We start from the raw sequence: 57,671 nt of genomic DNA, 5'->3' as shown, positions 1-57,671 counted from the left end.
GATACTCCTAAAGTACCTTCATCAGCCCCTCTACAAAGTTTACAAATTTTTTCCCGACCCGTTCGGCCGTCTCCATAACTTCCCCATGGCTAAGTTTTTGAGGCAAAATTCCAGCAGCCATATTAGTTACACACGAAATCCCTAAGACCTTCATACCTCCGTGATTAGCAACAATCACTTCCGGAACTGTACTCATGCCGACCATATCCGCGCCAATCGAGCGAGAATAGCGAATTTCAGCCGGAGTTTCATAGCTGGGACCGCTCATCCCTGCATAAACCCCTTCTTGGGGACGAATTTCATAATCCGGCATGAGCGCTAAGGCCTTTTGACGCCACTCAGAATTATAGGCCTCACTCAGGTCCGGAAAACGAGGACCTAGTTTTGCCAGATTCGGCCCGCGCAAAGGATTTTCCCCCATTAGGTTGAGATGGTCTTTGATAAGTATTAAATCCCCTGCTTGAAAATCAGGATTTATTCCTCCGGCTGCATTTGTTACAATCAGACCCTTTACTCCTAAGACCTGCATAACCCGAATCGGAAAGGTTACTTCCTGCATTGTATACCCTTCATAGTAGTGAAAGCGTCCCTGCATAACCACCAGGGACCGGCCTTTTACCTTGCCGAAAACTAATTGCCCGGCATGCCCTTCGACCGTTGAAATCGGGAAATGGGGAATATCTTGGTAACCAATGGTTACTTTATTCTCTACTAAATCTGCAAACGCCCCTAACCCTGAGCCTAAAATAATGCCGAGCTCGGGAAGGGAAGGGACTTGCTCCATAATGTAACTACGTGCTTCGTCCAGTTTAGCATTATATTCTATTTCCGAAGTCATTTTAATCATCCTCCTCAAATATTGATGCATAAAAGCTCATTCCATTTTTCAGCGGTTCGGTTTCCAGGTATTCGGCCACTGTTGCTCCTAAATCTGCGAAGGTTGATCTTACACCCAGGTCAACCCCCTTCTTCAAGCCCGGACCGTAAACTAATAACGGAACATATTCCCTACTGTGATCCGTACTGGGCATGGTTGGGTCGCACCCGTGATCCGCTGTAATAATCAGCATATCCTCTGAGCGCAGAGCTGCATAGATCTCCGGTAAGCGGGCATCAAACTCCTGAAGGGCCCGGGCATACCCTTCCACATCATTACGATGTCCATAAAGCATATCGAAATCAACCAGATTGGTCATAATCAGACCCTTCTCAAGTTTCTCCATATAATCCAGCGTCTTATCAACACTCTCCATGTTTCCCTTGGAAGTCACATGATGGGTCACACCCCGGCCTGCATAGATATCCTTAATCTTACCCACTGCGCAGACTTCCAGTCCGCGTTCCTCTATGTATTCTAATAATATTTTATGAGGGGGTTCCAGGGCAAAATCATGCCGATTGGAAGTACGATAGAAGTGTCCGACTTCCCCAAGGAAGGGACGGGCAATCACGCGCCCAACTTGAAGTTCATCCGTCAGCATAGTACGTGCTGTCTGACAGATGCGCATCAGCTCCGGCAGCGGAATAATTTCTTCGTGGGCTGCTACTTGAAATACTGAATCCGCCGAAGTATACACAATGGGCCTTCCCGTTCGCACATGCTCTTCGCCAAGACGCTGAATAATCTCCGTTCCGGAGGCTACTTCATTGCCAATCACCTTTCTCCCGATCGCTTCCTCATAGCGTTTAATAAACTCCTTTGGAAAACCATGGGGGAAGGTCGGAAGGGCTCTCTCCAAGATCACTCCGGCTATTTCCCAGTGTCCGCTGGTTGTATCCTTACCTGATGATTGTTCTGCCATTTTTCCGAAACAGCCTTCAGGGTCGGGAACTGCCGGAACCCCTATGATGGAATTTATTCTTCCTAGTCCAAGTTTCTCTAAATGAGGTAAATTGAGTCCGCCGCGTTCCCGGGCAATGTTGCCCAGTGTATAGCTTCCTGAGTCCCCATAGTCTCCTGCATCAGGCAGTTCTCCGATTCCAACACTGTCTAAAACGATTAATATAACTCTTCTCGGCACAGCTTCCTTCACTCCCTAATCTTATGATCCGCTCGTGGATGGGCTTTCTGAAAGACATCTAACAAGCGTTTCCGGGTCAGATGAGTATAAATTTGAGTCGTCGCAATGTCCGCATGCCCCAGCATTTCCTGCACAGAACGCAGGTCAGCTCCATGATCCAGGAGATGGGTTGCGAAACTATGCCGAAACATGTGCGGAGAAATCCTTTGTTCAAGATGATGTTCTTTTCCCCATTTATTAAGAATGTGAACAACTCCTTGGCGGGTCAAGGGACGACCATGGCTATTTAAAAAAAGGATATCGCTTGTTTGTTTACCACATAAATGCGCACGTGGTCCATCTAAATAACGTTCCAAGTTACGGATCGCCGGTTCACCTAACGGCACAATCCGCTCCTTACTCCCTTTCCCGACACAACGTACATAACCCACATCCAATGACACATCCGACACCCGTAAACTAATCAGTTCAGAAACTCTAAGTCCACTGCTGTAAATTACTTCCAGCATAGCTAAATTTCTCAAAGTTAAAACCGTTTCTTCCTCTGATTGCAATAGTTTGTCCATTGTCCCTTCCGACAACACCTTCGGAAGCGGCTGATTTAACTTTGGAGTCACTAAATAAGTACTTGGATTATCGTTCCGCAGCCCTTCATCCAGCAAAAACGCGAAAAATCCTCGGAGTGTTGCATTACATCGTGCAATCGTTCGAGGTGCTTTGCCATTTTCTTTTAATTTCAGCAAAAATAAAAACAAGTCATTCCCCTCGCAGCGGGAGACATCCGTACCCCGCTGCTTGAGGTAAATTATCAGCTGGCGCAAATCACGCTCATACGCTTGCCTCGTGTTCTCTGAAAGCCCCCGCTCCACATGCAAGTACGTCATGTATCTTTTCAAAAGCGTTTCTTCGGAGGTCAAGCCATCCCCCCCTTTTCTACTATCTTCTACATAGGAAGGGAATATTCCTTTACTGTTCAGCCATTTGCCTGGGTTGAGTGGTCGTCTCTACACGTAAGGGGTTACCATGGGGTTTTTGATCATTATGTAAGAGTGTGGACATCCAACTATTACACATAGCTACTAGTTTTGGCAGAAGAAATGCCAGTAAAATCAGAAGGACAAAGACCCTGCCAAGATAAAGAAAAAAATCCCTCCAGCGTTTTGTTGGTAGCATCACGCTCCCCCCTATCCTTAAAACCTATGCACTTCCTGATTGTCCTTATCCTTGAAAAAAGAATGGACCGAATATCTTTAGTCGGTCCCGGGCCATTAATAAAAACGAGTGAAGCCCAATGATTGGGTTCCACTCGTTTGATAAACACATTTACCTTTCAGCATTAGCCAAAGAGCGCTCCAGAGTCTAGAGCAAAGCTTCTTCCAGCGGAGTATACATTATATTCAGTGATTCTGCGACTGCTTTATAGGTTAACTTGCCATTGATAACATTTACCCCTTTACGCAGTGACCGATTTTCTTGAATCGCTTTGAAAAATCCTTTATTGACAATTTCAAGTGCATAACCAAGGGTTACATTGGTCAAGGCATAAGTTGAGGTTCGGGGAACTGCACCAGCAATATTGGCCACTGAGTAATGAACCACTCCATATTTGATATAGGTAGGATCATCATGAGTTGTAACCCGGTCAACGGTTGCAATGCTGCCTCCTTGGTCGATTGCAACATCGACAAGGACACTTCCGGGCGACATGGCTTTCACCATCTCCTCTGTAACCAGATGAGGCGCACGGGCACCGGGAATAAGCACTGCCCCAACCAATAAATCCGATTTAGCAACACTGTTCGCTATATTAAAGGGATTTGAAGCCAGAGTTCTCACTCGGCCGTTAAACATTTCATCAATTTCTCTTAAACGCTGTGTGCTTTTTTCCACAATTGTAACTCCTGCCCCTAGTCCGACAGCCATTCTTGCCGCATTTGTACCTACAATTCCGCCGCCAATAATGGTTACGTTTGCAGGAGTAACGCCGGGAACTCCCCCAAGCAGAACTCCTTTTCCGCCGCTTGGTTTTTCCAGTAATTGAGCACCGATTTGAATCGCCATGCGTCCGGCCACTTCGCTCATAGGAGTAAGTAAAGGCAATGAACCATTATCCAATTGGATGGTTTCATAAGCTATCGCCGCGACTTGTTTTTCCATAAGTACCTTTGTTAATTCAGGTTCTTTAGCCAGATGCAAATAAGTATATAGAATTTGTCCGGGTTTAAAATATCCATATTCAGAGGGGATGGGTTCTTTAACCTTAATAATCATATCGGCTTGCCAAACATCTTCGGCTAAATCAGCGATCTGAGCACCAGCATCAATATACTGTTGATCGGTGATGCCACTGCCTTCGCCAGCAGACTTTTCCACAAGAACTTGATGCCCCGTCAGCGTAAAAGCATGGACACCAGCTGGGGTAATAGCCACCCGACTTTCATTATTTTTAATCTCTTTAGGTACTCCAATCAGCATTGATTAAACCTCCATCTCAGTCATTAGCTTATGTATAGCTGTATTATAATGCAATTATTGTGCGGTTAGCAAGCTTTGCAATCTTCAGTTAAATTCGGTGCCCGCTGGGAGTGAATGTTGATGAACTCTTGAGTGGCTGTTCATGCCTCTGAGACAGCACCATTAGATGATGAAAATAGGTCGCTCGGGTCGGGCAGCTTCTCCCACATCCGTTCACTCAGCACTCCGAGGCTCGCCCACTCACCAGCGCGGGACTCCGCCAAACCTCCGGGTAATACCTGATGTGAACCCGTGGCTCCGTCTCCCCGCACCGGCTTGTGGGCTTTTACCGCCTCTCCATGCGATGAGTTCACTCCTGTGGGAGAAGCTGCCCTGCTTGCGGGCCTGGGGACTCTTCTGCAGATCTTTAGGGTCTTTTTTAGGGTAGAGGAGCTTTTCAGAGGTGAAATAGGCGCAGCCCAAGGATTGAAAAATAACCTTGTGCAACACCTACTGCGACTGCACCAACGGAAACAAACGCTGCTGCTGCAGTATAATAAAGAAATTCTCTGCGCAGCGATTCTCCCCGGGCTTTTCCGCGAAGTAAAAGAAAGGAAAAGATCGTTGCTAGTCCCGCTCCAAGGAGAAGTAAGGGCACAGCAAACATCGTAGGTATAAAAACCGTTGTTAATACAAGAGCAATTCCCAGCGTCCCTTTCGCTCCAATAATAAAGCTGATTGTAAAGCCGAGAATAAATCCCCTTGTAAAGACGATTAAATAAATTAAGGGCGCTCCAATAATCGTGAGACCTAAAATCCAAATTCCGGCCATCATGATAAACATATCCCTGGCAAGTTGTCCCAAAAAGGCCGGTTCAAAGCTTGTGGGCTGACTTTTGAGAAGTGTATCTAAAAACTTCCCTAGCTGTGAGGTTTCAGATACCCCCAGAGCATTGACCCCAACCCCGCCAAAAACGACACCGGCAAGATAAACACTTGAAAGTGTAAGATAAATAACCCAATATTGACGAATGTGATCGCCAAGTTGTTTCCACATCCTGCGCACCCCTTCCCATAGTCCTCTATGGAATTTTATTCCACAGGGTGAGAAAGTATGTCCACAACTCTGCCAAATAGTCCTCCTCCGCCGGCTTCTATTATTAATTCTCCGCAACGGTCTTTGATAATCCAGTCCGCAACCTTTTCACCGGCAATGCACCGCAGCTCTTCCACATCAACCTGGTGAAGTATGGCCATTTCCGTACCAAAAGCCTGCAAGAGGCGTTCATACATTTTGGGCCCAATCCCGGGAAGCTGTCGCAGCGGTACCTGATGGACATAATTCGAAACCTTGTGTTTCCCTAAAGGACGATCAGCTATACTAGTTAAACGATCTAAGACACCCATCACAACATTTCCGCTTCCACACTTTGGACACATCAATTGTGGCGCGCTGCTTTGGACAACTCTTTCGCAGCTTAGACAATACGTACGATGATATTTACCCATTCTGGGAGGCAAGCCGTAGTTTCGCACACCCTGTTTGGTTTTCCTTTGGATTAAATCTAATAGTCCTGCAAACGTGGCGTCTGTATGAGCAAATGAGTTATACTCCCGGGCAATGTTAGGCAAAGAGTGGGCATCAGAATTGCTAAACATCACCAGAGAGTCTAATTCACTGATACACTCAGCCATGGCTCGATCTGCGCTTAGCCCAATTTCCAGGGCCTTAGGCAAGACTGGCAGAACCTCTCTCAATCTCCGGCAGCAGTTTCCATAAACCCCCTTATGGGGAGTGAAGGCATGAGCCGGAAACCAAATTCCCTCTGCTTTGCTGACTGCCTCCAACCACAGATCGATAGGCAGAAAGCCCCTTTGAGTACTTAACTGCCAGTTCTTAATACTAGGTTTAATCAACCGTACATACTGTTCCACTTGTTCGATAAAGGGAAAATAAGCTAAGAAGTGAGCATTCCCTTCTCCGACTTGTAATTCTATTTCATGTCCCGGTATCACTGTTAACCCGCCGGCAGAGTACCCTCCCGCAGATAAGGTCCGCAGATGACCCGAAGCAAGCAACTCCTTGAAATCCTGTTGAACCCCGATCGAATGCGAATCAACAATCCCAACCAATGAAAGTCCTTTTATATCCCTCGCAGCTTTAAAAATGTTAGGTAAGGTTAACGTCTTGGCCCCAGTAATCTTAACAAACTTCCCGTCTAAGCTTTGTCCGATATGTATATGCAAATCTGCAAAGATCATCGAATTCTTCCCTGTACTAATAAAATACCAAGGATTGTTTTGGCATCATTATACTTATTCTTCAGTGCCCCACGCAGAGCTTCATCCCAGGAAATTTTCTCAACCCCGATAAATTCATCCTCATCGGGAGTGAGCGGATCCCAGACTAAATCCCGGGCCAGATAAAGATGCATCACCTCATCTGAAAAACCTGGTGTCGTATAAAAAGTGCCGATATGTTCCATAGTTCCCCGATAACCTGTCTCTTCGCGAAGTTCCCGTACAGCACAATCAAGGGGAGGTTCCTGGGGATCAAGTTTACCTGCGGGGATTTCTAAGGTTTCCTGAGCAATGGCATAGCGGTATTGACGGACTAAGAGAACCTGCTGATCCTGTATAGCTATAATCCCGACCGCACCCGGATGCCTCACAACTTCTCGGGAGGACTCATGCCCGTTTGGCAAACGAACCGTGTCCCGTTCGATACGCAGCATTCGTCCCTCAAAAAGCACATCCCCATCAATGCGTTCTTCTTGCAAGTTTTGCTTTTCCATGAGCTTCCTTCTTTCCTTTACATTCCTCTTTAATCATCTTACCCCATGCTCGATATATGATTCAATAAAAAATAATAACACCTATACAGAACCCTGAAAGGGTAATGATTAAGGTGTTATTAACAAATTTCTCTATCTAACCAATGCTTATAGCCTTCGGTAGTTTAACTTTAATACATGATCGACATTCGCAGTTTATCAGCCACCATGGCCACAAACTCCGAATTCGTGGGCTTACCCCGATCCACATTAATCGTATAGCCAAAAAAGCGATTCATGAAATCGACATTGCCGCGATCCCAGGCCAATTCAATGGCATGGCGAATAGCCCGTTCAACACGACTGGGAGTGGTCTGATATTTGGCAGCAATCATGGGATACAACTCTTTGGTAACTGCTCCAAGCAGGGATACATCCGTCACTACGTTTACGATAGCATCCCGTAAATATTGATACCCTTTGACATGGGCGGGTACCCCCATCTGATGAATCATTCTTGTAACTTCTACTTCAAGGTTTTTAGACGATGGCGGCAAGATGCTATTTGGAATTTGCGAATTCAAACTAGTACTTGAACCCGCATTCCCATTGTTAGTTAAATTCGCATTTGAATTTGAAAGAGTATTTCTATTGGACGCCGTATGGACGTTAGAAGCTATATTAATACTATTAGAAAAATCATCTTGTAATTGGCGAATGCGTTTACCTAAAATATCAAGGTCAAACGGTTTCAGGATGTAGTAATTTGCACCAAGGCTTACTGCACGTTGAGTCATTGATTCCTGTCCAAAGGCAGTCAAAATGATAATTTTAGGTCTAAGCGGTGCGTTTTGCAGTTTTTCTAGTACACCTAAGCCATCAAGATGAGGCATAATAATATCTAATAGCACAACATGAGGTTCTTCCCGAGATATTAAATCCAGAGCCTCATTTCCATGATATGCTACCCCAACAAGGCTCATATCTTCCTGCCGCTCAATATACTCTTTGACAACCTCGACAAATTCTCGGTTGTCATCTGCTAATAAGACACGTATAGGCCTTTGCATTTCCCAGGATCCCCCTCATTTCTACCGCGTTCAATTTATATTTTCGACAATTGTTTAAATACTCCTTCTTTTAATAACAAGATTTTGTACTTTTTATTTCAAAAAGAATAGAGCAGCCAATTTTCAGGCTGCTCCAAGGATAAATTTTGATAGAAACTTTAAGCCGCTTCTTTTTTGGTCAGTTGATTGCTGTCGTTCAGCATGTTTTGAATAAAGACACCATATCCCCGTTGACTATCATTCACAAAAACATGGGTGACCGCTCCTATCAGTTTCCCATTTTGTACTATGGGGCTTCCGCTCATTCCCTGGATAATACCGCCTGTAGCTTCTAATAACCTGGGATCAGTCACTCTAATAATCATATTTTTGCTGTCGGTTCGATTGTGCATTACTCTATCGATATTAACCTCAAACTCCTCAATCTTTTCTCCTTGTATTACCGTATAGATTTTGGCCGGACCCACCTTAATCTCAGTTTCCCATCCAACCGGTATTGCCTCCTTAAAGTATGGATTCTCAATCTGCCCGCTCATCCGGCCAAAGATTCCTGTTATCGTGTTCTTTTCAATCGTTCCGCTGAAAACAGAATTTGGGATAAAGGAACCGATTTTTTCCCCTGGATGACCGCGTTTTCCTTTTTCAATAGCATAAATAGTGGAGGCAATGACTTTACCATTATAAACTTCAATTTTCTGGTTGGTATCTGCATCCGTGATCACATGCCCGAGCGCGCCGTATAATTTTGAAACTGGATCTACGAAAGACAAGGTACCGACACCTGCTGCTTCATCCCGAACAAATAAACCCATGCGATATCTTCCTGTTTCACTGCAAAAAATTGGCTGTACTACTTTCTCAATAGTTTGTTCTTCATGTTTGAAAAGAACTTTCGCTGTTCCTTTTTCTTTTCCAGCTAAATTGATGGCATTTGATACTTCTTGATCTGTTTTAACTTCTTGGTTTTCAATTTTCAATAGTATATCTCCGACCTGAATTCCGGCCTCCTTAGCGGGAAAACAACTCTTTCCATCTTTGTCAACGACCGGAGCTTGCCCCACAACCATAACACCTTTAGTTTGTAATGTTACTCCAATCGATTGACCGCCAGGTACTAACTTGATGGGATTCATGACTTCGACCTCAGCTGACCGCAAAGGGAAAATCCCAAAAAGTTTGTAGGCTACTTCCAATTTCTCTGATACTGGAGAAGTAGACATTCCTGAAGATACTGAAACTGTCGGATTAGAAGAGATTTTTTCTACCTTGATTATACTGGACCAGATACCCTTTAGGTCAGGTTCCATTTGACCGATTTGAATCTGGTGAATCCGAGGCAATTCAACTAATAGTTGAAGGAAGGTACAGAACAAGAGACTGATGATTAATAGAACACTTCTTTTTTTCACTCTCTTATCATCCTCCACTCTATTCTCCCCATTTAATCTCTCCTTTTTCCTCGTTTAGAGCGGTAACATAATAAGTGAAGTGACCATTTTTTTGTGAAATTCTAACGTTAAATTATCCAAATCGCTTGTTTTTCATCCTGCCAAAAGTGTTCCAGATTCCTAAAACAATGGCAAATTAAACAAAACAAAAAAGACTGCATAAATTTGTTTACGCAATCTTTTTAAAACTAAATCTATTATTAAACTAAGTAAAAACGATCCTGATCGTTCTCTGGAATGGCTTAACTAGCCCCAAAGCCCATCAAGCTTCGTGCCTCTTGCCCCGCACAGACCGTTCCCATAATTCCTGGGCGTGTTTACGTGTTATCTCTATCTCCCCGCCCCCAAGCATCCGGGCAAGTTCTTCAATACGGTCAGACTCGGTTAATATGTCAACTCGAGTCCGAGTCCGATCAGCACTCACTTCTTTTACTATGCCATAGTGAGCCTCAGCAAATGCTGCCACCTGTGCGGCATGTGTGATACAAAATACTTGTTTATTCCGGGCGATTTTAGCCAACTTTTCACCAACTCTATGAATCGTTCGGCCTCCAACCCCACTGTCTACCTCATCAAAGATGAAGGTTCCGACAGACTCTACTTTTGCCAGCAGACTTTTTAAAGCTAACATCAAACGAGACATTTCCCCTCCCGAGGCGACTTTAGCCAAGGGCTTAGGCGGCTCTCCCATATTGGCTGAGAAATAAAATTCTGCAGTTTCTGCACCACCAATTGCAGGGTCCTCATTTGGCATAAAGCGAACTTCAAAACGACTTTTCTCTAAGCCCAGATCCGCAAGTTCCAGTGCTAGTCCGTTTTCGATACTGGCGGCTACTTGCTGTCTTTTTAAGCTAAGCTGTTCTGCGACAATTTCATAGGCTTTACGAGTTGCCTGCTTTTCATTATGAATTGTTTCGAACTGCTCCTGAACATGAGTTATCTGATCCAGCTCTTGAAGCATGTTCTCCCGTTTTTCTAAGACCTCTTCAATCGTTGTTCCAAATCTGCGAAGCTTTTTAAGTAGAATAAGCCGCTCTTCAATTTGGTCAAGCCTTTCCGGTTCGAACTCAAAATTATCTCGATACCCCCTGATTTGTTCAGCCAAATCTTCTGAGGAATAATAGATAGACTCAATTTGCTCATAAACATTTAAGGTATCATCCAGCCGATCCAATTCTTGCAGGGCTTTCCGCGCCTGGCCCAACCTATCAAACGCTGAGGGCTTACCCGCAGAACCTTCATAAAGGGCTCCATAGGCATCAGAAACCAGGCTATTAATTCGCTCCGCGTTGCTTAGGCGTTTCTTTTCCTGAATGAGATTTTCTTCTTCACCTGGAATGGGACTAACCCGATCTATCTCCTCTATCTGATAACGAAGAAATTCTTCACGTTTTTGACGTTCCTCTTCTGAAATAGACAACTCACGCTCTCTGCGCATAACTCTATGATAGGCTTTGGCTGCTTCATTGACTAAACTGACATCCTCTTGCAGCCCTCCTAAATCATCCAATAAGTTCGGGTGTGTTTCCGGGCGAAAGAGAGACAGATGTTCTATTTGTCCGTGAATATCCACAAGACCTACACATAGGGAGCGATAGAGGGTTAACGGAATCGACCGGCCTTGAATACGACAGATGTTCTTTCCAGTGGAGTTTATTTCACGAAAAAGAAACACTTGACCGTCTTCTGCTGAATAACCTGCCTCTTCGAGCCTCTGTAAGCACTCGGGAGGCAGATCTTCAAAGACTCCTTCAATCCTGGCTCGCGTTTCTCCATGCCGAATAAGATCTGTGTTAGCGCGTCCACCTAAGAGAACCCCAAGTGAATCAATCAGCATCGATTTGCCTGCGCCTGTTTCACCTGTAAAAACGGTTAAACCATTACCGAAATTCAGACGTACTGACTCCATAAGCCCAAAATTCTCCACGTGCAGCTCTGCTAGCATAACGAACCTCCTATCCAAGCAAGGTGCTAATCCGTTCCAAAACCGTCTGAACGGCTTCTTTAGGCTTAATAACCAAGAGAATCGTATCATCCCCAGCCACTGTGCCAATGACCTCTTCCCAGTTGCTGTTATCCATGACTGCTGCTAAGGCATGTGCATTTCCTGGTATAGTATGAATAACAATCAGACTTTCTGTGTCATTAATGGAAACCACCGTTTCTCGCAGCAAACGTTTTAAGCGATCTTGTAAGTTAGTTGGATGCGCTTCCATCGGAACCGCATAGCGATATTCATCTCCTGGGCTTGGAACTTTAACCAAGCCCATTTCCTTAATATCCCTGGAGACGGTTGCTTGGGTTACCTCGAAACCGGCAGCACGAAGTCTATCCGCAAGATCCTCCTGAGTATGAATGACTTCCTTCGAAATGATTTCTTGAACCTTTATCTGGCGACGTGCTTTCATACACTAAGCCTCCTTTCGCGAAGCACGAGGTTCATGCTCGATGCTCGAATGTTTTGCCCGTACATCGCGCCTCGTGCTTATTCATGCCAGCGATCTCTTAACTTTTCTCGAACCACTTGGGGAAAACTGCGAGCACCTAGCCGAATCAGCAAGGCGCTTATGGGAGCAGTTTTAATAATCACGGACTGTCCGGAATAAAGTACGATACTATGACGACCATCAAAGGTCACCATGCATTTTTCTCCATTAGCAATAAGAATTTCAATTTCTTCCTCATCTGAGACGAGCATAGGACGAGCCGAAAGAGAATGCGCCGCTAAAGGAGTCAGCAAAATCGCTTGTACATTAGGACTGATGATTGGTCCACCGGCAGAAAGTGAATACGCTGTGGAACCAGTTGGAGTGGAAACAATCAACCCGTCAGCCGGATAACTAACTGTAGGTTCTCCGGAAAGGTTCGCTTGAAGTGTAATGATTCCATCTCTGCCTTCTCTGGAAAAAACAACATCATTTAAGACCAATTGAGAGGTCTCCTGCCCGTCTTGGTTAATAACCGCATTTAACATTAACCTCTCTTGAATCTCAAAATCTTCGCGCAGAATCTGTTCCAAGGCACTGAAAACTTCTTCCCGCTCAATTTCACATAGGAACCCTAAACGTCCAAAATTAACCCCCAACACAGGGATTTTATACGTAGAAGCTTCCCGTGCCGCCTGAAGAAGGGTACCATCCCCTCCTAAGGATATTAGAAATTGAGCCTTGCGCCGAGTAATGTCTTCCCACTCAGTTAAAACGACCCATCCACGAGCTTGGAACCAATCCTCAATTTGGAGAGCCAGAGCTATGGCTTCCGGTTTACTCATATTGCGCCACAAACCAACGATTTTTTCCATTAATTATTCCGTCTCTTTCTGAGCCATGTGAACTACCTGTTCCAGCTCTGAATGCCAATCTATACCTGATTCCCTTTGTAACCCCAACCAAACCAAATATTCGATATTTCCCTCAGGACCACGAATCGGTGAATAGTCTAACCCTAAGACTGTAAATCCTATACCTTCCGCCTGGCCAAGGACAGTCTCCAAAACCTGTTTATGTACGGTTCCATCTTTAACGACACCCTTTTTTCCTACATGCTCTCGTCCAGCCTCAAATTGAGGCTTGATGAGAGATAGTACTTGTCCATCCTCTTTAAGAACAGCAATCATAGCTGAAAATATCTTCGTTATGGAGATAAAGGCCACATCTGATACGACCCAATCTATCTTCTCCGGGAGGGTGTCTTTGGTGAGATAACGGGCATTGACTCGTTCCATCGAGACGACTCGGGAATCTGTCCGAAGTTTCCAGTCCAACTGTCCATACCCAACATCCACGGCATAAACCCGTTTTGCGCCATTTTGCAAAGCGCAATCTGTAAAGCCTCCTGTTGAAGCACCAATATCTACAATCACCTGATCCTTAAAGGAGATTGGAAAGGCTTCCAGCGCTTTAGCTAATTTTAATCCTCCCCGGGAAACAAACGGCAGAATTTCTCCTTTTATCTCTATTATAGTTTCCGGAGGGAATTCCGCACCTGGCTTATCTACCCGTTGACCGCCGATAAACACAACTCCTGACATCACCATTGCCTTAGCTTTTTCACGGCTGGCTGCCAATCCAGTCCTAACCATCAATACATCAATTCGTTCTTTCCCTTTAGCCACTATATCCCGTCCTTTTATTTATGAGGCAGACCCATCCTGGGATGGCGCGACGCGCCGAAACGGTTTTAATCGTTCAACAGCTTTCACTATTCCTTTGACTGATAATCCATGGGCCATAAAGAGCTGAGGAATCGGCCCTTGATCTACAAATCCAGGATATCCCAAGCGTTCAACAGCTACTCCATTGATTCCTTCTTCCTCAAGAAACTCTAAAATCGCGCTTCCCATCCCTCCTTTAAGAGAATGGTCTTCCACTGTGATTATTTTCTTGGTAAGCCGAGCATAGTGTGACAAGACGTTACGATCGAGAGGATTAATATAACGCAAGTTGATGACTGCTGCATCAACCCCTAGATGACGCAATTCCTGAGCCGCAAGCAGACACGTATGAACTGTAAGACCGACTCCGATCAAGGTAATATCCCGACCATCCCGCATGACTTCCGCTTTGCCAATGGGAATCTCTGCTAACCTCTCATCCAGCACAACCCCTTGTCCGGCGGATCTCGGATAACGCAGCGCAACAGGCCCGTTATGCTTGATCGCAGTATAAAGCATATGGCGCAATTCATTTTCATCTTTAGGGGCCATAAAAACTAAGTTAGGAATAATCCGTAAAAAGGAAATATCAAACACCCCATGATGGGTAGGCCCATCATCCCCGACCACTCCTGCACGGTCGATTGCCAGCACAACATTAGCATTCTGCAAACAGACATCATGCAACACCTGATCATAGGCTCTCTGATAAAAGCTGGAATAAATCGCTACAACAGGTTTTAATCCCCCAAATGCCAATCCGGCCGCAAAGGTTATTGCATGTTGTTCCGCAATCCCAACATCAAAAAACCGTTCCGGAAACTCACCCGCAAACTTATTTAGACCTGTCCCGCCCGCCATTGCTGCCGTGATAGCGACGATTTGAGAATTCTCCCGGGCAAGTTTACAGAGAGTGTCACCGAAAACCGCAGTGTAAGTCGGTGGAGCCGGCTTTTTAGTTACTTTACCTGTTTCGGCATCAAAAGGACCAATCCCATGAAAGATATCCGGATTTTCCTCTGCCGGTTTGTATCCTTTTCCTTTACGCGTTACAACATGGACAAGTACGGGACATTTCTTATTTTTTGCCTGTTCTAAAACTTCTTCTACTAAGGCTTGATCATGTCCATCAATCGGACCTAAATAAGTGAAGCCCAATTCTTCAAAAAGTAATCCCGGCACGAGCAAATATTTTAAGCTATCTTTAGCCTTAGACGCTAATTTTGCCACTTGGTTTCCAATTCCCGGTATTCGTTTTAATAAGTACTCCAGATCCTCTTTTCGTTTGTCATACATCGGATCTGTCCTCAGCCGATTAAGATAGGTAGACATGGCACCCACATTCGGTGAAATCGACATCTCATTGTCATTTAAAACTACGATAACATTTGTTTCACTATGCCCCGCATGGTTTAAAGCTTCATAAGCCATACCTCCGGTCATCGCCCCGTCTCCGATGACTGCCACAACATGGTGCTTCTCTTGAAGAACATCCCGTGCTTTAGCAAACCCCACCGCTGCGGAAATGGAAGTACTGGAATGGCCGGTTTCAAAACTGTCGTGCGGGCTCTCCCCCCGTTTAGGAAAGCCAGATAATCCTTTATATTGGCGAATAGTCTTAAACCGACTCAATCGCCCGGTAATAAGCTTATGCACATAGGTCTGATGACCGACATCCCATACGATCTTGTCTTGAGGGCTATCAAATACGCGGTGCAACGCCAAGGTAAGTTCTACTACCCCAAGATTAGGCGCTAAATGCCCTCCATTTTTGGAGACCACTTCAATCATTTCCTGCCGAATCTCCTGCGCCAAAATTTTAAGTTCGGATGAATTTAATGTGCGCAAGTCCCTCGGTCCATGAATTTTTTCAAGTAGTCCCATTCTTTTGCCCCCTCATAATCCGATCCGTTATTTTTACTGACACTGTATATCTAAATTAGCAGTCCCACAATAATTCCAACCATTACCCCCCCAAAAACTTCAAAAGGGGTATGTCCAATGAGCTCTTTCAATTGCTCTTGAGCAATATCAGGACCATGGTATAAGCGCTCGACTAACTGATTAAGAACCTCTGCTTGTTTTCCAGCTTCTCGTCTTACCCCGGCGGCATCGTACAGAACAATCATCCCAAAAACAGCTGCGACTGCAAAGATTGGAGAATCCCATCCATAGTATTTCCCAATTCCTAATGCTAAGGCACTCACCGTAGCAGAATGGGAACTTGGAAATCCACCTGAACTAAAAAAAAGTTGGAGCTTAAATTTTTTTGATAAAATTATATTTATGATTACCTTTAACATCTGAGCTGTAAACCAAGCGGTTACAGCCGAAATAAGGATTGCATTGTTGAAAATCCCTGGAACGATTGGCATAATCACAACCTCGTTTAATGTTTGCGTTCTTCGATATAGAGTGCGAGTTGATTTAAAAAGACCGCTCTTTCATCAAATACCTCTAAAGAGGATTGAGCTTTAAGAATTTGAGCATGCAATTGCTGAGCAGCGCCCTCCAGGCCGAGTAAAGAAACGTAGGTCGACTTCCCTTGCCTCAGATCGCTTCCGGCAGGTTTCCCAAGAGTTTCACTATCCCCGACGATATCTAAAATATCATCCTTAATCTGAAACGCTAAGCCTAAAGCCTTAGCATAATCTGTTAGTGCCTTAACCTGATCCTCAGTGCCCCCTGCTAAAATTCCTCCCAACCGGGCTGAAACTGTCAGCAAAGCACCGGTTTTAGCCTTATGAATCTCTTCTATTTCATTTAAAGTCAGGCTTTTTCCCTCTCCAGCCAGATCAGCGACCTGCCCTCCAACCATACCTTCTTTTCCGGCAGCCACAGCCACCTCCCGAATAACGCGCAGTTGTCGTTCAGGCTGACCGAGGTCCGAATCAGCAAGCAATTCGAAAGCATAGGTTAATAGGGCGTCTCCGGCTAAGATTGCCTGAGCCTCCCCAAAAACCTTATGATTGGATAATCTTCCCCTTCGATAGTCGTCATTATCCATCGCCGGTAAATCATCATGAATTAATGAGTATGTATGGATGAGTTCTAAAGCCACTGCTGCCCGCAAAATAGTTTCCGGATTGCCGCCCACAGCTTCTGCTGAGGCCAAAGCCAGCACAGGACGAATTCGTTTGCCCCCTCCGATGAGGGAATAATACATACTCTCATTTAGAATATCCTTTTCCCACGGCAATTGGGTTAGAGTATTTTCTATCATCGTGAGATAGCGCTGAAAGGTTTCTTTGAACACGTTTTACGCTCATCCTTCCACATCAAAACTAGCAGGCTTGATCTGCAACTGGCCATCCGGGCCTTCAAGCAATATTTCCATTTGTTTTTCAGCTTGGTCCAATACGTTCGAACAATACTGAACAAGACCCACCCCTTCTTTGAATAAACTCAAAGCCTTTTCTAAGGGGAGATCTTTTTGCTCAAGTGTTTTGACGATGGTTTCCAAATCCTGAAGCCCAGTCTCCAGAGATTTGGGTTCTTCTGATGGTATATTCTTATTACTCTTGTCTTGTTCTTGCTCTTTCTCAAAAAGATTTTCAGTCCATTTATCTAAACCCATAGATCAAATCTCCTTCTCCAACACTTGGCAGCGTAAGCTTCCTTCTCCTAAACGAATCCGAATTGGATCGTGAAGCTCCACCTGGCTCGCGGAGCGCAGAAGCTGTCCTTCTGCATTGTAGGTTAGCGAGTATCCTCTTCCTAAAATGCTCAAGGGACTCAGCAGATCAAGCTTAGCAGCCAATAAATTTAGTATACCATTTTTATCGATTACAAATCTAGTCATCCCTTCTTGAAGCCGCATTTGCAGGGCATCAAGGCGTTGTCGATTCTGATCAATTCGCCAGAAAGGATCTTTAAGCGGTCCCTTGTTGGCAATCCCTTCAATGTATTGGCGTTTCCGCTGGATTAGACTTCCCATAGCGTTCTGAAGCCGGTCCCGGAGTTGGGCCACATGGAGTTCCAGATCTAATAGAATAGGGACAGCCAGCTCAGCGGCCGCGGAAGGGGTCGGGGCCCGCAAATCTGCCACATAGTCTGAAATCGTTACATCCGTTTCATGCCCCACGGCTGAAATGATCGGAATAACGGATGCCGAGATCGCACGAGCGACGATATCTGTATTAAAGGCCCATAACTCTTCTAACGAGCCTCCGCCACGACCAACGATAATGACATCCACATTCCCATGTCGATTAAGCCGAGCGATCGCTTGAGCTACTTCACGGGGCGCGGCTTCTCCTTGGACCGCGGCAGGCGCCAAGATCCATGACATTCCCGGATGCCGGCGTTCAATAATATTCAGGATATCCCGGATCGCCGCACCCGTCGGGCTTGTTACGATCCCGATCCGGCGTGGTAAGCGCGGTATACTCTTCTTACGTGTCGGATCAAACAATCCTTCTTCGGCGAGTTTCTTTTTAAGCTGCTCAAACGCCAAATAGAGCTGCCCAAGTCCACTCGGCTCCATCTCTTCGCCATAGAGCTGAATGGTCCCATCCCGCTCATACATACGAATATTGCCACGAATTAAGACTTTTAAACCGTCTGACGGAACGAAGCGAACCCGTTCCGACCGACTTCTAAACATAACCCCTTTAAGATTGGATGATTCATCTTTAAGCGTAAAATACCAATGTCCGGATGCCCGATGATTTTTAAAGTTCGAAAGTTCACCACTGATCCAACAATTCTGCAACTCCGTTCGTTCCTGCAGGACTTGCCCTATGCGGCCTACCAACTCAGAAACCGTCCATATTTTTGGCACAACCTTCACCTCAATGCCTATCATAACACAAAGAAAAGTACTGTGGAAACACGTGACAAGGAGACGGTCTTACACACTGGAAGTGTGTCAAAAGAAGGTGTGTCAATAATCCTGTCCCCCTGACACGCCTTCTTATCTATTATCTATTAAGGTAAGACATAAAAATTATTAGAATTGATGTTACAATATGTAATTTATATTTTACATTTAGAATACTATAATGTATGATATTCAATATAAGGAGGGTTGTATTTGAAAAATCTTAAGTTGAAGTCTGCAAGAGCTCTTTCAGATATGTCACAAGAGCAATTGGCAGAAGCAGTAGGCGTAACGAGACAAACAATCGGAATGATTGAAGCCGGGAAATTTAATCCGTCTTTACAATTGTGTATTGCTATATGTAAAACGCTAGGTAAGACATTAGACGAATTATTTTGGGAGGTATAATAATGAAAGATGAAAGAATTGAACAAGCCAAAAATAAAATACGAAGTGAAATGGCAATTATTATTCTTTATGCAGTAGCTATATCGTTTTTAGTAAAAACCTTAGTATTTAACATGGATTTACAGGAATGTATCACGGAATATATCATCTTGATATTTTTCCCACTATATCAGCTTATAAGAATGCATATGATGAAGGTAAGTATTTATAGCAAACGTTTAAATAAGCAATCTATAAGAAATTTCCTTATAGCAATTGCAGTAATTGTGTTTGTATTCTCAGTGATTATTATTAATTCCGTTAAAAAGTCTGACTTGTATAACTGGCAATCTTCAGTAGTTTTCATAAGCATATTCTTAGTACTATTTACGTCAATCTATTTTATTGCCAATAAGTATAATCAGATCAGAGCTCATAGATACGAAAATGAATTTGATGGCGATAAATGAAAAGTCAAACAAAATGGGCCGTGCTCCACGAACTCTGTTCGTTTTGCAACGGCTCATTTTACGATATTCTATGAAAATTACATTCTGCTTTGAACAACAGCAACAGTCTCTGCGCAAATGACCGCGGCTTGCTCGAAGAGTCTGGCTCGTTCAGCCTTAACCCGCTCTTGATAGCCCTCGTCTTTAATCCCAGGCAGGTTGATATCGACACTGAGCATAGCCGACTTAAGGGCACTCTCTGCTAAGTAAGCGGAAACCCCAACATCACTGATCGCGCCTTTGTTTCCGATCGGGGCAAGCTTCTGGGCTAATTGCAAAACTTTGAAGCAATTTTGAGAAATCCCCAGCGGAGTATCCGTAGCGGATACTAAGACTTCCTGCATTTTCTTAGCACGCAGGGCTTTTTCTTCGTCAGTGCCTTTGGGTAATTTCAAGACATCCATGAAATTCGAGAATTCAGCGATATCCTGACTTAGACCGCTCTTCAAATTGTTTAAGACAGTTTCTGCTTCAGCCAGGATTTCTTTCACTTCAGGTTCAACGTCTTTATACTTTTCCTTACCGATTGTAAGATTAGCCACCATACAAGTCATTGAGGCCGCCAGTGCTCCGACATACGCAGAAACACTTCCGCCGCCGGGTGTTGGCGAGGAACTGGCAGACACATTCAAAAATTCTTCAGTGCTCCACTCCCAAATTTTGTTCATATCCATTAGCGAGCCCCTCCTTGCAGAACGATTCCCTTCAGAACATTACGCATAATAAGGGCGGTTGTCAAGGAACCTACGCCACCCGGTACCGGAGAAATTCGATCTGCCACATCTTGTACCGCTTCAAAATCGACATCTCCGCAAATTCCTCCAGGGATTTCATTGATTCCGGCATCAACAACGATAGCTCCGGCTTTAACCATATCTTTTTTGATCAGCTTTGCGCGTCCCACAGCAGCAATTAAGATATCCGCCTGACGGGTGAAAGCTCCCAAATCAGGAGTTTTTGAGTGACAAATCGTCACGGTTGCATTGTGCTTGAGAATTAGGAAAACTAATGGCTTACCAACAGTTTCTCCCCGACCAACAATAACAACATGTTTTCCCGCAATTTCAACCCCTGAGCGCAGAAGCAACTCAATACAGCTTTGTGGGGTAGCCGGAAATAGTCCTTCCTCACCGCTTAGAATATATCCGCGGTTGATAGGATGAACTCCGTCGACGTCCTTATCAGGGCGCACTGCGGCCATAACCGTTTCCTTTTGAATTCCTTTTGGGAGCGGGAGTTCAATCATAATGCCATGAATACTTTGATCATTATTAAGGCTTTCGATCTTTGCCAAAATCTCTGCTTCAGGTGTAGAACCGGGCATTTCGAAAAGTTCAAAGGCCATACCAATACCTTCGCATACCTTCTGTTTAGACCGTGCATATACGACAGATGCCGGGTCATCGCCAACTAAAATTACCGCAAGCTTAGGCTGCACTCCCTTTTCCTTCCACTGTGCAATCTCCTCACGAATTTCTTCCTTTAGGATTTTAGATACTGCTTTACCATCCAATAATTGAGCCAAAATACACACTCCTTTCGAAATATTATGATATATTCACTTCCAAGACTCCCACTTCTTTATAGAAGCGAGAGTCCCGGTGTCACCCTTAACCTGTCAACTTATTTCGTTTTGAGATACTCCTCAATGCCTGCAGCAGCCTTTTTGCCGGCACCCATAGCCAAAATAACGGTTGCTGCACCGGTCACGATATCTCCGCCTGCAAAAACACCTGGTTTTGATGTCATCAAGGTGTCTGGATCAGCAACAATGTTCCCTCGCTTATTTAATTCCAAGCCGGGAGTAGAGGTCGTTACCAAAGGATTGGGACCTTGTCCGATCGCTACGACAACTGTGTCCATAGGAATTTCGAATTCAGATCCTTTAATAGCAATAGGCGCACGACGGCCTGAAGCGTCCGGTTCTCCGAGTTCATAACGCAGGCAGGTCAGGCTCTTAACCCATCCGCGCTCATCCCCTTCGATGGAAACGGGATTAGTTAATAAACGGAATTGGATTCCCTCTTCTTCCGCATGTTCAAGCTCTTCTTTACGGGCCGGCATTTCATCCCGGGAACGACGGTAGATGATGTAGACATTTTCAGCGCCTAAACGTAAAGCTGTACGTGCAGAGTCCATGGCAACATTACCGGCACCCAATACGGCAACATTTTTTCCTACTTTTACCGGAGTCGCATATTCAGGGAATTTGTAACCCTTCATCAAATTCGTCCGAGTTAAAAACTCATTTGCGGAATAAACCCCATTTAAGTTCTCTCCCGGGATATCCATGAAGTACGGAAGTCCGGCTCCGGTCCCAATAAATACGGCATCATAGCCATTTTCCATAAGTTCATCGACAGAGGTGATTTTACCAACAACTTGATTTGTCAGGATTTCAACGCCCATTTCCTTGAGGTTGTCAATTTCCGTTTGTACAATTTCCTTTGGCAAACGGAACTGGGGAATTCCATACATCAGAACGCCGCCGGCAACGTGCAAGGCTTCAAAAACGGTCACCGCATGTCCCGCTTTTGCTAAGTCACCGGCGCAAGCCAATCCGGCAGGACCAGCTCCGATGATGGCGACACGTTTACCGCTCGGTTCAGGCTTTTGAACCTCGGATTTACCAGTTTTCATGCCGAAGTCAGCGGCAAAACGCTCCAGCCGGCCAATTGCCACAGACTCTCCTTTGATCCCCAGAATACATTTGCTTTCACATTGATTTTCTTGAGGACATACCCGTCCACAAACTGCCGGCAGGGAATTTTTAATCTTCAGGACATTACCAGCTTCCTGGAAATCCCCTTCTGCAATCTTTTTAATGAACTCAGGGATAAGAACTGACACAGGGCATCCGCTTATACATTTAGGCTTTTTACATTGTAAGCAACGCTTTGCTTCCTCAATGGCAGTTTCTTCTGAATAGCCCAAAGCGACCTCTTCAAAGTTATGTGCTCTGACTTGAGGTTCCTGGCAAGGCATTTCATGACGAGGGATTTTTACTTTTTTCGTGCTTTCAACTTTTTCTGTCATTAGTGATGCCCCCCTTCTTTACCACAATCACATTCCAGGCGTGCCTTAGCCTGGTTTTCTTCATCCTTATAAAAAGCGAGGCGTTTCATAGCTAAATCAAAATCAACTAAATGTCCATCGAACTCTGGTCCATCGACACAAGCAAACTTGGTTTCATCGCCGACACTAATCCGGCAAGCACCGCACATACCTGTCCCGTCAACCATAATTGGATTCATACTGACAATTGTTTTGATGCCCAAAGGCCGGGTATAATCAACGACAGCCTTCATCATAATCATAGGACCGATCGCCCAAATCGCCTTAACTTGATGTCCTTGAGCTAATACTTCGGCAAGACCGTCTGTAACGAACCCTTTAACCCCTTTACTCCCGTCATTAGTGGCAATGACAACTTCACTGCTTGCAGCGTGCATCTCATCTTCTAAAATCAATAAATCTGCACTTCTTGAACCTAAGACGGATATCACATGATTTCCAGCCTCTTTTAAAGCCCGGGCGATTGGATGGACAGGAGCAATCCCTAAACCTCCGCCAATACAGACAACCGTGCCATAGTTTTCAACTTCTGAAGCAACTCCCAGCGGACCCACAAAATCCTGGAATTGATCCCCTTCATTCATGCGGGTAATGATGGCTGAAGAATATCCTACATCTTGCACAACAATCGTAATAGTACCTTTTTCCCGATCAAAATCCATAACTGTCAGTGGGATACGCTCACTAAGCTCATCTACACGTACAATGACAAATTGCCCTGGTTCCACTTTCGCGGCCACGGCCGGTGCATTGACATCCAGCAAGGCAATACCGGTTGCCAACAATCTTTTTTTAACAACGTGGTACATGTGTCTCCTCCTCAATATAAGTTACTCGCTATTCTTAGGTTAATTCGATATGTTTATTCATTTTTCCTTCATAGATCCCAGTATAATTTTTAAAAAAATTGAATTATCTTATCTTTAAAAATATGAAATACGCAGATTTCTGTAATAAACTTAGCATAAGATTCCCCTTGCAATTATCCGACTATTCTAAATATACAGATTAATGACGTAATAACTTACTCCCTGCCTTATCGGCCGTGGTTTTTTATAAATTAACTTTAATCGGAGCCCTTTTGTTCTACTTTCATAGCATTATCCACAATCCGATCTAAGATACCGTTTACAAACTTTGCAGATTCCTCTCCCCCAAAGCGTTTAGCTAACTCGATTGCTTCGTTGAGGCTTACTCTGCCTGGTATATCCGAACGGTAAAGAATTTCATACGCAGCCAAACGCATGACATTTCGATCCACTTTCGCCATACGGTTAAGCGTCCAGTCTTGAGCAAATGAAGAGATTGTTTGATCAATCTCATCCTGATGGGCTATTGTTCCATCGACAAGTTCCTGAGCAAAGTTTCTGCTGGGTTCAGGAACCACAAATTCCTCAGCCCAACGTTGAACTTCTTCAGCTGTATTCATCGGTTCTTTCGTCAGGTCCCTTTGAAAAAGCACTTGCAATGCTGTTTCACGGGCTAATCGTCGACTCAAGAAAATTCCTCCCTAAGTAACTTGAAATTTTGAACTATAAATTTTAGAATTTGTTAAAATACTTTTCCAACCATGTCGAAATATCTTTACGATCATCCTGCCGCTTTCCTAAAATAAATCCCAGCGTCGCAAATAAGGCCAATACCAAGGTCCTCCAAAAACCAAGGGTAACCAATAGCAGTCCCAACAAAAAACCTGCTGAAGTTCCGAAGAGCTTTCCCGGATGATTGTCTAATGCCCAAACTAAAAACTTAGAAATCTTCTCTCCAAGGCTTAACCAAAACCCACTCATCGGACTCGTGCTGAGCGGACCTTTTCTAACTGACGGACCAGCACTTTCACCTCTGCCACATTGATTCCCGTATAGTGTTCGACATCCTCCTTGACCTTGGACAAAATTTCCTCAGATAGTTTGGGAATTACAACACCCTGTTCAAACTGACAGGACACTAGAATTTCAAGCCCGGCATCACGTTGTCTGAGACTTGATTTTACTTGCACCACTCCAGACACGGACTTGGCGCTTCGGGCAATAATTTCTTGGAGTGCATCCAGAGAAATACGAATATCCCCATCTTTCGAAGATGTTCTAAATGAATCCTCGGCGGCACTTTGGCGCGGCCGAATAAACAATAGTAATCCCAGCAAGAGTAAACCTCCCGCTACAACAGTACTTTCCCAGGGATTGGCTCTTAGCCAGTTCAGCCCCTGAGCCATCAGAAAATATGGAAGCCCCCATCCTGTGGCAATAGATAATAACCAGATCGCCGTAAGGATTAGAAGCAATCCAAGAATATAAGCAAACATCGTCGTCCCTTCTTTCAGAAACCCCCCCTGGTGGTTCCAGGGGGGGCCTTCTTTACTTCAGACGCAAATCTTCCTCTTTGGTTTCCGGCAAAGGTTTAAAATTGACTCCTTGTACATGAACATTAGCTTCTACCACTTTAAGACCAGTCATACTTTCAATGGCATCTTTGACAGCCTCCTGAACACCCATAGCCACATCTGGAATAGAGACACCATACTCTACTACAATAAATAAGTCTACTGCTACTTCATGTTCACCAACTTCGACCTTAACCCCTTTAGACAGGTTTTTATTTCTCCCTAACATGTTCGCCAGGTCTCCCACCAGACCTCCGCTCATGCCCACTACGCCCTCCACCTCAGAAGCGGCTAATCCGGCAATAACCTCAACCACTTCATCAGCAATTCGAATAGATCCCAGGGAATTATCTGATCCTAAACTTTCCATGCCCTCACCCCCCGATTCGAAGTTCGATAGAACTTCGCACATTGCCTTAAGTACCTATTGCACTTTTCTCCAGATAATCAACTAAAGTATAGATGGAGTTAACACTCCATCTATACTAAGTTTCCATTATCTACATGACGTTGATATTATACCAAATTAAGGCGGATGTAGCAAAGGTTATTCGATATTCATAATTCATCCTTCCTGGTTCGTAGTTCGTAAAACGAATGTCGAACTAAAAGTCACGAATTCTACTTTGAAAAGAAGACCCTAAAGACATTCAGAAGAATCCCCAGACCCGCAAGCAGGGCAGCTTCGTCCACAGAAGCGAACCCATGGCATGGAGAGGCGGTAAAAGCCCACAAGACGGTGCGGGGAGACGTAGCCACGGGTTCACATCAGGTACTACCCGGAGGTTTGGCACGAAAATGTCCGGTGGACATTTTCGCCGAAGCGGCTATCCCCAAAGAATACTTATCCGCTGAAGGTAGCTCCCGCACCGGCGAGTGGGCGAGCCTCGGAGTGCTGAGTGAGCGGATGTGGGCGAAACTGCCCGACCCGGGAGCGCCCTCTTTATCATCCTCTGATGGTACCGCCTTAGCGGCATGTAGATCTACTCTCCCAGGATACGGCGCTGAATAAAGTTCGTATACACTTCACCCCGTTGATAGAAAGCATTGTCCAATACTTTCAAATGGAACGGTATTGTGGTATGAATTCCTTCTATAACAAATTCCTCGAGGGCTCGTTTCATTCGGGCAATGGCCTCCTGTCTGGTAGCGCCCCAAACAATCAATTTTCCAACCATCGAGTCATAATAAGGAGAAACCGTATAGCCTTGGTAAACCGCACTATCGACACGAACCCCCGGCCCGCCCGGAACATGGTAAATATTGATCAGCCCTGGCGAAGGCATAAAGTTCTTATCCGGATCTTCGGCATTAATTCTGCACTCTATGGCCCAGCCCCGAAGTTGAATATCTTGTTGAGTATAGCCCAGCGGTTCACCTGCGGCTAATCGAATTTGCTCTTTCACTAAGTCAAGCCCTGTTACCATTTCTGTCACCGGGTGCTCAACCTGAATGCGTGTGTTCATTTCAATAAAGTAAAAGTTCCCATGCCGGTCCAGCAAAAACTCAATCGTTCCAGCGTTCGAATAGTTTGCTGACTTGGCTGCTTGAACCGCCACAGCCCCCATCTTTGCTCTCAATTTCGGATTAATGGCACTTGAAGGGGACTCTTCCAGAAGTTTCTGATGACGTCTTTGTAAGGAACAATCCCGTTCCCCAAGATGGACTACATTACCATAGTTATCCCCTAATATTTGAATCTCTATGTGTCTTGGCTCCTCTACGTATTTCTCAAGGTAAACCTCAGCGTTGCCAAATGAGGCCTGCGCCTCATTCTGAGCCGCCTGAATGGATTTGCTTAATTCCTTGGCATTCTGAGCAACTCGCATTCCTTTGCCCCCGCCGCCTGCTGAGGCCTTAATTAATACGGGATAGCCAATTTCCTGTGCTACAATTGCAGCCTTCTTTTCATCTGTAATAATATCTTTTGAGCCTGGAACTACAGGAACCCCGCCCTCAATCATCGTTTTTCGAGCCATAGCCTTATCCCCCATCGTTTCAATAACCTGACGGGATGGCCCGATAAACGTAATATTACACGATTCACATATCTCAGAGAATCGGGCATTTTCAGATAGAAAACCGTAGCCGGGATGAATTGCATCAGCACCGGTTAATTCTGCTGCACTAATGATGTTAGGGATATTAAGGTAACTCTTGGCACTTGACACAGGGCCGATACAGACCGCTTCGTCTGCTGCCTTGACGTGCAAGGCTTCCCGATCACCCTCAGAAAAAACAGCGACAGTCTCAATATCAAGCTCACGACATGCTCGAATAATGCGCAAGGCAATTTCTCCACGATTCGCGATCAGGACTTTTTTAAACATGCTTTTGTTCTCCTTATTTTTCAATGACGAATAACGGTTGCCCATATTCTACAGGCTGTCCGTTCTCTACAAGAATTTCAATCACGTTTCCTTCGATTTCCGACTCGATTTCATTCATAAGTTTCATGGCTTCAACAATGCAAACCGGTTGTCCCACTTCAATATGCTGGCCAACTTTTACATAGGGAGCGGCATCAGGGGACTGTGCACTATAAAACGTCCCTACCATGGGAGACTTAATCGTTTCTGTGTTCGCGGCAAAGACGGGTTCCGGGGCGCTGCCGGAAGGCTCAACACTTGGAGTGGCTTGAGCAGAAACATTAGCTGCAGCCAGCGGAATTCCCTCTTGGCGTGCAACGGCAGTTACAGGAATAAGCGCACCTGCACTTGGTCCTTTGCGGATCGCTATTTTGACTCCATCACTTTCAAGGTTTAACTCACTAATTTCTGTCACATCTATGATCTGGATTAATTCTTTAATTTCTTGTAAATTCAATTTCGAATCCTCCTTAGTTAAGAACGCGGTTCGGGTTTCCTTGACTGCTTTCGGTTCCATTCTGGATAGAACACCACGTTCCCGCTCTTCAAAAAACTTCTTGGCTACTTGAGGGAAAAGAGCATAACTCACAACATCTTCAGCAGACTGAGCAAAATCAATGCTGTCGAGTTTTGCTTTCACCATGCCAGGTTCCAAAATATCTGCCGGCCGAACCAACAATGGCTCCTCATCTCCGATAATTTTGCGCTGGATCTCAGAGTTTATAGGAGCTGGAGGACGGCCATATAACCCCCGCACATACCCTTTAACTTCACCGGGCACTAATTTATATCTTACCCCGCTGAGGACATTTAATACGGCTTGAGTTCCGACAATTTGACTAGTAGGGGTTACTAACGGCGGAAATCCTAATTCTGCACGCACCTTGGGAATCTCTTCTAAGACATCATGGATGCGCTCCAAGGCCCCTTGCTCTTCCAATTGGGATACCAGATTAGAAATCATCCCTCCCGGAACCTGATGTTCAAAGACCCTCATATCTGAAATCCGAGTGATACCACGCTCGAAACCACGGCTTTTACGCAGTGCTTCAAAATACTTGGCGATACGGAATAGTTTACGTATATTTAAGCCCGAATCAAATTCCGTTTCTTGAAAGGTCCTAACCACGGTTTCAACAGGAGGTTGGCTTGCGCCAAAGGCTAAGGGAACGCTAGCGGTGTCAACCACATCAACCCCTGCTTCAGCTGCCTTTAAATAGGTGCCGACAGCCATGCCACCAATGTAATGGCTGTGCAAATGAATCATAATTCCTAACTCTTTTTTTAACAAAGAGATTAATTCATATGCCTTGATCGGAGTGAGCAATCCAGCCATATCTTTGATACAGATGGAATCCGCACCCAGTTCAGCCAGCGCCGTGGCAGTTTCCAAGTAATGTTTCGTAGTATGCACCGGGCTGATTGTATATACAACAGATGCCTGAACATGAGCCCCTGCTTTTTTAGCTGCCTCTATAGGAACAACCATATTTCGGACATCGTTTAGAGCGTCAAAAATCCGAATAATATCAATCCCGTTTTTCACACTCAGCGTCACAAATTCCCGCACAACATCGTCCGGGTAATGCTGATACCCGACTAAAGACTGGCCTCTTAGTAACATTTGCAAGGGTGTCTTCTTAACACGGCTTTTGATTTGTCTCAGACGTTCCCAAGGATCTTCACCTAAAAAACGCAGACATACATCAAAAGTAGCTCCACCCCATACCTCTAACGAGAAATATCCCACCTCATCCAGTTCAGTTAGGATGGGCAGCATATCTTCCGTAGTCATCCGAGTCGCCCAAAGACTTTGATGAGCATCTCGCAAGGTAGTATCTGTAATCTTAACCGGTTTCACTGCCTTCATCCCCTCTTTTTCTTATACCCATTCTTAAGGTGTCTATAATAGGCGCTCCTGAAATGCATATGTACTATTATATGGGGGTGACCTGCCTTTTTCAACAAAATGAGCCCAAGTATACAATAAACACCTTATTATGATCACTATTTATGTATTTAAGCTTAATTATGTTTCCTAATTTAACGAATACGGCAAATTAAAAAGCTGTCTTCCATCATAAGGTGACAGCTTACAAGTAATTTAATAGGGAGCAAGACACTAGTTATCCTTTAGGTTTCTAAGGACGATACACAGCAGTTCCTCTGGTCGAAACGGTTTAGCTACAAAATCAACCGCACCTCGTCTTAAGGCTTCCATAACAATATTCTCGTTGGCAACTGCACTACATACAACCACTTTGGCTAAAGGGTCAAAACTCAAGATTTCCTCAAGAGCAGCTAATCCGTCAAGTTCCGGCATAGTGATATCCATGAGGGTCAGGTCCGGATTATTAGATTTAAATTGCTCTACAGCCTGCTGACCGTTTTCAGCCTCGATAATGTCCGTTAAACCCTGTCGAGCAAGAATCTGACTAATCATTAGACGCATGAAACTGGCATCATCGGCAATAAGAATTTTGCTCATTCTCAGTGCTATCATCCTCTCGTCCCGGGACTATAGTCCTATTGATTCAATATAATTCGCTTTGATACAGTCATTTTCCTGCTCAACCTTATAGAACTTTTTAACGGAGATTTCACGTTTTAGCTGATACTGTAATCTTATCTAAACGAACATTCGTCGTCCGAACGACAATATCTTGAATCAGACTCACTTCATGAGGGGTTAAATTTGCTGCATACACGATCACGGTCACATGTTCTGAACAAACATCTGCTACGGCATCTTGAAATCCTTTAATCTTAAGTAAATTTTCAATTTCTTCCTCTTGTTGAATTTCCGAACTAAGTTCCAGCCATTTTTCTTGGGCTTGAGTTTTACTTTTTTCGACAGTTGAATCCAACAGCTTGGCAAGCATCGCTTTCGCCTCTTGGCGTACCTGTTCTCGTTTTAGGCGATAATTAACAAAATAGTTTCCGCCTGAATCATTCGGCTTGACGGTTTCTGCTTGAAACTGAATTGAAGGGTCTACTACCGGAGCATTGACAGGAAAACTGGCTTGTCCCGAAAGATAGGTCTGTGGTTCGAAGGTCATCAAGCCAACTCCTAATGTTCCCAGTAAGGCCGCCACCCCTAAAAGGCAAACTAATCCCAGCCGCGATTTGTGACCAACAATTAAAAGCACAGGCCTGCTCAAACGCTTAAACATCATACTCCACCCATTGGCACAACCGTAATTCTGGCACTTTCAATGTTTAAAAGGGTTTGCACCGCCGTATGAATTCCTTCTCTTACTTTTGGGTCCCGTGCACCCTCAGCTATCACTAATACCCCCCCAATTTCCGGACGATCTTCCATCGCAATAACCGGTTGGGAAGCACCATTAGGCATGACTACTTGGTGATTTTCCGTAATTTCCGTAGTTTCACGAGTACCCCCGGTTTTGTCAGTCTCTTTATTCGTTCGTTTTGTGACATTATTATTACGCACATACTCACTTTTAAGCCCTGTCAAAAAATTTACCGAGACTTGAACCTTGCCTACCCCTTCCATCATTAAAATATTAGTTTGGAGTTTGCTCTCTAATTCTTTTTCTAAAACCCCGATTTTAGTCGTCGGACTTGCAACCGTTGTTACTGCAGATTGCGTTTGTTCACTTTGAGGAGGGGCTATTGGCCCCTTGCCGAGATAAATAAAAGCCATCCCCACCGCTGCAAGAGATACTAACCCTACTAACATTTTATCAGACGAAATTTTTTTCATCCACTCCATATTGAGTATACCCCCTTTCATTACTTTACATGACCGCTAACCTTCCTGAACAAAAATTTTCTCTTTAGCCAAATTCATAAATACGGCAACCCGCTCCCTAACCTCTTCGGCTTTTGGAGATTGAGCTGTCATTGGGGTTTGTGATTCCCCGATAATAATGGGCTGTACCGGTTGAATCGTTTCTTGGGCAGACGTTAATAACACATTCACCTCAGCAATTAAAGGCTGATCGATTATCCCCCCTGCTCCCTCTTCAAATTTAACGTCAACCTCCGCATCCCCGACGCCTGAAATACCTAATACCAGCGCTTTAATTTGATTTATCAGAATCTGACGATATTGTTCCTGAACTGCATCTCCTCCAATTTTAGCCCCTTGCCCTTCAACAGCTATGGCAGGCAAATCCTGTTGGGTTGTCGCTGTCCAAGCCGGAATATCCATCGACAAAGGAGTTTTTAGAAGCGCAGTAATTGGAGTGAGGACCGCCGAAATCACAAATAATCCCATCACCATCTGGACGAATCCGCGCATTGATTTATTGGGCAGCAGCATTTCCAGAAAGGTGGCTATCAATAAAATGATCGCTAAATTGCGTACGAGCGTTTGCAGCGTCTGCACGGCACTCTCCTCCTTAGTGCAACATCACCGAAAAAGTTCCCGTTCCTACAGCCACTGCTACAGCCATAAAAAACATGACTGCTACAGAAGCAACTGTAACTAAAATGAAAATTAAACTTTTGGACATGTCCTGAAGACTATCCGCAAGCGGCTTTTCACCAAGGGGCTCAATAAGAGCAGCCGAAATACGGAAAACCAGGATCATGGCTAAAATTTTGATCAAAGGTCCCAAGCAAATAATAATGATGGCCAATAAGGCAACGATACCCACCGCATTTTTCAGAAGCAGACCCGATGTAATCACTAGTTCAACAGCATCTTTAAAAAATTTGCCAACAACCGGGACAAGATCGGCAGAATACTTGGCTGTACGAAAAACAACGCTATCTGCAACCCCTCCGGTGACCCCCTGAACCGTCATGACTCCGATAAACACCGTCATAATCCCGCCTAAGGCAACCTTACCTGCGAATTCAAACAGTCCGGCAAGTTTACTGAGCTTAAATTGCTCAGAGATATTGTTAAAAAGCTTAAGCACGGCTGCCAGAAAAAAAAGCGGTAAAATCACCGTTTTGATAATCGTTGCTAAGACTGTCAAGCTGCCCATAATCAGAGGTTTAAAAAGTGCGGCACTGGTCAGATTCCCCATGGTAACTAATAAGGTCAGAATAACCGGAAACATGGTTTGCATCAGACCGACCATTTGATCAATGGCTCCGGTAGCGATGTCTAAAGACTCTTTGAAGGAGGTTATCGCCAGACTTAAAAGAACCAGATAAGTCATGACCTGAGCAGTCTTTCCGACGCTTCCGCCAAAAGCTACTTGAAGTTGTCCCAATACGGCACCAAGTACAGCTAAGATGAGCAGTTTCCCAATCAAGGGCGCTGTCCCTAAGACCTGATGACCCAAGACCGACAGCAACGTCTTCCCTAAATTTTCCGGTTTCAGGCTCAACTCTCCGCTCTTAAGCTCTTCAAACGTACGAATTAACGAAAAGCCCGGCATCGCTTTCTGAACATCGCTGTCCAGCTGTTCAAGAAAACCCCGCATTTGGCTTAAATCGACTTCCTGCAAAAGGTCTGCCTTAACCGGGGATTGAGGGGCTGCCTCATCAGCATAGACCGGAGAAGTTGTCCCACTGAAGAAGAAAACTAATAATACCAAACTGACGATGAATCGCGGCAAATACATCACCTCACGGAACGAGTCGTACCAATGACTCTGTAATGGCTACAATAATAGGAATCGCTAAAATAATAACTCCGACCTTCGCGGCAAGTTCAATCTTAGTACCTAAGGCACTTTCTCCTGCATCACGGCAAATTTGGGCTCCGAACTCTGCAAGATAGGCCACACCCACAATTTTTAAGATGATCAGCAAATAGTAGGAACTAATATTGGCTTGGTCTGCAAGAGTCTGTAATAAATCCACAACAACTCTGATTTTACTGATAATAAGAATAAAGATTGACGCTCCTGCTAATATGGAAAGCTGCAAAGCAATTTCCGGCCGGATCTGCTTAAGAACGACACTAAGAATTGTCACAATCAGGGCTAGTCCCACAATCTGCCATATCTCCACATTTCAGCCCCCTAATAAAGGTTAAAAACACTCTTAACCAGAGTAAATAATTCTGCGATGGACTGTACTACGATATAGAGGACCACTATAACGCCCATAATTGTAACACCCTGAGCCATTTCGCTGCGCCCGGATTGATTCAATACAGAGGCTAATACCCCAACCAAAATACCAATTCCTGCGACTGTAATGATTAAGTTAAAGCTCATTACCCCGACTCCTCTCCATGGTTTAAATCAAAATGAGCACTCCTGCAATTCCGCCGAGAAAACCTAAATACGACCACATTTTCGCTTGTTTGCCCGACCAGATCTCTGCCTGTTCCTTTATCAGACTAAGTTGCCGTTGCACAAATTCAATTTGTTTGTGCTGCTCTGTCCGGTCAGACCGTCCTAAACCTTTGCCAACATCACCAATCACCAGCCAGTCTTCTGGCTTTAAGCAAAAATGAGCATTCTGAGCCATCACTGTTTCTTTCCAAGCGGTACTTGCTGACTCACCCCGCTGCAATCGTTCCTGCAGTTCTGCAAAAAACCCTTGCCAGGGTGTATCCGTTCGTTCTTTCAGTATGTTGAACGCTTCCGGCAAAGGGGTTGCTCCCCAAACGATTTCAGTGTCTAAGAGGGCCAAGGCCATCGTACATTCCCGTAATTCTATGGGGCGGCGGCGAATTCGGTGAGCGATCCACAGCCCCAGGAACCCACACCCGGCAATGAGCGCAATACATCCAATCACCACCATCAAAGGATCCTCCCTGTTCTGAGATCATAAACTCCTTCTATCGTGCCCGGTCCATGCTGCCTGCTTAAAACAACCAAACGCTCAAACACACCTTGATCCAACAGATTACTTATCACAGGTCTGCTCCTCGCCTCCTCTATCGTGCCGGCATGAGCCGTACTAAGAATCTGCACCCCTGTACGCAAGGCGTCCGCAATAGCGATAACATCTTCCCTATGCCCAAGCTCATCCACAGCCAGCACTTGAGGGGACATGGACCGAACCATTATGCTCATTCCCCTGGCTTTTGGACACCCGTCTAAAATATCCGTCCGATATCCCAGATCATAAGTCGGGACCCCTTGCCACATCCCGGCAAGTTCTCCGCGTTCATCCACAACTCCAACAGTCTGCCCTCTTAAGCCTAACTGGGGAACCCCGTTGCTGATCGAACGAATAAGATCCCTTAAGAGAGTTGTTTTACCGGCACGGGGAGGGGAAATCAAAAGCGTATGAAAAATCCCACCCTCTTCATCTAATAGCAGCGGCAAAATTTTCAGACCCAATCCCGGAACATCCCTGGCGATACGAAGATTTAAGGATGAAATGTGCTTGATTGTCTGAATCTGACCCTGTTGGAGGACTGCCTCACCGGTTATACCTACTCGATTTCCTCCGGGAAGGGTTATAAAACCCTGCTTTAAATCCTCTTCAACTGCATAGACCGAGCTATAGGTCATCCTTTCCAGAGCACAGACCAGATCTTCGGATTTTATAAAGTAAGCTTTTTGAGGACTTGTTACGCCACCATTCTGGTTTATAAAAAGATCCTGGTTTGACGTCCGAACTAAGAGCGGCTGTCCCACTCTTAAGCGCAGCTCTTCAATCTCATGAAAGGCCACACCCTTAAGACCGACTAAAATTGAACGGATATCATCCCCAAACCACCTGACTATGTCCGCCCATAAAGCTGCACACTTATTAAGCCCAGGAAGGTTCTCTTCCCTTTGCTTTGGTATGGTCTGCGGCGCTTTCGGGCTCACTTTGGGTGTCTGAACGACAGATAGAGTGTAATGCAGCGACACATCAATGCCCCCCTTGATAGAAGGTATGTCCTACTTATTAATTTTAGACATGAATCCCTCACAAAAAGCGAGGAAGTTAGCCCCAAATTAATAAAGCCGGCACATGGCACTCATGTACTCGGCTTTACTGGCTTGGAGACGGCTATAGATTTTTACGATTTGTAAAACTAGTTTGAAGTCCGAACAAATAACCTTTCGGCCTCTTCTGAAGGGACTGCCTTACAAAAGAGGTATCCCTGCATCTCATCACAGAGCTTATCTTCAAGAAAGGTCCTTTGGGTATTCGTTTCCACCCCTTCGGCGATCACTTTTAAGCGTAAGTTTTTAGCTAGCTGAATGATAGCCGTGACAACTTCTTCCCCATTTTCTCCCTTGCTGATGTCCTGAATAAAGCTCTGATCGATCTTCAAAGTATCAATCGGCATGCGGCTCAAATAATTAAGGGAAGAAAAGCCTGTACCGAAATCATCTATCGAAATCCGCACCCCTAGCTTTTTAAAGGAATTCAACATCTCGAGTGTAGGTTCACCTTTTTCCATCGCGATACTTTCCGTAATCTCCAGCTCCAGCCATCGCGGATCCAAGTTAGTCTCCTCCAAAATTTGCTTAACCAGCTTAATAAAACTTGGTTCTTGAAATTGCCGGGCAGAGATGTTAACCGACATACGCAAAGGCGCAAATCCTTGATTCTGCCATTTCTTATTTTGTGCACAAGCTGTACGTAAAACCCACTCTCCAATTGGCAGTATTAACCCGGTTTCCTCCGCTATATTGATAAATGTTGCCGGGGAAACCAGACCTAATTCCACTGAGTTCCACCGTATGAGAGCTTCCAGTCCAACAATTTTTCCGCTCTTTAAATCAACTTGAGGCTGATAGTACAGGATAAATTCTTTGCGTATTAATGCCTTACGAAGACTGTTTTCGGTCAAAAGTCTCTGATTGGCTTTAATATTAAGCCCCTCCGTAAAAAACTGGCAGTTATTCCGCCCCTTCTCTTTAGCATAGTACATGGCCGTATCCGCCTGCTTCACCAAGGACTCCGGATCGCCGCCATCGTTTGGATAGAGACTGATCCCTATACTCGTGCTTATGTAAACTTCTTTGTCCTCGATGATAATGGGTTGTTCAAAAACTCCTAAAATCCGGTCCGACACCAACGCTGCTTCTAATTCATCGTTTATTTCCGGAAGTAAAACTAAGAATTCATCTCCTCCCTGCCGGGCAACTGTATCTCCTCCGCGCACGGTTTGGCGAATTCGACCTGCCACATTTTTGAGAAGCTGATCACCAAGATTGTGCCCCATAGTATCATTAATTAATTTAAAACGGTCCAAATCCAAGAACATGACCGCCAGCTTGTTTTGTTTACGCTTAGCCTGAGCTAATGCCTGCTTTAGATGTTCATAAAAAAGCAATCGGTTAGGAAGCCCGGTTAAAGCATCATGCTGAGCTTGGTGTGTCAGCTCTTTCATATGATTTCGCTTATAGCTGACATCACGAAATACTAAAACCGCACCAATAATTGTATTATCTCTGTCACGTATAGGGGCAGCCGAATCCTCAATTGCCAGAGCAATTCCGTCCTTATTGATCAGGGCGGGATTGCTTGCTATACAGATAACTCTTCCTTCCCGAAGACTGCGGACAACCGGACTTTCAAGGGCTTTCCCTGTTTCTTCATTTACGATATTAAAGACTTTTTCTAAAGAAAGACCTATCCCCTCTGCCTTGGACCAACCTGTTAAGGCTTCAGCAACGGGGTTCATATACTCGATGACCGACTGAACATCCGTAGCGATCACAGCATCTGCGATGGACTCAAGAGTGACTTGGGCACGTTCTTTCTCCAGCCAAACTTCTGCTTCCGCTTTCACACGTTCATCTTCTGCTATTTTACGTTGAGAAATATCCCGAATAAGACTTATAATAATCGGTTTACCATTTGAGGTTGCTCCTTTAGAACTAATGTCAATTGGAAATACACTTCCATCTTTGCAAACATGCCTAAGCTCAAACTGCATCCCTTGCGGTGCGTTATGGAGGAAGTGAGGTACGGTTACTTGGTCTTCAGGCAAGCGCAGCTTACTGACAGGCATATTCGTCAATTCCTGGCGAGTATAACCATAACGCTTCACAGCCGCCTCATTGGCATCGATGATTTGTCCGTCGGGACTAATAAATAGGATGATATCTAAAACCTCATCTGCCAAAAGCCGATAGCGCTCTAAGTTAACTCGATCTCTAATCAGGGCTTTCTCAGATTCCTGAAGGGAGTTATATCCGAATTGAATCAGGAAATAAAGCAATATCGCCGTAAGTAAGACAAAGAGCCCCCCTTTAAACGTAGACAATCCGAGGAGCGTCTGTGAATCCAAATCAATTAAGACTAATAAATGGTCTGAAAAAAGAATCCATAGCAAACCTACTACCCCATACAGAATGGTAATCCGTAAAGGAGTGACCTTGCTTAAGTTCCGTTTTCCATTATGCGGCATAAACAAGCACTCCTTTCCCGCTTGCTTGATTATTCTTCAATATCATTCAATATTCCTGCAAATATACTTAGATTCTGCAAATATCCTAAATTAGTTAAGAGCGCTTCGGTTTTTATCAATCCCCAGCGCTCTAACCTTAAGTTTCTGAATTATTCAATGAGTCAGTAACACAGGCAGGATCATAGGCCGTCTGCGAGTTTTATCCCATAAGTATTTGCCGAGGCTATCCCGAATATTGGCTTTAATAACTCCCCATTCCATTTGATCTTTCTGAATTTGTCTTTCCAGAGTATTTAATACCTCTGCCTTAGCTCCGTCCACTAACGTTTCTGCTTCTTTCATAAATGTGAACCCTCTTGAAATTATATCCGGACCGGATAAGATCCTGTAAGGTTTAGCCTTAGAAATTGCGGCTACAACCACTACTACTCCATCTTGCGCCAATTGCTGGCGATCTCTCAAGACAATCTGCCCTACATCTCCTATACCTAACCCGTCGATATAAACACTTCCAGCTTCTACAGGTTCTCCGAATTCCATTCGATCTGTAGAGAGTTCAACCCGTGAACCCAGCTGAGTTATTGCGATGTCTTGATCCGTATAGCCTAATGAGTTTCCGATTCGTTTAAAACCAACTTGATGGCGGATTTCACCATGATGAGGTATGAGGAAACGTGGCTGAGTGAGGCGAATCACGAGTTTGATCTCTTCTTGATTGGCGTGTCCGGATACATGAACCTGTCCCATATCTTTGGTGACAACTTCAGCTCCGATTTGATATAGATGGTTTATTGTCTTGCCAACCAGTTTCTCATTTCCAGGTATTGGGGTTGCCGCCATGATGACCATGTCTCCCGGTAAAACATTGATCTGCCGGTGAGTTCTGGTAGCCATCCTTGTCAAGGCTGCCAGCGGTTCTCCTTGACTTCCGGTCGTAAGCACCAGCAACTTCTCAGAAGGCAGATTAGCCACCTCTGAACTAGGGACTAAGATACTTTCATCTCTTAATTTTAAATATCCGAGCTCAGTCGCCGTTCGAACCACATTTTCCATACTTCTTCCTACAACGCAAACCTTACGGCCAATATCCGCGGCTGCGTCAATCGCTTGTTGGATCCGGTGAATATTAGAGGCAAAGGAAGCCATTATGATTTTCCCTTCAGCCCGTTCGAACCACTCTCGCAGCGTTTTCCCGACAACCATTTCCGACACAGTAACCCCCGGCCTCTCTGCGTTTGTAGAATCGCAAAGCAGGGCAAGTACACCCTCCTGCCCCCAAGCTGCCAGCTTGCCAAGTTCCATATCCTGACCATCGATTGGAGTATAATCGACTTTGAAGTCTCCGGTATAAATCACCCGGCCTACCGGCGAATGTAAAGAATACCCAACAGCATCGGGAATGCTATGAGTAACCCGAAATGCTTCTACTTCAAAGGCCCCCGCCTGAATTGGCTTACCCGGTTCCAGAATATGCATCAGCGATTCAGGGTAGGCCGCTCGTTCCTGAAACTTTGCCTGTACTAATCCCAGGGCCAATTTAGTTCCATAGATTGGGATGTTCAATTTTGGCAAAATAAAGGGAAGTCCGCCAATATGATCTTCATGTCCATGGGTGATAAAGAGGCCTTTAATGCGCTCGCGATTTTTCTCCAAATAAGAACTATCGGGAATCACTAAATCAATACCCAGCAATTCATCATCCGGGAATTTTACGCCTCCGTCAATAACAACTATGGAATCCTCGTATTCAAAGACAAGCAGGTTTTTCCCAATTTCTCCAGTCCCTCCGAGCGGAATAACACTAAGCTTTGACGTCTTATCAGGCAACATAAAAACACCTCCTATGGCAGCACTATTACTTTGCCCCATAGAAGGTGTTTTCATGTTTATAAGTATATACTTTTAAAGCACTCTGGTTTTAGTTCAGTGAGTCCCAGTCTAAAGCTCAGGCTTCTTAGAGATTTCTGCCTTCCGGCAACCTAAGCCCGTTGAACATAGTTTCCTGTTCTGGTATCAATAATAAGAAGGTCTCCCTCATTGACAAAGAAGGGAACTTGCACTACAGCACCGGTCTCCAGAGTCGCTGGTTTTGTACCGCCGGTAGCTGTATCTCCTTTGACCCCTGGTTCAGTAGCTGCAACCGTGAGCTGGACAGAATTGGGCAGGTCAACTCCAATAACCTGTGTACCAAAGAAAAGTACCCCTAAGGTCATGTTTTCTTTCAGCCACTTAACACCGTCTCCGATTTGTGCATCTGTCAAGGAGGTTTGCTCATAGGTTTCCTTATCCATGACAACAAAGTGTTCTCCATCTTTATAGAGATAGTCCATCTCACGGCGTTCTACATGCGCTTTTTCAACTTTTTCTCCGGCATTAAACTTCCGCTCTACGACTCCGCCCGTCTTGACATTTTTCAGTTTAGTACGCACAAATGCCGCACCCTTACCTGGCTTAACATGTTGGAATTCAACCACTGAAAACACATCACCATCTATCTCGATGGTTAACCCAGTCTTAAAATCATTTGTTGAAATCATGTCAATACTTCCCCCTAAAAATTTTATTCCAAAACAATAAAGTCTTTCGGTGCTTTTGTTAAGACTTCACAGCCGTTTTCAGTTACCAAGACAATATCTTCAATCCGAACACCGCCCCAATCCGGGATATAGATACCCGGTTCGACGGTAACAACCATGCCTGGTTTCAGAATACGCTCTTCCCGTTTATTAAGATTAGGGCCTTCATGAATAGCCAGACCGACCGAATGTCCCAATCCATGTCCAAAATAGTCTCCGTAGCCTGCTTGTTCGATAACCCCACGGGCTACAGCATCGACCTCTTTTCCGGATTTTCCGGGTGCAACAGCCTGGATTCCTGCCAATTGTGCTGCCAAGACAGTTTCATAAATATGACGGTGCTTGTCCTCAGGATCTCCGATAAACACTGTTCGCGTTATATCTGAACAGTAGCCCTGATAAATCGCTCCAAAGTCCATTGTCAGAAACTCACCTGATTGAACCCGCTTAGAGCTGGCGGTCCCGTGAGGCATACACGAACGAACACCCGAAGCTACGATAAACTCAAATGAACCTCCGCTTGCACCAGCCCGCCGCATCGAAAATTCTAAGTTCAAGCTGATTTCTTCCTCAGTCTGTCCGCTTTCGATGGTCTTCAATACTTCATTAAATGCATTATCGGCAATTTTAACAGCTTGCCGAATCAATTCAACTTCGGAATCATCCTTCACTGAGCGTAAATGACTGACAAGATCCGGAAGCGACAAAAGTTCCCCTTGCGCAAAGGCATCCTTAAGTTTTCCAAAGTCCAGATATGTGACAAAGTCCCCTTCAAATCCAACTCTTTGGGCCTGTTGCCCAACTTCTGCCAATTTTGAAAAATGAGTCTGTTGTCCGGCATCAATGATTTCAAAATCAGGGGCCTGAGCCTTAGCTTGTTCTATGTAGCGAAAGTCGGTCAATAATAAGGCTTTATCGAATGTGATGTACAGTGTGGCTTCTCCGCCGGAAAACCCGCTTAAATATCGTCCATTCTCCGGGCGCATCACAACATAAGCGTCTATATTATCCTTAAGCATCTGCTGACGCATTTGTTGCAGGCGACTCATTGATGTTCCCCCTTTTCGTAGTCGTGGTTCTTGGTTCATAGTTCGTGATTTGTAGTTTCCAAAATTCATGCATCAGCCGTTCGGACTTGGTAAGCGATGGCATAACGCAAGGCTAATTCATACCCTTCAGCACCCAGGCCCGAGATTTGTCCGATACAGACCGGGGCAATAACCGAATTGGCTCTGAACGCTTCCCGTGCATGGATATTGGATAGATGTACTTCAAGCGCAGGAACTTTCACTGCACTAATAGCATCCCGAAGGGCATAACTTGTATGCGTCCAGGCCCCGGGATTGAGAATCAAAAAATCAGCAGGCGTTAAGGCTTGAATCCAATCTAAGAGATCTCCCTCATGATTCGTTTGCCGGCATTCGACGTTAATTCCCGCCTCATTAGCTATCCTCAATATCTCCTGATTGATCTCCGCCAATGTGCGTGATCCATAATGCTCAGGTTCACGAAGTCCCAGCAAATTTAAATTAGGACCGTTGAATACCCATATCTTACCCAATTTATCACTTCCTCAACTCGCCTTTAAAATTTTAACACAATTTCCTACTGTAGCATAGTATTTTCGTCAAAGAGGCGGCATGAATCAAAGTAAACGAGTGCGAAAAAATCTTCACCCATAACAAAAATGTCGGGCAACGTTTCACACTCGTCTTGTCACTCTTGTCACTCCTGTGTTGTCTGCACCGCGGGTTTCCCCTGTTCCGCTTTGTCCCCATCTCCGCTCATTAAGCGAGGGGAGAGCACAACATTCAAGTTACTTAGCATGATTTGTACTTCTGTTGGTCCACATGGTCCGGCGGGCTGGATTTTACGTATTTCAGTTCTTGGGAGTATTAAATGGATTTCATGAGGAGTTTTTGGTTCACCGATGCGTCGCAGACGAACATGAACTCCTTCGACTTCCATTTCGACTTCGTCTAAATATTCTCCGGCAAACTGATGTCCCTGGTCTTCACTAATATCTGCATATTGCTCAATCCCTTTAGTCCCTTTAAATTCAGGGAGAACAATTTTTTGCCCAATTTGAAGTCTAAGGGGATCAACATTCGGGTTGATCTGTAAAAAATCCTCACAGGTCCCGCCCCAGCGTTGAGCTAAAGCATGAAAATTGTCCCCGGGTTGAATGCAATATTCCCTTTTCACGTCACATTCCTCCTCTCCTTAGATTATGGAAGATAAGGAATGTCTTGTTACATAAAATTCATTAACTTATATATCTTACCAAATTATTATTCTCCTGTACAGAAGTAGATCTGGAGCAGAGCTTCTCCACCTGGTTCCGCTAATACTACTTCCTGAGCATGAATGCCGACGCCTTGCATTTCCTCAAGTTCTTTGAGAGATGTGACGATTCCTTGCCATTGCCCAAGTAAACGCAAACGAACTAAAGCGTAATCAATACTCGCACCTTTTCCGGCCTCCCGCCTTTCACCAAACCGTTCGACATTTACCGAAACCACGTTCACGCCTTGGTTTACAAAGGCATTACGGCATTGCTCAATCATATCAGGCAATTGATCCATTGTAGGAATAATAGGGCTAGTATAGCTTACTCCCCTCCTCAATACTTCTTCCCAATGTATCTTATCCTCCTGTAAGGAACTCAGTCGTAAATAGGCGGGCTGACAAAGCATCAGAAACACCATGATATTGCAGGCGAGAACTCCAATAATGACACCCCTTAGACTACGCGGGGAGAGACGTCGCCAAAGAAATGGCACAGAAGATTCAGTGATTGTTTTATCCTTGATCTCACTTAAGAAAAAAGCCATGGTAACCGCTCCTTCACACTGAAATTTTTCCCGTGAAGCAGAGGGGTGTTAAGGAAGCGAAAGCAATGTTTCCTCCCTTCTGCTGCGACCATATTTTGCACTCAAAGCAAACTCAACATTGTCTGGCTCCGTCACTTTATAACTAGTCAAAGCCAGCTCTTCCCAGCCTAAGAACCGTAAATCCCGGATCGTTGTTTGAACACTCTTTGAGCCAATAGCACTTCCACGCACAGACAGGATATCTTGTTTAAAGACCACCTGCTCAATATTAAGTCCTGTTTCCGCCAAGCCATAAACTTCGGCCAATCTCTCTCCAATTTCTTCTGAGTGAACACTCACCTTATTCCAGGCCGTTGCGAGCGCTTCCTGACTGTTATTCTGCTCATCAACCTTTAGTCCTTGACTTGAAAGCTGATTTACCTCCTGCTGCAAAGGCATCGCCATGTGAGAGAGAGAAACCCCTATTAAAATTTGTATTATTAAAAGAAATACGACCAAAAACGCTAACCTAAGGTAAGTTCGCTGAACTTTCTGTTCAGAAGTCGGCTGACGCCAAAGGTTAAGCCCAGGACGCCGCGTCAAAATTCTAAGGGCATAGCCAACTGCCACTTCACCACATCCTGGGCTGTCTTCAATCACCTTCTGCCACGGATCGGGAATATCCCTTAGCCCGGCTTGTTTAACTGTCAGGCTTTGAACAGAATCTGCCAGCCTCCGGGCCAGTTTTTCTGCTGCATAGTTCCCGGTCCAAACCAAACTTTTCAAATTAAGATCTTGGTACTGTGTTCTATAGTACAAGAGAATGCGGTTTATTTCGTTTTCCCATACTTCGACCTGTGCACTTAAACTTATCTCCCTCTCATCCTCTGCGGACCCGAGATTCAACGTTAGCTGACCAAGTTCATTTTTCGCAGGCCAGGGGGATAAAGTACGTATATTTTCAGGAACTATCCCCCGAAATAATACCAATTGTAAACTCCCAGACTCCCCCTGAAGGTAAAGCGCATCTTCCTTTGCCTCAAATCCTAAGGCTTGACCTAATATTGAAAAACCAAAGTCCACTTCAGTAATTGTAAAGCCTGCTTGTCCGAAGATAAAAACATAATGTTCAAGGAGACTTCGCCTTGCTGCGCCGAGCAGAACTTTGAGGTTTTTGTGCTTTTCTTCAGAAATGACCAGATAATCATATAGCAAGTCCGATCTTGCAATCGAAATTTCTTCATCGACCAATAAAGACAGTGCCGATGTTCTGTCGCGTTTAGGAAGCCAGGGCAGGGTATAGGCTTGAATAAATCCTTGCTGCAGTGAAATAGCCAAGTATACCTTCTGATACTTACCTGAGTTCCTTGACCTATAGGTCAATAAAATGTCAATTAAGGAGTTCTTGTCACGCACAGTTCCCTGTTCAATGATTCCAGTCGGTATTGGAATGCGGTCATATTTGACTTTTGCAGAACTATGACCCGGTTTCCAGAACGAAGAGACCGAAAAATCAAAAACTCGAATTTCTCCATTCGTCAATTCAAAGACCACGGAATTTTTTTGCATGAAAACCCCCCCTTTATCGAGGTTCGAGGTTCGAAGTACGGGGTTTGATTATTGCAGTATCAATCAGAGCTAGCACTCGGATAGATCGAACATCATCTTACCCAAGTCCAATACCAGTCAAAAATTTGGGTTCCCCATAATAATGTTAGAATTGCCCCTAAGGCCAGATAGGGTCCAAAAGGAATCTGTTGACGAAAGCGCTTTTGACCAGTCATAAGGAGGACGGTCCCAACGAAGGCTCCTGCTAAACTTCCCACAAAAATCGCCAGGAAAATTGACGGAAACCCTAAGAAAGCGCCCATCGCCGCAGCCAATTTAACATCGCCCAGACCCATTCCTTGGGGATAAACAAGGGCAATAATCAGGAATATTCCTCCTGCGCCCAAAGCACTGAGCAAGCTCTCCCAGCCAGCCGGATTTCCCGGTATGAAAAAAGACCCTAATAAGCCTAACCCCAAAAGGGGAAGGGTGAGCACATCCGGTAAACGGAAGGTGTCCAAATCAATAAAAGCTAAGGCGATCAAAACCGCTACAAAGACAAGGTTTAGAACTAAACGAGCCAAATGAATACCCATATATAAACTAAAGGATGCTGTAAGAAAGAAGAGGATACCGGTTAAAAGTTCAACGGCCGGATAACGCCAGGAAATAGAAGCCTGACAGTTACGGCATTGCCCTTTTTGAATGATAAAGCTGAGCACCGGAATTAATTCCCAGGCCCGTAAAGCATGCCCGCAAGCAGTACAATGAGAACCGGGGGATACAATGGATTCTCCCCGCGGGACACGATATATGACTACGTTCAGAAAACTTCCAATTACGAGCCCTAAAAACCCTATTGTTATACTCATCAAGTACAACAACTCATACCTCTTTTCTTGATTTATGTATATTGAACATCAACTATTGGGTATTTATCTAAACATTTAGTTATTTTTTGTGATTCCTTAATACATTAATTAGCCGAGGTCCAAAGAATCTGTGTTAAAGTGGAATCATAGACTCGAACTTCGGCACCCAACCCATTGGCCGACAAATAGACCATAATTAAGTTTGTGGGTGATGCAGTTGTATTATCTGGAATAACAAGTAGCGTTTCATCTGCACCATCTTGCACCAGAGCTTTGACACCAAAACCTTCTTTACCCTCTGCGACCTGTTGAGTAACTGTTTTGTCTAGTTTACTTATGTATTTGGGAATAAGTTTCGTACTTGTTACAGTTCCTTCATCTGCAGTAAATTCTGTGCTTTTCGGATACACCCCATTTTCAACCTGATAACGATCTAAGGCCGCTTTAACCTGGTGCGCTGTGGCTATATCTGCTTTTTGCCGTGCATTTGCAGTACTTGAGACCAATTTTGGGATCGCAATATAGGCCAGCGCAGCAATAATAATAATGACAGCCAGCACTTCAATCAAGGTAAACCCATTGTCCCGCTTAAGATGATTCATCTCAATACCTCCTTAATACCCTGGAGTCTTTTAGGATCTTGAGTAAACTAAACTTATCTGCGGTCACATGTTTATAATTTCATTGTTATCCCGGACCCCTTACTTTTTGCTTCTTCCGGCGTTCGACTTCTGCCATGCAATTTCTCTTTATTGAAGCTTTGAACTCAAATCAATCATCGGAAGCATGATCCCACCTGCAACTAAACCGATCAGCCCAGCTATAACAAGAATAAGTGCCGGTCCAATCATACGCGTTGAACGATCGAGCTGACCCTCAAGTTCACGGCTAAACATTTGCGTAACATAATGGAGCATCTGATCCAACTCTCCGGCTTCCTCGGCGACCCCTATCATTTCAGCTCCTTCCTTAGGAAAAATTCTACTCGCACGCAACAAAGGTGCCATTCGTTTCCCGTGACGAACACTTAGTACAAGTTGGTTCGTTAACTCCAGCATCTCAGGACGGCGCAGCATTCCTGCTGTGAGACGTAATGCTTCCAGTAAGGGAATTCCGGCCGCCAATAACCGACCTAACATCCGGCTAAACTGAACTAAATCTCGTAGATGGAGAACTCTTCCGATGAGAGGGAGGCGACTCAGCAAATTCTCAAGACGAATTTTCCAGTGATCGGGTCTCGTGAATCTCAAAATTAGTAATCCACAACCGGCCAAACCAAGGACACTCCACAAAACGCAGGGAAGTCTTTGACCGCCGGCAAAAATGACTTTAGTCAAAAATGGCAAATCTACAGCGCCTACACTCAAAAATAGTTTTTCGTACATCGGGAGAACCCAGACAGAGAGGACGTAGATTACTAAGATCACAGCAACCAACAAAAACATCGGATAGGCAAGGGCAGACTTAATTTTTTGTTGATAAACCTGTTCCTGATCTAATTCATCGGCGATTTCAGTCAGCACCTTTCCTACAGTCCCAGTGTATTCACCCGCTTTAATCATTGAGAGTACAAAGGCGCTGGGAGCAGAGGTAAGATCGGCTAACGCCGCTGACAAGTCACTGCCTGTTTCTACCCGCTCCTTAACCTTATGCCATTGTTCTTGCTCAGGCGTTAATTTTTTCTCATGGCAGGTCATCATTTCTAAAGCCTGAAGCAAGGGAATCCCCGCTTCTAATAAAGTAGCCAAGCGGCGGGCGAAGCCGCTCCACTTGAGATTTGTTCGATTTAAAAAGAATACGTTGTTCAAATTAAGAGCAGAACGGACCCAGACCGGGAAGTAGCCTTCCTTCCTTAAGCGTGACTGAACCTCAGAAAAACCATCTCCCGACCATGCCCCGTACTGAATTCTTCCATTTTGGTCAACAGCTTTCCAGATGAAACGTTTCCCACTCATCTCCTTAAGTTATCCGGACTCTGGAGCTTTTCTTTAGCAACTTCGTAAGCCACCAGACCCCTTTGGACTAAATCCATAATAGCTTTGTCCATGGATTGCATTCCTAACTTTGCATTTGTCTGAATCACGGTCGGCAGTTGATGGGTTTTTCCCTCTCGGATCAGGCTCCTCACCGCAGGTGTGGCTGTCAAGACCTCAATAGCTGCGGCTCTTCCTTTGTGATCTGCCCTGGGAAACAATTGTTGAGACATAATCCCCTGCAGAACCGCTGCCAGTTGTACACGAATTTGCTGCTGCTGATGGGGAGGGAAAACATCAATCATACGATCAACTGACTGGGTGGCATCATTTGTATGAAGCGTGCTGAAAACTAAGTGCCCTGTTTCAGCCGCCGTCACAGCCGTCGAGATGGTTTCCAAATCCCGCATCTCACCAACTAAAATCACATCCGGATCTTGTCGTAAGACGGCCCGAAGCGCATTCGAAAATGAATGCGTATCATTGCCAACTTCCCGCTGATTGACTAAACTCAGCTTATGACGGTGTAAATATTCGATCGGATCTTCGATCGTAACAATGTGACAAGCCCGTGTACGATTGATATAGTCCAGCAGCGAAGCCAGAGTTGTCGATTTTCCGCTTCCAGTCGGGCCTGTCACCAAAACCAACCCTTTATGCAGTTTAGCCAACTCAATACTTACAGGCGGCAAACCCAAGTCTTCCGGGCTCGGAATCACAAAAGGAATTAAGCGAATAACCACTCCAATAGATCCCCTTTGCCGAAACATGTTAACCCGATAACGCCCGACGCCGGGCAAGCTGTAAGATAAATCCAATTCACCGGATTCAGCAAACCGTTTAGCTTGGTTTTCATTCAGCAATGAATGAGCAAAGGTTTCTAAGTCAGCCTGAGAAAGTTTTTCCGCCGTTTGTTGAATCATTGCACCGTTAATACGAAAAACCGGAGGGCTCTCCACCGTCAAATGGATATCTGACGCCTTTTGTTCTCCAGCTAAAACCATAAGTTCTTTAAGTGACAGCATCTTGTTCGTCTCCTCTTATCCTTCTATTCTTGAAGTAACCCGCAATACTTCCTCTACCGTTGTAAGTCCTCGCCTGACCTTCAACAGCCCGTCCTCATAGACCGTGAGCATTCCTGAAACCATGGCTTGCTGCTCAATCTCTCTGGCATTTTGCACGGAAAGGACCAGTTCTTTAATCTCCTGATCATAGAGCATAAATTCATGTATCCCAATTCTACCTCGAAAACCTGTTCCCAGGCAATTCGGGCATCCAACCGCCCGATGCAGCTGAAAAACCGACTCCGGTAATTGCAGGGCCCTTTTTTCCGCCTCGGAAACATCCTGCAGGATTTTACAATGCTCACATAGTCGACGCACTAAACGTTGGGATAAAACCCCACTGACCGCAGACGCCAGCAGAAAGGGTTCTACTCCCATATCGATGAGTCGAGCTAAGGCCTCGGCAGCTGTGTTTGTATGTAGGGTTGATAAAACCAAATGCCCGGTCAGAGAAGCGGTGATAGCGATTGACGCAGTTTCTTCGTCACGGATTTCCCCAATCATAATGACATCCGGATCTTGCCGCAGGATATATTTTAAGCCGACAGGAAAGCTGAGTCCGGCCGGAAGATTGACTTGAACCTGATTCACTCCGGATAGTTGATATTCCACAGGTTCTTCAATGGATATAATGTTTTGCTCCTCAGCATTTAATTCCCTGAGCAGCGCATAGAGAGTTGTCGTCTTTCCGCTTCCCGTTGGCCCGACAACTAATATCAAACCATTAGGGCGTTTCAATAAAGCTTTTACCCCTTTTTCAACCTCTGAGCGCATACCTAAATCATTGAGGGAACGTTGAGCCATCTTCGGATCTAAAATTCGCACCACTATTTTTTCTCCATATACTGTGGGCATTGATGACATCCGCAGGTCAACCGTCCGAAGTCCTGCCGTGAAGGTCATTCGGCCATCTTGGGGAAATCGGCGTTCTGCAACATCCATTTGAGCCATCACTTTTAAGCAAGAGACGATCGTTCGGGCGACCTTAGCAGAGAGAGTGTGCTTACCGATTAATTTGCCATCAATACGATAGCGCACAACAAACTCACTTTTGCGAGGTTCCCAGTGAATATCACTAACCCCCTGCACAACCGCCTCATGCAATACGGAATACACAAATTTAAGGATTGGGGCCTCGCCCTCTTGAGAATCGCCGTCTGTCGTTTCAGAAAACTCACCTGACCGGGCTGCCTGATCTTCAACGACATGGTCCGCGTAATGCGCAAGGTGTGCAACAGACTGTTCTACGGTTAAAAACTGACGAATGGCTGCTTCGATTTCCCCTGCCTTAGCGAAAACCGGCTCAATCTCTAACCCCGTAAACATTCGAACGTCGCGAAGAGCTCGTTGGTGGGTAGGGTCAAGCATGGCGACTCTTAGGGTCCCAGATCGCTGTTCCAACGGGATAAGAGTATAACGGCGGGCCATTTCTTCAGGAATCAAGCTTGCTACAGCAGAGTCAATGATGACCCGGGTCAGGGAAACTTGCGGGATGCCCAAATACCGGCTCATAGCTTCTAACAACGCGGCTTTGGACAAAACACCCGTACGCACAAGCACATCTCCAATTGATTCTCCACTTTGGAGTGCTAATTCTAATCCAGCTGACAATCCCGCCTTATCTACATATTGATTAGCGAGCAAAAACTGACCCAATTCATGTTGGTTTATCATAATCTCACTAATGCAACTCCTGATAGCTTATTATGACCCAGGTCCCATTATCCATCTGTAATCGTTCCTCAATTTTTCGAACAGCTAATCCGGCAAGTCCTTTCGATGTCACTTTGTATTCTCCTCCGCTCAACTCAATTACTATATCAACCTGACCCGTATCGAAGGACAAGTTTCCCCGCCGCAATCCCGGATTAGCCGGCAAATGAGCTTTGGCCCATTCAATCCCTCCTTCAGCAAGATAGAGGGCTTGTCTGCTTTGGGTTTCCCTTTTCACCATGCGATATTCGGTGTTAGCCTTGAGATAGCTTTCCATTCCTAATCCTGAAAGGAGTGTTAAAAGCAAAAGAATGAGAAGGCTGACATAACCGGACGCCCTTGGCTTGCTCAAACTAATACAGGTAATGGCTACTCCTTCGGAATTGGAGGATAGATTCTTTGCCGAACAGTGCTTTGCCAAGTTGCGGTTTGTCCATCCATATTTGCTTCCAAAAAGATCTCCCATAACCCAGGTTCCACCTCCACGCATTTCCACCCAGTCAGATAACTGGCAACTGGTTGGGAAACCCCCAAGTGTCTCCAGTACAAATCGTTCTTCCCATCCCGGTCTAAATCATCCATAAAATAGGAATCAAGCGTTGGCCGAGGGTTTGTATCATCCCGTAAAGGCAAAACCTGTAATACTTTAGAACCCGGGGTCCAATTTGCGGTTTCAGCCGTCCTTATTGCATCAGAGACCGTTTTTCCTGCCGTCATGACGGCATAGTGTGCTTCCAGGTAATTCTTGAGGGCACGTGATCCCCGCCACTGATCTGTCAATAATCGCATTGAAACCATTAGAAAAATGCCCGAGATTAATAACGCAAATATAACCTCCATAAGGGTTAATCCACGTTCTGAATGCCCCCTCTTACTCAACAGCATACAGGCTCTCCAGCTTGTATCGGTGAGGGTTGCCCCGATCCATCCAACGGACTTCAACACTTACTTTCAAAAGTTCCGGGATGTCCTGCCATTCTGAATGGATTAACCATTGGAATTTCCCTTCTCGTCCTTCCGCTGTCCCGCCCGGGATACACACATTTGCTGCCAAGCGATCCATCGTTTTTTGGGCGAGGTTAGCCCCCTCCATCAAACTTGCAGCCTGCCGGGCTTCAGAAACCGCTCCCATCGACAATCCAAAAAGGACCGCAAAACCTAAGGAAAAGAGAACGAGAGCTAGCAGCACATCAAATAAAATATATCCGTTCCTAGGTACGAAGTTCTTGTTTGGGATGATGACTCCCTCCTTATGGTCTCCCATAAAAACGTTAAATCCTTAATTACCCGAAACATTTTTGACTCGTCCTGACAAATCAAACTCATAGCCCTGCTCTGAATCGAAAGGATTGATTAGGATTTCATCGAGATACGGACCTTGCCAATGACTCACACCCCTCGGCGACTCCAGCAAATCACTAACGCTGAGCGGATAAGTCCCCACATCAATCCGATAGAGCTGAGCAGCGCCTTCGATTTTTTGTATGTTGACTCGATTTACGTGCTTGCGAACGTGGTTAGAGGCCGAACCGAAATGCGGTGCGGACAAGGTTAAGATCAGTCCCATTAGAAAGAGGACGATTAGAAGTTCCCATAATACGAAACCAGCATAATTCCTTCTTATTACATAATTTAACCTTCTCAAGGCTTATCCACATCTTTCAGCGTCCGAAATCGTCATTCTCTCAACTATAGTTCTTCTTGATTTCTCTGTTTATAAGGAAATCCCTTCCACTCTCGACAGGTTCTCCTCGAAAATAACCTTAACTACTATTCTTCTTTGTTATAGTTTGCTATGCACTAAAGCCCTCTGCAAAAAGACATATTTCCCAGGTTAAAAACAAAAATCTGACAAAGTTTCTTAAGCGCTTTGTCAGATCTACCTATTTATTAGTTTTATTAGTCCAAACGGACATTATGTTATGAAATAACCTGTTTCCAGGCAGCTAGGATTTCTTGATCGGTACATTCCCTGGAAACAACCGCTTGCCCAATTCCTTTAGGCAAGATTAAAATCTTACGTCCCCCTTGGTTTTTCTTGTCCGCTTGCATTCGTTCCAACAAAGCCCGCGGGTCTTGCCCAGGGATCATAATCGGCAAGCCAAACCTATTCAGCAACTGTTTAATCCGATCAACCTCCGCTATAGTCATTAGACCTTTTGCGTTAGCCAGATGTGATGCTGCTGCGATTCCGATGCTCACCCCTTGCCCATGAGTTACACCGCGGTAGTTCATCTCAGTCTCCAGGGCATGTCCGAAACTATGTCCCAGATTAAGCAAAGCGCGTACTCCTTGTTCGCGTTCATCTTGGGATACGATGTTCACCTTCACAGCTGAAGAGCGTACCACCATTTCGCTCCAAATGGATTTTTCCCGCTCCTTGATCCTCTCTTCTTCATTCTCAAAAAACTCGAAAAGGCTCCTGTCTGCAATTAAAGCATGCTTAATGCTTTCTGCTAAACCATTTTCAACTTCTTCCCAAGGCAAACTGTCTAAGGTCGAGAAATCTGTCCAAACCGCCAGGGGAGGATAAAAAGCACCGATTATATTCTTGCCAAGGGGATGATTCACAGCTACTTTTCCGCCAACACTGCTATCCACTTGCGCCAACAACGTGGTAGGGACTTGTATCAAACGAATGCCCCGCATGAAGACACTGGCAAAGAAACCCGCCAAATCTCCAATAACCCCTCCTCCCAGGGCAATGACAAGGGTTTTGCGATCCGTTTCGCATTCCAGTGCTGCCCTTGTTAACTGACTTATTCGCTCCAAAGACTTTTCTTGTTCTCCAGCAGGAACAATTATCTGATTTACACGATAGTCAAGCAGTCCTTTCTGGAGACGGTCTAAATAAACGTCAGCCACTACCTGATGGGAAATAATAAGAATATGTTCCACATCCTCAAACTGAAGGTGTAAGAATTCCCCTAACTCTTCAAGGGAGACTCCCAAGAACACCGGATAGGAACGATCTGCTTTTACATCAATCTTTGGCCACTTCTCTAAACTCATTTTCCTTCATCCTCTCCAGCCAGGCCAGAATCTCTCTGACAACTTCATCAATACTTTTTTTCGACGTATCCACAATATAGTCTGCCTGGGCGTAACATGCTTGCCGATCAGACCACAATTTCTCAATCACATCTCTTGGGCCTTTGAGAAGAGGACGATCATTCTTATGCCCTATCCGAGCGAGAATTGCTTCCAGCGAAGCGTGAAGAGCGATAACAATTCCATTCTGAGCCAAAGCATTCCAATTAGCCGGATTTAAAACTGTCCCCCCGCCGGTGGCGATAACCAGTCGTTCCTGCTGGCTAAGCCTTGTTACCACAATGCTTTCTTCTGACCGGAAACGGGTCTCCCCATGCCGGCGAAAAATTTCACTGACACTCATGCTGGTTACTTCCCCGATTTCATAATCTGTGTCAACGAAATCCCAAGCGAGCGACTGAGCCAGGCGCTTTCCAACCGTGCTTTTGCCAGTTCCCATAAATCCAATGAGAACAATGTTTCGCATGGAGATCCTTCCTCTCGTATTCGATATTAGATATTAGATATTAGATGTTCGAAAGTTGCTACTTCGAATATCAACCTTCATAAGACTTAAAACCGTATCTGGAGCAGGTCTCTTTTATAATCATCCCAAGCCGTTTTCAATTCTGAAAAGCTATCTGCAGGAAACTTTTCAAGGACCGCTTCGGCAATAACCCAAGCAACCACATGTTCTAAAACAACCAAGGCTGCGGGCACAGCACAGACATCTGAACGTTCGACACTTGCCTTAACGACCTCTTTTGTCTCCAGATGTACCGTATCTAAGGGTTGATAAAGGGTCGGAATCGGTTTCATGACCGCTTGGAGAATAATAGGTTCTCCGTTGCTCATTCCCCCCTCGATTCCTCCGGCATGGTTGGAGAACCTGCTAAAGCCTTGCCCCTCTACATAACGAATTGGATCGTGAACCTTGGAGCCCGGACGTTCTCCCGCTTCAAAGCCTAACCCAAAGGAAATCCCTTTCATTGCTTGGACTGAGAGGACAGCTTGAGCCAATTTACCGTCTAATTTCCGATCCCACTGCACATGGGATCCCAGCCCTGCAGGGACTTGATGCACTTGGACTTCCAGGAGTCCGCCCAAGGATTCTCCTTGTTCCTTTGCTTGCTTAAGCCTTTCCCACATCAATTGTTCGGCGGCCGAATCCCCTACAGACCAATCAGATTGTCTGACACGCTGCCAGTAGTCTTCCTGCTCATTACCAGTACGCTCTGCATGAACCCCGCCAACTGCCAGGACTTGTCCTCTGATCTCTACCCCCAAGGCAGTCAGCACCTGCCTGGCAATACTGCCAACAGCCACCCTCATAGCCGTTTCCCGGGCACTTGCCCGCTCAAGGATATTACGCACCTCTGTGCGATATTTAAGAGCACCTGGCAAATCCGCATGTCCGGGGCGGGGAGTCATTACTTTTCGGCTCTCTAAGTCGGCATCTTCTCTCCAAGTCATGATTTTCTCCCAGTTTTCCCAATCGCGATTCAGAATTTCTAAGGCCATAGGGGCCCCCGTTGTTAATCCTCCTCGAATTCCGGAAACGAGCTGAACTTCGTCTTGTTCGATAGCCATTCGCCCGCCGCGTCCAGGGCCTTTCTGACGTTCTCTGAGCGCCTCATCAATTATATCCTTCGAAATCTTCATTCCCGCCGGAAGCCCTTCGATAATTCCCACTAATTTCTGACCATGTGATTCCCCTGCCGTTAAAAACCGCACGTTTTTCCCTTCTCTCTGTCCATATCTAATACTCCCACGTTGTAAGCGGGTTTCATATTCAGCTGTCTACTTCTCCCGGATACGCATACCCACCGGGGCAACAACCACGCTTTTCCGCTCTCCCAATGAATTCTTCAAGGTGATGGTTGTGCCGGCACTTCGACCAAGAGCATTAAATCTTAATTCACCTTTGGCATCACCTGGCTGACCAACAAACTGGATACCATCATCTAAGTAAATATTCTTCATCATTTTGCCTTGCTTAAAAATTTGATAATGATGATCTCCTGACTGACAATAAAATTTGACAGCATACCAATTATTCTCAGCCATGGCGGCCTGCCGAGCATCCCGAATTTCCTCTAATAATTTGGTTGACTCGAAAGCTAAGCGTTGTTTTTCAAAGTTCACAGGAAGCTTAATAAGCAGATAAAATCCGGAGCCCGCTAAAAGAATTACAACAAGCAGTATTTCAAGCAGGGTAAAACCTAGATCACCGGCCTTTTCGATGCTCATTTCGCTCTTCCTTTACTTTTTTTACCTACACTCGCTCTGCGAGTCCATGTTTCAAGGCTTGCCGCATCTCCTCAATGGGAGCTTGTCCCCCGAACCAGAACTCCCATGCCAGAGCTCCTTGATATAAAAGCATCCTCAAACCATTTTGCGTACGACATCCCAATTGCTTGGCTTCTATCAGAAAAAGAGTTTCCATAGGGTTAAATATGATGTCGACGACAAGGGCTTGCTTAGAAATCCCTTCTAAGGAAAATGGAAAAGGTTCTTTATGTAACCCTATTGAAGTTGTCTGTACTAAAAGGTCAACATCTTTCAGCCAGTCTCCCGGGGCAAACTCCCCCGCTGTCGCCATCCCACCCTCACGCTGAATAATCCGAGCCAATTCATTGGCTTTTTCGGGGGTTCGATTGAGAATATGCAGTTTCATCCCTTGCTCTGCAAGGGCCAGAGCTATTCCTTTACCGGCACCCCCTGCACCCAGCAGAACCGCCTTTTTTCCCTGAAATCCATTAAGTTCCTCTTGCACAGAACGGACAAATCCATCTCCATCTGTATTGTGTCCAATCATTTGTCCCTCATGAATTTTTACGGTATTTACTGCCCCCGCTCGCTCTGCTTGCGGGGTAAGCGTATCAAGGAGCGCAAGAATGGCTTCCTTATGGGGAAGAGTCACATTCCAACCGGAAAACCCTAAGGCATGAAGACCTTGCACCGCCTCCCCTAAACGGTCTGCCTTAACCTGAAAGCGCTGGTAAAAAGCGTCAACCCCCAGCGCCTGGTAACCTGCATTATGCATATCAGGAGAGAGGGAATGCTGAATTGGGTCACCAATAACTGCATAGTGTTTTTCCACTGTTAACATTCCTTTACTATAGTGAAAAGGAATGGCTAAGCCATTCCTTTATGCTTAATGAATTTTCGGGCTGAAGGGTTCGGCTGAAGCAAAATGCTTCATCATCCAAACAAGCACTTTCTCCATCCGACGCATAATTCGTGTTCCGATAAACTCCCGATCATTAATGGGTGTTACCAAAATCGTATAGAGACCTAAACGATTTCCACCTAAAATATCCGTGAATAACTGGTCCCCTATAACGGCAGTATCCTTTTGTCCGGTTTTCAAAAGCTTCATCCCGGCTCGAAACGCTTTACGCCTTGGTTTGGTCGCTCCGAAAACAAAAGGTATCCCTAACCGATCGGCAACCACGGCAACGCGCTGACGTTTACTATTGTTAGACACCACACACGCGCGAATTCCTGCAGACTTAACTTTCTCAAACCAAGCCTCCACTTTAGGGCCCACTTCTACATTATTCCAAGGGGTCATCGTATTATCTAAGTCAATAATCAACCCTCGAATCCCATCCTGGCCAAGCTGTTCTACCGAAATAAGATCGAGCGAATTAGCTTGACGTGTCGGTCGAAAATACTCTAACATAGAATCCTCCAAAGTGCATAAGTTTCTATATATTATACCTTAGAGGATGCCGCAAGAGCAAGTAATGGACTTACCTATTTGAATCAATCTTCGCCATCTCTTCCATTAATTTTTGAATGGCCTTTTTTTCAATACGGGAAACATAGGATCTGGAAATAGCCAAGGCCTTGGCAATCTCACGCTGGGTACGCTTCGGGCTGTTCATCAATCCATATCTCAACTGAAGAACGAGCTTTTCCCTTTTGGTCAGCTTCTTAACAAGTTCGAGCAAAGCCTTTTGTTCGGATTCATTTTCAACTTTTAACGAGATATCCTCTTCATTCGAACCCAGAACATCAATGAGGGAAATTTCGTTACCCTCTTTATCCGTTCCGATGGGATCGTATATAGAGACTTCGCCCCGGGATTTTTTCAATGACCGCAAATGCATTAAGATTTCGTTTTCGATACACCGTGCGGCATAAGTGGCAAGTTTGGTCCCTTTATTGGGATCAAAGGTATTAATCCCTTTAATTAAACCAATCGTACCAATCGAGATTAAATCGTCCCCATCTTCCCCGGTTCCATCAAATTTTTTGACGAGATGAGCTACTAACCGTAAATTATGCTCCACTAACGTATTGCGGGCATTCTCAACTTCAGGGGTTAGAGTAAAGGGTTCAGTTTTACTTTCAGCCAGGATTTTCAGA

General features: G+C 45.1%; 66 protein-coding genes (1 of these 66 only partly in view). 3 read left to right on the top strand and 63 right to left on the bottom strand.

Annotated elements, in window-relative coordinates:
• Positions 1-7: 7 nt before the first annotated feature.
• The 20 genes from DESYODRAFT_RS04670 to xseA form a co-directional block, all read right to left on the bottom strand.
• Positions 8-838 carry a purine-nucleoside phosphorylase gene (locus DESYODRAFT_RS04670; RefSeq protein ID WP_007780083.1) on the bottom strand — a complete coding sequence of 277 codons (831 nt, stop codon included), beginning with the start codon at positions 836-838 and terminating at the stop codon, positions 8-10.
• A gap of 1 nt (position 839) precedes the next feature.
• A complete protein-coding gene (locus DESYODRAFT_RS04665; RefSeq protein ID WP_042338222.1) occupies positions 840-2,021 on the bottom strand; it encodes a phosphopentomutase in 1,182 nt (393 codons plus the stop codon).
• A gap of 8 nt (positions 2,022-2,029) precedes the next feature.
• Entirely contained in the window at positions 2,030-2,938 is a 909-nt protein-coding gene (xerD, locus tag DESYODRAFT_RS04660; protein WP_007780078.1) for a site-specific tyrosine recombinase XerD, read from the bottom strand.
• 49 nt (positions 2,939-2,987) lie between these two features.
• Positions 2,988-3,194, bottom strand: coding sequence for a hypothetical protein (locus DESYODRAFT_RS04655; RefSeq protein ID WP_007780076.1), 207 nt, complete (start codon positions 3,192-3,194; stop codon positions 2,988-2,990).
• 186 nt (positions 3,195-3,380) lie between these two features.
• On the bottom strand, positions 3,381-4,496 hold the full coding sequence (ald, locus tag DESYODRAFT_RS04650) for an alanine dehydrogenase (RefSeq protein WP_007780073.1): 1,116 nt from the start codon (positions 4,494-4,496) through the stop codon (positions 3,381-3,383).
• Between the two features lie 140 nt (positions 4,497-4,636).
• On the bottom strand, positions 4,637-4,849 hold the full coding sequence (locus DESYODRAFT_RS26955) for a hypothetical protein (protein ID WP_083842132.1): 213 nt from the start codon (positions 4,847-4,849) through the stop codon (positions 4,637-4,639).
• A gap of 83 nt (positions 4,850-4,932) precedes the next feature.
• Complete coding sequence (locus DESYODRAFT_RS04645) at positions 4,933-5,532, bottom strand: stage II sporulation protein M (RefSeq protein ID WP_007780071.1); 600 nt, start codon at positions 5,530-5,532, stop codon at positions 4,933-4,935.
• A gap of 35 nt (positions 5,533-5,567) precedes the next feature.
• Positions 5,568-6,737 carry an endonuclease Q family protein gene (locus tag DESYODRAFT_RS04640; protein WP_007780068.1) on the bottom strand — a complete coding sequence of 390 codons (1,170 nt, stop codon included), beginning with the start codon at positions 6,735-6,737 and terminating at the stop codon, positions 5,568-5,570.
• Complete coding sequence (locus tag DESYODRAFT_RS04635) at positions 6,734-7,270, bottom strand: NUDIX domain-containing protein (RefSeq protein WP_007780065.1); 537 nt, start codon at positions 7,268-7,270, stop codon at positions 6,734-6,736. The genes DESYODRAFT_RS04640 and DESYODRAFT_RS04635 overlap by 4 nt, the downstream gene beginning before the upstream one ends.
• Positions 7,271-7,440: 170 nt before the next feature.
• Complete coding sequence (gene spo0A / locus DESYODRAFT_RS04630) at positions 7,441-8,319, bottom strand: sporulation transcription factor Spo0A (RefSeq protein WP_007780062.1); 879 nt, start codon at positions 8,317-8,319, stop codon at positions 7,441-7,443.
• Between the two features lie 158 nt (positions 8,320-8,477).
• Positions 8,478-9,728: a SpoIVB peptidase gene (spoIVB, locus tag DESYODRAFT_RS04625; RefSeq protein WP_042339331.1), complete on the bottom strand. Its 1,251-nt coding sequence runs from the start codon at positions 9,726-9,728 to the stop codon at positions 8,478-8,480.
• Between the two features lie 301 nt (positions 9,729-10,029).
• Entirely contained in the window at positions 10,030-11,712 is a 1,683-nt protein-coding gene (gene recN, locus DESYODRAFT_RS04620; RefSeq protein ID WP_007780057.1) for a DNA repair protein RecN, read from the bottom strand.
• 10 nt (positions 11,713-11,722) lie between these two features.
• Positions 11,723-12,175: an arginine repressor gene (gene argR, locus DESYODRAFT_RS04615; protein WP_007780055.1), complete on the bottom strand. Its 453-nt coding sequence runs from the start codon at positions 12,173-12,175 to the stop codon at positions 11,723-11,725.
• A gap of 77 nt (positions 12,176-12,252) precedes the next feature.
• A complete protein-coding gene (locus DESYODRAFT_RS04610; RefSeq protein ID WP_007780053.1) occupies positions 12,253-13,068 on the bottom strand; it encodes an NAD(+)/NADH kinase in 816 nt (271 codons plus the stop codon).
• A gap of 3 nt (positions 13,069-13,071) precedes the next feature.
• Positions 13,072-13,881, bottom strand: a complete 810-nt coding sequence (locus DESYODRAFT_RS04605; RefSeq protein ID WP_007780050.1) for a TlyA family RNA methyltransferase — start codon at positions 13,879-13,881, stop codon at positions 13,072-13,074.
• 18 nt (positions 13,882-13,899) lie between these two features.
• Complete coding sequence (gene dxs, locus DESYODRAFT_RS04600; protein WP_007780044.1) at positions 13,900-15,804, bottom strand: 1-deoxy-D-xylulose-5-phosphate synthase; 1,905 nt, start codon at positions 15,802-15,804, stop codon at positions 13,900-13,902.
• 50 nt (positions 15,805-15,854) lie between these two features.
• Positions 15,855-16,295: a divergent PAP2 family protein gene (locus tag DESYODRAFT_RS04595; RefSeq protein ID WP_007780041.1), complete on the bottom strand. Its 441-nt coding sequence runs from the start codon at positions 16,293-16,295 to the stop codon at positions 15,855-15,857.
• Positions 16,296-16,309: 14 nt separating this feature from the next.
• A complete protein-coding gene (locus DESYODRAFT_RS04590; RefSeq protein ID WP_007780038.1) occupies positions 16,310-17,176 on the bottom strand; it encodes a polyprenyl synthetase family protein in 867 nt (288 codons plus the stop codon).
• 9 nt (positions 17,177-17,185) lie between these two features.
• Positions 17,186-17,497, bottom strand: coding sequence for an exodeoxyribonuclease VII small subunit (xseB, locus tag DESYODRAFT_RS04585; protein WP_007780036.1), 312 nt, complete (start codon positions 17,495-17,497; stop codon positions 17,186-17,188).
• Between the two features lie 3 nt (positions 17,498-17,500).
• A complete protein-coding gene (gene xseA, locus DESYODRAFT_RS04580; RefSeq protein WP_007780033.1) occupies positions 17,501-18,703 on the bottom strand; it encodes an exodeoxyribonuclease VII large subunit in 1,203 nt (400 codons plus the stop codon).
• A 252-nt stretch (positions 18,704-18,955) separates the two neighbouring features.
• Here xseA and DESYODRAFT_RS04575 point away from each other — a divergent pair, with 252 nt between their 5' ends.
• On the top strand, positions 18,956-19,150 hold the full coding sequence (locus tag DESYODRAFT_RS04575) for a helix-turn-helix transcriptional regulator (RefSeq protein WP_007780031.1): 195 nt from the start codon (positions 18,956-18,958) through the stop codon (positions 19,148-19,150).
• Between the two features lie 2 nt (positions 19,151-19,152).
• On the top strand, positions 19,153-19,599 hold the full coding sequence (locus tag DESYODRAFT_RS04570) for a DUF6773 family protein (RefSeq protein ID WP_007780029.1): 447 nt from the start codon (positions 19,153-19,155) through the stop codon (positions 19,597-19,599).
• A 77-nt stretch (positions 19,600-19,676) separates the two neighbouring features.
• Here DESYODRAFT_RS04570 and DESYODRAFT_RS04565 read toward each other — a convergent pair whose 3' ends face one another.
• The 8 genes from DESYODRAFT_RS04565 to DESYODRAFT_RS04530 all read right to left on the bottom strand — a co-directional run bounded on the left by DESYODRAFT_RS04565 (position 19,677) and on the right by DESYODRAFT_RS04530 (position 25,466).
• Positions 19,677-20,312: a cyclodeaminase/cyclohydrolase family protein gene (locus tag DESYODRAFT_RS04565; protein ID WP_007780028.1), complete on the bottom strand. Its 636-nt coding sequence runs from the start codon at positions 20,310-20,312 to the stop codon at positions 19,677-19,679.
• Positions 20,312-21,163, bottom strand: coding sequence for a bifunctional 5,10-methylenetetrahydrofolate dehydrogenase/5,10-methenyltetrahydrofolate cyclohydrolase (locus tag DESYODRAFT_RS04560; RefSeq protein WP_007780025.1), 852 nt, complete (start codon positions 21,161-21,163; stop codon positions 20,312-20,314). Before DESYODRAFT_RS04560 ends, DESYODRAFT_RS04565 begins: the two co-directional genes overlap by 1 nt.
• A 98-nt stretch (positions 21,164-21,261) precedes the next feature.
• Positions 21,262-22,674 carry an NADPH-dependent glutamate synthase gene (gene gltA / locus DESYODRAFT_RS04555; RefSeq protein WP_007780021.1) on the bottom strand — a complete coding sequence of 471 codons (1,413 nt, stop codon included), beginning with the start codon at positions 22,672-22,674 and terminating at the stop codon, positions 21,262-21,264.
• Positions 22,674-23,522 carry a sulfide/dihydroorotate dehydrogenase-like FAD/NAD-binding protein gene (locus tag DESYODRAFT_RS04550; protein ID WP_007780019.1) on the bottom strand — a complete coding sequence of 283 codons (849 nt, stop codon included), beginning with the start codon at positions 23,520-23,522 and terminating at the stop codon, positions 22,674-22,676. The genes gltA and DESYODRAFT_RS04550 overlap by 1 nt, the downstream gene beginning before the upstream one ends.
• A gap of 257 nt (positions 23,523-23,779) precedes the next feature.
• Positions 23,780-24,211, bottom strand: coding sequence for a transcription antitermination factor NusB (gene nusB, locus DESYODRAFT_RS04545; protein ID WP_007780017.1), 432 nt, complete (start codon positions 24,209-24,211; stop codon positions 23,780-23,782).
• A 43-nt stretch (positions 24,212-24,254) separates the two neighbouring features.
• Entirely contained in the window at positions 24,255-24,503 is a 249-nt protein-coding gene (locus tag DESYODRAFT_RS04540; RefSeq protein ID WP_007780011.1) for a DUF2273 domain-containing protein, read from the bottom strand.
• Positions 24,500-25,018 (bottom strand): alkaline shock response membrane anchor protein AmaP, encoded by a 519-nt coding sequence (gene amaP / locus DESYODRAFT_RS04535; protein WP_007780009.1) that lies wholly within the window; start codon positions 25,016-25,018, stop codon positions 24,500-24,502. Before amaP ends, DESYODRAFT_RS04540 begins: the two co-directional genes overlap by 4 nt.
• A 52-nt stretch (positions 25,019-25,070) precedes the next feature.
• Positions 25,071-25,466, bottom strand: coding sequence for an Asp23/Gls24 family envelope stress response protein (locus DESYODRAFT_RS04530; protein ID WP_007780006.1), 396 nt, complete (start codon positions 25,464-25,466; stop codon positions 25,071-25,073).
• Positions 25,467-25,835: 369 nt separating this feature from the next.
• Here DESYODRAFT_RS04530 and DESYODRAFT_RS26950 point away from each other — a divergent pair, with 369 nt between their 5' ends.
• Positions 25,836-26,108 (top strand): hypothetical protein, encoded by a 273-nt coding sequence (locus DESYODRAFT_RS26950; RefSeq protein WP_242833533.1) that lies wholly within the window; start codon positions 25,836-25,838, stop codon positions 26,106-26,108.
• Here DESYODRAFT_RS26950 and accC read toward each other — a convergent pair.
• From accC to sigK, 35 genes are all read right to left on the bottom strand, one after another.
• Positions 26,080-27,426 carry an acetyl-CoA carboxylase biotin carboxylase subunit gene (accC, locus tag DESYODRAFT_RS04525; protein ID WP_007780004.1) on the bottom strand — a complete coding sequence of 449 codons (1,347 nt, stop codon included), beginning with the start codon at positions 27,424-27,426 and terminating at the stop codon, positions 26,080-26,082. The two genes, DESYODRAFT_RS26950 and accC, sit on opposite strands and share 29 nt — an antisense overlap.
• 13 nt (positions 27,427-27,439) lie before the next feature.
• Entirely contained in the window at positions 27,440-29,326 is a 1,887-nt protein-coding gene (gene accB / locus DESYODRAFT_RS04520) for an acetyl-CoA carboxylase biotin carboxyl carrier protein (RefSeq protein ID WP_007780003.1), read from the bottom strand.
• A gap of 261 nt (positions 29,327-29,587) precedes the next feature.
• Complete coding sequence (locus DESYODRAFT_RS04515; protein WP_042338217.1) at positions 29,588-29,953, bottom strand: response regulator; 366 nt, start codon at positions 29,951-29,953, stop codon at positions 29,588-29,590.
• Between the two features lie 112 nt (positions 29,954-30,065).
• Positions 30,066-30,641 (bottom strand): SpoIIIAH-like family protein, encoded by a 576-nt coding sequence (locus DESYODRAFT_RS04510; RefSeq protein ID WP_242833532.1) that lies wholly within the window; start codon positions 30,639-30,641, stop codon positions 30,066-30,068.
• Positions 30,638-31,201, bottom strand: a complete 564-nt coding sequence (locus tag DESYODRAFT_RS04505) for a hypothetical protein (RefSeq protein ID WP_007779995.1) — start codon at positions 31,199-31,201, stop codon at positions 30,638-30,640. Before DESYODRAFT_RS04505 ends, DESYODRAFT_RS04510 begins: the two co-directional genes overlap by 4 nt.
• A gap of 36 nt (positions 31,202-31,237) precedes the next feature.
• A complete protein-coding gene (locus DESYODRAFT_RS04500) occupies positions 31,238-31,819 on the bottom strand; it encodes a stage III sporulation protein AF (RefSeq protein WP_007779992.1) in 582 nt (193 codons plus the stop codon).
• Positions 31,820-31,832: 13 nt separating this feature from the next.
• Positions 31,833-33,005: a stage III sporulation protein AE gene (spoIIIAE, locus tag DESYODRAFT_RS04495; RefSeq protein WP_007779988.1), complete on the bottom strand. Its 1,173-nt coding sequence runs from the start codon at positions 33,003-33,005 to the stop codon at positions 31,833-31,835.
• 10 nt (positions 33,006-33,015) lie between these two features.
• A complete protein-coding gene (gene spoIIIAD, locus DESYODRAFT_RS04490) occupies positions 33,016-33,402 on the bottom strand; it encodes a stage III sporulation protein AD (protein WP_007779981.1) in 387 nt (128 codons plus the stop codon).
• An 11-nt stretch (positions 33,403-33,413) separates the two neighbouring features.
• The gene (spoIIIAC, locus tag DESYODRAFT_RS04485) at positions 33,414-33,611 is read right to left on the bottom strand and encodes a stage III sporulation protein AC (RefSeq protein WP_007779978.1); all 198 of its coding nucleotides are present in this window, start codon (positions 33,609-33,611) and stop codon (positions 33,414-33,416) included.
• Positions 33,612-33,633: 22 nt separating this feature from the next.
• Positions 33,634-34,143 (bottom strand): stage III sporulation protein AB, encoded by a 510-nt coding sequence (locus DESYODRAFT_RS04480; RefSeq protein WP_007779961.1) that lies wholly within the window; start codon positions 34,141-34,143, stop codon positions 33,634-33,636.
• On the bottom strand, positions 34,143-35,207 hold the full coding sequence (gene spoIIIAA / locus DESYODRAFT_RS04475; protein ID WP_007779959.1) for a stage III sporulation protein AA: 1,065 nt from the start codon (positions 35,205-35,207) through the stop codon (positions 34,143-34,145). Before spoIIIAA ends, DESYODRAFT_RS04480 begins: the two co-directional genes overlap by 1 nt.
• A gap of 167 nt (positions 35,208-35,374) precedes the next feature.
• A complete protein-coding gene (locus DESYODRAFT_RS04470; protein WP_007779956.1) occupies positions 35,375-37,705 on the bottom strand; it encodes a sensor domain-containing protein in 2,331 nt (776 codons plus the stop codon).
• Between the two features lie 153 nt (positions 37,706-37,858).
• Entirely contained in the window at positions 37,859-39,535 is a 1,677-nt protein-coding gene (locus tag DESYODRAFT_RS04465) for a ribonuclease J (protein WP_007779954.1), read from the bottom strand.
• A 149-nt stretch (positions 39,536-39,684) separates the two neighbouring features.
• Positions 39,685-40,242: an elongation factor P gene (gene efp / locus DESYODRAFT_RS04460; RefSeq protein ID WP_007779952.1), complete on the bottom strand. Its 558-nt coding sequence runs from the start codon at positions 40,240-40,242 to the stop codon at positions 39,685-39,687.
• A gap of 23 nt (positions 40,243-40,265) precedes the next feature.
• Positions 40,266-41,330 (bottom strand): M24 family metallopeptidase, encoded by a 1,065-nt coding sequence (locus DESYODRAFT_RS04455; RefSeq protein ID WP_007779949.1) that lies wholly within the window; start codon positions 41,328-41,330, stop codon positions 40,266-40,268.
• Positions 41,331-41,395: 65 nt separating this feature from the next.
• Entirely contained in the window at positions 41,396-41,842 is a 447-nt protein-coding gene (gene aroQ, locus DESYODRAFT_RS04450) for a type II 3-dehydroquinate dehydratase (protein WP_007779946.1), read from the bottom strand.
• A 164-nt stretch (positions 41,843-42,006) separates the two neighbouring features.
• Positions 42,007-42,486 (bottom strand): LysM peptidoglycan-binding domain-containing protein, encoded by a 480-nt coding sequence (locus DESYODRAFT_RS04445; RefSeq protein WP_007779944.1) that lies wholly within the window; start codon positions 42,484-42,486, stop codon positions 42,007-42,009.
• Between the two features lie 86 nt (positions 42,487-42,572).
• Positions 42,573-43,115 carry a hypothetical protein gene (locus DESYODRAFT_RS04440; RefSeq protein WP_007779942.1) on the bottom strand — a complete coding sequence of 181 codons (543 nt, stop codon included), beginning with the start codon at positions 43,113-43,115 and terminating at the stop codon, positions 42,573-42,575.
• 48 nt (positions 43,116-43,163) lie between these two features.
• Entirely contained in the window at positions 43,164-44,663 is a 1,500-nt protein-coding gene (gene pilM, locus DESYODRAFT_RS04435; protein ID WP_007779940.1) for a type IV pilus biogenesis protein PilM, read from the bottom strand.
• Positions 44,664-44,755: 92 nt separating this feature from the next.
• On the bottom strand, positions 44,756-45,523 hold the full coding sequence (locus tag DESYODRAFT_RS04430; RefSeq protein WP_007779935.1) for a prepilin peptidase: 768 nt from the start codon (positions 45,521-45,523) through the stop codon (positions 44,756-44,758).
• A 95-nt stretch (positions 45,524-45,618) separates the two neighbouring features.
• Positions 45,619-46,116, bottom strand: a complete 498-nt coding sequence (locus DESYODRAFT_RS04425) for a type II secretion system protein (protein WP_007779932.1) — start codon at positions 46,114-46,116, stop codon at positions 45,619-45,621.
• A 147-nt stretch (positions 46,117-46,263) separates the two neighbouring features.
• On the bottom strand, positions 46,264-47,469 hold the full coding sequence (locus DESYODRAFT_RS04420) for a type II secretion system F family protein (protein WP_007779927.1): 1,206 nt from the start codon (positions 47,467-47,469) through the stop codon (positions 46,264-46,266).
• The gene (locus DESYODRAFT_RS04415) at positions 47,466-48,512 is read right to left on the bottom strand and encodes a type IV pilus twitching motility protein PilT (protein WP_007779925.1); all 1,047 of its coding nucleotides are present in this window, start codon (positions 48,510-48,512) and stop codon (positions 47,466-47,468) included. Before DESYODRAFT_RS04415 ends, DESYODRAFT_RS04420 begins: the two co-directional genes overlap by 4 nt.
• A 15-nt stretch (positions 48,513-48,527) precedes the next feature.
• On the bottom strand, positions 48,528-50,225 hold the full coding sequence (locus DESYODRAFT_RS04410) for a GspE/PulE family protein (RefSeq protein WP_007779922.1): 1,698 nt from the start codon (positions 50,223-50,225) through the stop codon (positions 48,528-48,530).
• Positions 50,226-50,232: 7 nt separating this feature from the next.
• Positions 50,233-50,541: a hypothetical protein gene (locus tag DESYODRAFT_RS04405; RefSeq protein WP_007779920.1), complete on the bottom strand. Its 309-nt coding sequence runs from the start codon at positions 50,539-50,541 to the stop codon at positions 50,233-50,235.
• A gap of 92 nt (positions 50,542-50,633) precedes the next feature.
• Complete coding sequence (locus tag DESYODRAFT_RS04400; RefSeq protein ID WP_007779917.1) at positions 50,634-51,149, bottom strand: type IV pilus modification PilV family protein; 516 nt, start codon at positions 51,147-51,149, stop codon at positions 50,634-50,636.
• Positions 51,136-51,528, bottom strand: a complete 393-nt coding sequence (locus DESYODRAFT_RS04395) for a type IV pilus modification PilV family protein (RefSeq protein ID WP_007779914.1) — start codon at positions 51,526-51,528, stop codon at positions 51,136-51,138. The genes DESYODRAFT_RS04400 and DESYODRAFT_RS04395 overlap by 14 nt, the downstream gene beginning before the upstream one ends.
• A gap of 15 nt (positions 51,529-51,543) precedes the next feature.
• On the bottom strand, positions 51,544-51,909 hold the full coding sequence (locus DESYODRAFT_RS04390) for a type II secretion system protein (protein ID WP_007779911.1): 366 nt from the start codon (positions 51,907-51,909) through the stop codon (positions 51,544-51,546).
• Positions 51,910-52,184: 275 nt separating this feature from the next.
• Positions 52,185-53,276 (bottom strand): 3-dehydroquinate synthase, encoded by a 1,092-nt coding sequence (gene aroB / locus DESYODRAFT_RS04385; RefSeq protein ID WP_007779908.1) that lies wholly within the window; start codon positions 53,274-53,276, stop codon positions 52,185-52,187.
• Positions 53,248-53,781 (bottom strand): shikimate kinase, encoded by a 534-nt coding sequence (locus tag DESYODRAFT_RS04380; RefSeq protein WP_007779905.1) that lies wholly within the window; start codon positions 53,779-53,781, stop codon positions 53,248-53,250. Before DESYODRAFT_RS04380 ends, aroB begins: the two co-directional genes overlap by 29 nt.
• A gap of 86 nt (positions 53,782-53,867) precedes the next feature.
• A complete protein-coding gene (gene aroC / locus DESYODRAFT_RS04375; RefSeq protein ID WP_007779902.1) occupies positions 53,868-55,028 on the bottom strand; it encodes a chorismate synthase in 1,161 nt (386 codons plus the stop codon).
• A gap of 66 nt (positions 55,029-55,094) precedes the next feature.
• On the bottom strand, positions 55,095-55,544 hold the full coding sequence (locus tag DESYODRAFT_RS04370) for a hypothetical protein (RefSeq protein WP_007779899.1): 450 nt from the start codon (positions 55,542-55,544) through the stop codon (positions 55,095-55,097).
• A gap of 25 nt (positions 55,545-55,569) precedes the next feature.
• Positions 55,570-56,397 (bottom strand): shikimate dehydrogenase, encoded by an 828-nt coding sequence (gene aroE / locus DESYODRAFT_RS04365; protein WP_007779895.1) that lies wholly within the window; start codon positions 56,395-56,397, stop codon positions 55,570-55,572.
• 54 nt (positions 56,398-56,451) lie between these two features.
• Positions 56,452-56,982 (bottom strand): YqeG family HAD IIIA-type phosphatase, encoded by a 531-nt coding sequence (locus DESYODRAFT_RS04360; RefSeq protein ID WP_007779892.1) that lies wholly within the window; start codon positions 56,980-56,982, stop codon positions 56,452-56,454.
• Between the two features lie 70 nt (positions 56,983-57,052).
• Positions 57,053-57,671 carry the 3' portion of an RNA polymerase sporulation sigma factor SigK gene (gene sigK, locus DESYODRAFT_RS04355; protein WP_007779889.1) on the bottom strand. The gene runs 125 nt beyond the window's last position, so the window shows 619 of its 744 coding nt (coding positions 126-744); the start codon falls outside the window, past its right edge; it ends in the stop codon at positions 57,053-57,055.

Source organism: Desulfosporosinus youngiae DSM 17734, assembly GCF_000244895.1.
GTDB lineage: Bacteria > Bacillota > Desulfitobacteriia > Desulfitobacteriales > Desulfitobacteriaceae > Desulfosporosinus > Desulfosporosinus youngiae.
Note: the sequence above shows the minus strand (reverse complement) of the source record. Positions and strands in the feature narration are given on the sequence as shown.

Coding starts and splice junctions, on each gene's coding strand:
- DESYODRAFT_RS04410 (WP_007779922.1), bottom strand. CDS start 50,225: ATGATAAACCAACATGAATTGGGTCAGTTTTTGCTCGCTAATCAATAT.
- aroB (WP_007779908.1), bottom strand. CDS start 53,276: ATGAGTTTAGAGAAGTGGCCAAAGATTGATGTAAAAGCAGATCGTTCC.
- xseB (WP_007780036.1), bottom strand. CDS start 17,497: ATGGGTTTAGATAAATGGACTGAAAATCTTTTTGAGAAAGAGCAAGAA.
- DESYODRAFT_RS04640 (WP_007780068.1), bottom strand. CDS start 6,737: ATGATCTTTGCAGATTTGCATATACATATCGGACAAAGCTTAGACGGG.
- DESYODRAFT_RS04670 (WP_007780083.1), bottom strand. CDS start 838: ATGACTTCGGAAATAGAATATAATGCTAAACTGGACGAAGCACGTAGT.
- pilM (WP_007779940.1), bottom strand. CDS start 44,663: ATGCAAAAAAATTCCGTGGTCTTTGAATTGACGAATGGAGAAATTCGA.
- DESYODRAFT_RS04550 (WP_007780019.1), bottom strand. CDS start 23,522: ATGTACCACGTTGTTAAAAAAAGATTGTTGGCAACCGGTATTGCCTTG.
- recN (WP_007780057.1), bottom strand. CDS start 11,712: ATGCTAGCAGAGCTGCACGTGGAGAATTTTGGGCTTATGGAGTCAGTA.
- spo0A (WP_007780062.1), bottom strand. CDS start 8,319: ATGCAAAGGCCTATACGTGTCTTATTAGCAGATGACAACCGAGAATTT.
- DESYODRAFT_RS04400 (WP_007779917.1), bottom strand. CDS start 51,149: ATGCTGTTGAGTAAGAGGGGGCATTCAGAACGTGGATTAACCCTTATG.
- DESYODRAFT_RS04540 (WP_007780011.1), bottom strand. CDS start 24,503: ATGAGTGGGTTTTGGTTAAGCCTTGGAGAGAAGATTTCTAAGTTTTTA.
- DESYODRAFT_RS04425 (WP_007779932.1), bottom strand. CDS start 46,116: ATGAATCATCTTAAGCGGGACAATGGGTTTACCTTGATTGAAGTGCTG.
- amaP (WP_007780009.1), bottom strand. CDS start 25,018: ATGTTTGCTTATATTCTTGGATTGCTTCTAATCCTTACGGCGATCTGG.
- gltA (WP_007780021.1), bottom strand. CDS start 22,674: ATGACAGAAAAAGTTGAAAGCACGAAAAAAGTAAAAATCCCTCGTCAT.
- efp (WP_007779952.1), bottom strand. CDS start 40,242: ATGATTTCAACAAATGATTTTAAGACTGGGTTAACCATCGAGATAGAT.
- DESYODRAFT_RS04655 (WP_007780076.1), bottom strand. CDS start 3,194: ATGCTACCAACAAAACGCTGGAGGGATTTTTTTCTTTATCTTGGCAGG.
- DESYODRAFT_RS04360 (WP_007779892.1), bottom strand. CDS start 56,982: ATGTTAGAGTATTTTCGACCGACACGTCAAGCTAATTCGCTCGATCTT.
- DESYODRAFT_RS04470 (WP_007779956.1), bottom strand. CDS start 37,705: ATGCCGCATAATGGAAAACGGAACTTAAGCAAGGTCACTCCTTTACGG.
- DESYODRAFT_RS04465 (WP_007779954.1), bottom strand. CDS start 39,535: ATGTTGCCTGATAAGACGTCAAAGCTTAGTGTTATTCCGCTCGGAGGG.
- DESYODRAFT_RS04440 (WP_007779942.1), bottom strand. CDS start 43,115: ATGGCTTTTTTCTTAAGTGAGATCAAGGATAAAACAATCACTGAATCT.
- DESYODRAFT_RS04480 (WP_007779961.1), bottom strand. CDS start 34,143: ATGGTGGTGATTGGATGTATTGCGCTCATTGCCGGGTGTGGGTTCCTG.
- DESYODRAFT_RS04505 (WP_007779995.1), bottom strand. CDS start 31,201: ATGGAGTGGATGAAAAAAATTTCGTCTGATAAAATGTTAGTAGGGTTA.
- DESYODRAFT_RS04455 (WP_007779949.1), bottom strand. CDS start 41,330: ATGAGTCGCCTGCAACAAATGCGTCAGCAGATGCTTAAGGATAATATA.
- DESYODRAFT_RS04610 (WP_007780053.1), bottom strand. CDS start 13,068: ATGGAAAAAATCGTTGGTTTGTGGCGCAATATGAGTAAACCGGAAGCC.
- argR (WP_007780055.1), bottom strand. CDS start 12,175: ATGAAAGCACGTCGCCAGATAAAGGTTCAAGAAATCATTTCGAAGGAA.
- DESYODRAFT_RS04405 (WP_007779920.1), bottom strand. CDS start 50,541: ATGGAAAGCTATCTCAAGGCTAACACCGAATATCGCATGGTGAAAAGG.
- DESYODRAFT_RS04370 (WP_007779899.1), bottom strand. CDS start 55,544: ATGAGCATCGAAAAGGCCGGTGATCTAGGTTTTACCCTGCTTGAAATA.
- DESYODRAFT_RS04635 (WP_007780065.1), bottom strand. CDS start 7,270: ATGGAAAAGCAAAACTTGCAAGAAGAACGCATTGATGGGGATGTGCTT.
- DESYODRAFT_RS04595 (WP_007780041.1), bottom strand. CDS start 16,295: ATGCCAATCGTTCCAGGGATTTTCAACAATGCAATCCTTATTTCGGCT.
- DESYODRAFT_RS04515 (WP_042338217.1), bottom strand. CDS start 29,953: ATGAGCAAAATTCTTATTGCCGATGATGCCAGTTTCATGCGTCTAATG.
- DESYODRAFT_RS04415 (WP_007779925.1), bottom strand. CDS start 48,512: ATGCTGTCACTTAAAGAACTTATGGTTTTAGCTGGAGAACAAAAGGCG.
- DESYODRAFT_RS04570 (WP_007780029.1), top strand. CDS start 19,153: ATGAAAGATGAAAGAATTGAACAAGCCAAAAATAAAATACGAAGTGAA.
- ald (WP_007780073.1), bottom strand. CDS start 4,496: ATGCTGATTGGAGTACCTAAAGAGATTAAAAATAATGAAAGTCGGGTG.
- DESYODRAFT_RS04530 (WP_007780006.1), bottom strand. CDS start 25,466: ATGGAAAGTTTAGGATCAGATAATTCCCTGGGATCTATTCGAATTGCT.
- DESYODRAFT_RS04565 (WP_007780028.1), bottom strand. CDS start 20,312: ATGGATATGAACAAAATTTGGGAGTGGAGCACTGAAGAATTTTTGAAT.
- DESYODRAFT_RS04510 (WP_242833532.1), bottom strand. CDS start 30,641: ATGATGTTTAAGCGTTTGAGCAGGCCTGTGCTTTTAATTGTTGGTCAC.
- spoIIIAC (WP_007779978.1), bottom strand. CDS start 33,611: ATGAGCTTTAACTTAATCATTACAGTCGCAGGAATTGGTATTTTGGTT.
- accC (WP_007780004.1), bottom strand. CDS start 27,426: ATGTTTAAAAAAGTCCTGATCGCGAATCGTGGAGAAATTGCCTTGCGC.
- DESYODRAFT_RS04645 (WP_007780071.1), bottom strand. CDS start 5,532: ATGTGGAAACAACTTGGCGATCACATTCGTCAATATTGGGTTATTTAT.
- dxs (WP_007780044.1), bottom strand. CDS start 15,804: ATGGGACTACTTGAAAAAATTCATGGACCGAGGGACTTGCGCACATTA.
- DESYODRAFT_RS04395 (WP_007779914.1), bottom strand. CDS start 51,528: ATGGGAGACCATAAGGAGGGAGTCATCATCCCAAACAAGAACTTCGTA.
- DESYODRAFT_RS04420 (WP_007779927.1), bottom strand. CDS start 47,469: ATGAGTGGGAAACGTTTCATCTGGAAAGCTGTTGACCAAAATGGAAGA.
- DESYODRAFT_RS04380 (WP_007779905.1), bottom strand. CDS start 53,781: ATGCGAAACATTGTTCTCATTGGATTTATGGGAACTGGCAAAAGCACG.